This is a genomic window from Streptomyces sp. BL1 (assembly GCF_057628045.1).
Genome location: NZ_JBXYWZ010000002.1, coordinates 3,926,799 through 3,983,509, shown reverse-complemented (window position 1 = coordinate 3,983,509; position 56,711 = coordinate 3,926,799). Strand labels below are relative to the sequence as shown.

The 56,711-nt window shown below is 70.5% G+C and carries 49 protein-coding genes (2 of these 49 cut by a window edge); 22 read left to right on the top strand and 27 right to left on the bottom strand.

Annotated features, from left to right (window positions below; translation table 11 throughout):
• Positions 1-820: the 3' portion of a ParB/RepB/Spo0J family partition protein gene (locus tag AC3AGO_RS17575; RefSeq protein WP_487821160.1), read on the top strand. Its footprint begins 341 nt before the window's first position; the window shows 820 of its 1,161 coding nt (coding positions 342-1,161); its start codon lies beyond the left edge, outside the window; it ends in the stop codon at positions 818-820.
• Between the two features lie 59 nt (positions 821-879).
• On the top strand, positions 880-1,497 hold the full coding sequence (locus tag AC3AGO_RS17570) for a GNAT family N-acetyltransferase (protein WP_487821159.1): 618 nt from the start codon (positions 880-882) through the stop codon (positions 1,495-1,497).
• Positions 1,498-1,660: 163 nt separating this feature from the next.
• On the opposite strand, the gene trxA is transcribed toward AC3AGO_RS17570, so the two are convergent.
• From trxA to AC3AGO_RS17535, 7 genes are all read right to left on the bottom strand, one after another.
• Complete coding sequence (gene trxA / locus AC3AGO_RS17565; RefSeq protein WP_487821158.1) at positions 1,661-1,990, bottom strand: thioredoxin; 330 nt, start codon at positions 1,988-1,990, stop codon at positions 1,661-1,663.
• 65 nt (positions 1,991-2,055) lie between these two features.
• Positions 2,056-3,042, bottom strand: coding sequence for a thioredoxin-disulfide reductase (trxB, locus tag AC3AGO_RS17560; RefSeq protein WP_487821157.1), 987 nt, complete (start codon positions 3,040-3,042; stop codon positions 2,056-2,058).
• Positions 3,043-3,205: 163 nt separating this feature from the next.
• On the bottom strand, positions 3,206-4,258 hold the full coding sequence (locus AC3AGO_RS17555) for an anti-sigma factor (RefSeq protein WP_487821156.1): 1,053 nt from the start codon (positions 4,256-4,258) through the stop codon (positions 3,206-3,208).
• Positions 4,255-4,989, bottom strand: coding sequence for an RNA polymerase sigma factor SigM (gene sigM / locus AC3AGO_RS17550; RefSeq protein ID WP_487821155.1), 735 nt, complete (start codon positions 4,987-4,989; stop codon positions 4,255-4,257). Before sigM ends, AC3AGO_RS17555 begins: the two co-directional genes overlap by 4 nt.
• A 64-nt stretch (positions 4,990-5,053) precedes the next feature.
• Positions 5,054-6,778 (bottom strand): protein kinase family protein, encoded by a 1,725-nt coding sequence (locus AC3AGO_RS17545; RefSeq protein WP_487821154.1) that lies wholly within the window; start codon positions 6,776-6,778, stop codon positions 5,054-5,056.
• A gap of 158 nt (positions 6,779-6,936) precedes the next feature.
• Entirely contained in the window at positions 6,937-9,270 is a 2,334-nt protein-coding gene (murJ, locus tag AC3AGO_RS17540) for a murein biosynthesis integral membrane protein MurJ (protein WP_487821153.1), read from the bottom strand.
• 37 nt (positions 9,271-9,307) lie between these two features.
• Positions 9,308-11,665: a DUF6049 family protein gene (locus AC3AGO_RS17535; RefSeq protein ID WP_487821152.1), complete on the bottom strand. Its 2,358-nt coding sequence runs from the start codon at positions 11,663-11,665 to the stop codon at positions 9,308-9,310.
• A 289-nt stretch (positions 11,666-11,954) separates the two neighbouring features.
• Between AC3AGO_RS17535 and AC3AGO_RS17530 the strand changes: the two genes are divergently transcribed.
• Complete coding sequence (locus tag AC3AGO_RS17530; protein ID WP_487824692.1) at positions 11,955-13,430, top strand: CCA tRNA nucleotidyltransferase; 1,476 nt, start codon at positions 11,955-11,957, stop codon at positions 13,428-13,430.
• 87 nt (positions 13,431-13,517) lie between these two features.
• Here AC3AGO_RS17530 and AC3AGO_RS17525 read toward each other — a convergent pair whose 3' ends face one another.
• The 3 genes from AC3AGO_RS17525 to AC3AGO_RS17515 form a co-directional block, all read right to left on the bottom strand.
• Entirely contained in the window at positions 13,518-14,822 is a 1,305-nt protein-coding gene (locus tag AC3AGO_RS17525; protein ID WP_487821151.1) for an MFS transporter, read from the bottom strand.
• Positions 14,823-14,942: 120 nt separating this feature from the next.
• Complete coding sequence (locus AC3AGO_RS17520; protein WP_487821150.1) at positions 14,943-16,433, bottom strand: glycosyltransferase family 87 protein; 1,491 nt, start codon at positions 16,431-16,433, stop codon at positions 14,943-14,945.
• A gap of 140 nt (positions 16,434-16,573) precedes the next feature.
• On the bottom strand, positions 16,574-19,207 hold the full coding sequence (locus tag AC3AGO_RS17515; protein ID WP_487821149.1) for a transglycosylase domain-containing protein: 2,634 nt from the start codon (positions 19,205-19,207) through the stop codon (positions 16,574-16,576).
• Between the two features lie 369 nt (positions 19,208-19,576).
• On the opposite strand from AC3AGO_RS17515, the gene AC3AGO_RS17510 reads away from it, so the two are divergent.
• Positions 19,577-20,194 (top strand): PadR family transcriptional regulator, encoded by a 618-nt coding sequence (locus AC3AGO_RS17510; protein WP_487821148.1) that lies wholly within the window; start codon positions 19,577-19,579, stop codon positions 20,192-20,194.
• 53 nt (positions 20,195-20,247) lie between these two features.
• On the top strand, positions 20,248-21,324 hold the full coding sequence (locus AC3AGO_RS17505) for an inositol-3-phosphate synthase (protein ID WP_487821147.1): 1,077 nt from the start codon (positions 20,248-20,250) through the stop codon (positions 21,322-21,324).
• Between the two features lie 86 nt (positions 21,325-21,410).
• Here AC3AGO_RS17505 and AC3AGO_RS17500 read toward each other — a convergent pair whose 3' ends face one another.
• The 3 genes from AC3AGO_RS17500 to AC3AGO_RS17490 form a co-directional block, all read right to left on the bottom strand.
• Positions 21,411-22,442, bottom strand: coding sequence for an alanine racemase (locus AC3AGO_RS17500; protein WP_487821146.1), 1,032 nt, complete (start codon positions 22,440-22,442; stop codon positions 21,411-21,413).
• 68 nt (positions 22,443-22,510) lie between these two features.
• Positions 22,511-23,638: a lipid II:glycine glycyltransferase FemX gene (locus tag AC3AGO_RS17495; RefSeq protein WP_487821145.1), complete on the bottom strand. Its 1,128-nt coding sequence runs from the start codon at positions 23,636-23,638 to the stop codon at positions 22,511-22,513.
• A 137-nt stretch (positions 23,639-23,775) separates the two neighbouring features.
• Entirely contained in the window at positions 23,776-24,075 is a 300-nt protein-coding gene (locus AC3AGO_RS17490; RefSeq protein ID WP_487821144.1) for a hypothetical protein, read from the bottom strand.
• A gap of 233 nt (positions 24,076-24,308) precedes the next feature.
• Between AC3AGO_RS17490 and rpsF the strand changes: the two genes are divergently transcribed.
• The 4 genes from rpsF to rplI all read left to right on the top strand — a co-directional run bounded on the left by rpsF (position 24,309) and on the right by rplI (position 26,060).
• Positions 24,309-24,599, top strand: a complete 291-nt coding sequence (gene rpsF / locus AC3AGO_RS17485; protein ID WP_487821143.1) for a 30S ribosomal protein S6 — start codon at positions 24,309-24,311, stop codon at positions 24,597-24,599.
• Positions 24,600-24,698: 99 nt separating this feature from the next.
• Positions 24,699-25,286, top strand: coding sequence for a single-stranded DNA-binding protein (locus AC3AGO_RS17480; RefSeq protein WP_487821142.1), 588 nt, complete (start codon positions 24,699-24,701; stop codon positions 25,284-25,286).
• A 72-nt stretch (positions 25,287-25,358) separates the two neighbouring features.
• Positions 25,359-25,595, top strand: a complete 237-nt coding sequence (gene rpsR / locus AC3AGO_RS17475) for a 30S ribosomal protein S18 (protein WP_003978893.1) — start codon at positions 25,359-25,361, stop codon at positions 25,593-25,595.
• A gap of 18 nt (positions 25,596-25,613) precedes the next feature.
• Positions 25,614-26,060, top strand: a complete 447-nt coding sequence (rplI, locus tag AC3AGO_RS17470; protein WP_487821141.1) for a 50S ribosomal protein L9 — start codon at positions 25,614-25,616, stop codon at positions 26,058-26,060.
• A gap of 130 nt (positions 26,061-26,190) precedes the next feature.
• Here rplI and AC3AGO_RS17465 read toward each other — a convergent pair whose 3' ends face one another.
• A complete protein-coding gene (locus tag AC3AGO_RS17465; protein ID WP_487821140.1) occupies positions 26,191-27,549 on the bottom strand; it encodes an MATE family efflux transporter in 1,359 nt (452 codons plus the stop codon).
• Positions 27,550-28,043: 494 nt separating this feature from the next.
• Between AC3AGO_RS17465 and dnaB the strand changes: the two genes are divergently transcribed.
• Positions 28,044-29,564, top strand: a complete 1,521-nt coding sequence (gene dnaB / locus AC3AGO_RS17460) for a replicative DNA helicase (RefSeq protein WP_487821139.1) — start codon at positions 28,044-28,046, stop codon at positions 29,562-29,564.
• Positions 29,565-29,640: 76 nt separating this feature from the next.
• Here the strand turns inward: dnaB and AC3AGO_RS17455 are convergent, their stop codons facing one another.
• The 5 genes from AC3AGO_RS17455 to AC3AGO_RS17435 form a co-directional block, all read right to left on the bottom strand.
• Entirely contained in the window at positions 29,641-30,390 is a 750-nt protein-coding gene (locus tag AC3AGO_RS17455) for a dienelactone hydrolase family protein (protein WP_487821138.1), read from the bottom strand.
• 118 nt (positions 30,391-30,508) lie between these two features.
• Entirely contained in the window at positions 30,509-30,925 is a 417-nt protein-coding gene (locus AC3AGO_RS17450; protein WP_487821137.1) for a hypothetical protein, read from the bottom strand.
• A 271-nt stretch (positions 30,926-31,196) separates the two neighbouring features.
• Positions 31,197-32,285, bottom strand: coding sequence for a restriction endonuclease (locus tag AC3AGO_RS17445; RefSeq protein WP_487821136.1), 1,089 nt, complete (start codon positions 32,283-32,285; stop codon positions 31,197-31,199).
• Between the two features lie 113 nt (positions 32,286-32,398).
• Positions 32,399-32,794, bottom strand: coding sequence for a GNAT family N-acetyltransferase (locus AC3AGO_RS17440; protein WP_487824691.1), 396 nt, complete (start codon positions 32,792-32,794; stop codon positions 32,399-32,401).
• Positions 32,795-32,956: 162 nt separating this feature from the next.
• Entirely contained in the window at positions 32,957-33,406 is a 450-nt protein-coding gene (locus AC3AGO_RS17435) for a MarR family winged helix-turn-helix transcriptional regulator (protein WP_487821135.1), read from the bottom strand.
• A 159-nt stretch (positions 33,407-33,565) separates the two neighbouring features.
• Here AC3AGO_RS17435 and AC3AGO_RS17430 point away from each other — a divergent pair, with 159 nt between their 5' ends.
• From AC3AGO_RS17430 to AC3AGO_RS17420, 3 genes are all read left to right on the top strand, one after another.
• Complete coding sequence (locus tag AC3AGO_RS17430) at positions 33,566-34,198, top strand: HAD family hydrolase (RefSeq protein WP_487821134.1); 633 nt, start codon at positions 33,566-33,568, stop codon at positions 34,196-34,198.
• A 216-nt stretch (positions 34,199-34,414) separates the two neighbouring features.
• The gene (locus tag AC3AGO_RS17425) at positions 34,415-35,848 is read left to right on the top strand and encodes a globin domain-containing protein (RefSeq protein WP_487821133.1); all 1,434 of its coding nucleotides are present in this window, start codon (positions 34,415-34,417) and stop codon (positions 35,846-35,848) included.
• Positions 35,849-35,877: 29 nt separating this feature from the next.
• The gene (locus tag AC3AGO_RS17420) at positions 35,878-37,071 is read left to right on the top strand and encodes a pyridoxamine 5'-phosphate oxidase family protein (RefSeq protein ID WP_487821132.1); all 1,194 of its coding nucleotides are present in this window, start codon (positions 35,878-35,880) and stop codon (positions 37,069-37,071) included.
• Positions 37,072-37,110: 39 nt separating this feature from the next.
• On the opposite strand, the gene AC3AGO_RS17415 is transcribed toward AC3AGO_RS17420, so the two are convergent.
• The 3 genes from AC3AGO_RS17415 to thiC form a co-directional block, all read right to left on the bottom strand.
• Positions 37,111-37,683: an NUDIX domain-containing protein gene (locus AC3AGO_RS17415; RefSeq protein ID WP_487821131.1), complete on the bottom strand. Its 573-nt coding sequence runs from the start codon at positions 37,681-37,683 to the stop codon at positions 37,111-37,113.
• Positions 37,684-37,746: 63 nt separating this feature from the next.
• Positions 37,747-38,643, bottom strand: a complete 897-nt coding sequence (locus AC3AGO_RS17410) for a LysR family transcriptional regulator (protein WP_487821130.1) — start codon at positions 38,641-38,643, stop codon at positions 37,747-37,749.
• A 424-nt stretch (positions 38,644-39,067) separates the two neighbouring features.
• Positions 39,068-40,861 carry a phosphomethylpyrimidine synthase ThiC gene (gene thiC / locus AC3AGO_RS17405; protein ID WP_487821129.1) on the bottom strand — a complete coding sequence of 598 codons (1,794 nt, stop codon included), beginning with the start codon at positions 40,859-40,861 and terminating at the stop codon, positions 39,068-39,070.
• Between the two features lie 126 nt (positions 40,862-40,987).
• On the opposite strand from thiC, the gene AC3AGO_RS17400 reads away from it, so the two are divergent.
• Positions 40,988-42,556, top strand: coding sequence for a YibE/F family protein (locus AC3AGO_RS17400; RefSeq protein WP_487821128.1), 1,569 nt, complete (start codon positions 40,988-40,990; stop codon positions 42,554-42,556).
• On the opposite strand, the gene AC3AGO_RS17395 is transcribed toward AC3AGO_RS17400, so the two are convergent.
• Together AC3AGO_RS17395 and AC3AGO_RS17390 are read right to left on the bottom strand one after the other, a co-directional pair.
• On the bottom strand, positions 42,516-42,740 hold the full coding sequence (locus tag AC3AGO_RS17395; RefSeq protein ID WP_487821127.1) for a DUF5326 family protein: 225 nt from the start codon (positions 42,738-42,740) through the stop codon (positions 42,516-42,518). The two genes, AC3AGO_RS17400 and AC3AGO_RS17395, sit on opposite strands and share 41 nt — an antisense overlap.
• Before the next feature lie 154 nt (positions 42,741-42,894).
• The gene (locus tag AC3AGO_RS17390) at positions 42,895-43,212 is read right to left on the bottom strand and encodes a cupin domain-containing protein (protein WP_487821126.1); all 318 of its coding nucleotides are present in this window, start codon (positions 43,210-43,212) and stop codon (positions 42,895-42,897) included.
• A gap of 63 nt (positions 43,213-43,275) precedes the next feature.
• Between AC3AGO_RS17390 and AC3AGO_RS17385 the strand changes: the two genes are divergently transcribed.
• The 4 genes from AC3AGO_RS17385 to AC3AGO_RS17370 all read left to right on the top strand — a co-directional run bounded on the left by AC3AGO_RS17385 (position 43,276) and on the right by AC3AGO_RS17370 (position 46,449).
• The gene (locus AC3AGO_RS17385; protein ID WP_487821125.1) at positions 43,276-43,653 is read left to right on the top strand and encodes a phage holin family protein; all 378 of its coding nucleotides are present in this window, start codon (positions 43,276-43,278) and stop codon (positions 43,651-43,653) included.
• A 94-nt stretch (positions 43,654-43,747) separates the two neighbouring features.
• Positions 43,748-44,266, top strand: a complete 519-nt coding sequence (locus AC3AGO_RS17380) for a low molecular weight protein-tyrosine-phosphatase (protein ID WP_487821124.1) — start codon at positions 43,748-43,750, stop codon at positions 44,264-44,266.
• Positions 44,266-45,216, top strand: a complete 951-nt coding sequence (locus AC3AGO_RS17375) for a fructosamine kinase family protein (RefSeq protein WP_487821123.1) — start codon at positions 44,266-44,268, stop codon at positions 45,214-45,216. Before AC3AGO_RS17380 ends, AC3AGO_RS17375 begins: the two co-directional genes overlap by 1 nt.
• 54 nt (positions 45,217-45,270) lie before the next feature.
• On the top strand, positions 45,271-46,449 hold the full coding sequence (locus tag AC3AGO_RS17370; RefSeq protein WP_487821122.1) for a cystathionine gamma-lyase: 1,179 nt from the start codon (positions 45,271-45,273) through the stop codon (positions 46,447-46,449).
• Between the two features lie 55 nt (positions 46,450-46,504).
• Here the strand turns inward: AC3AGO_RS17370 and AC3AGO_RS17365 are convergent, their stop codons facing one another.
• The 3 genes from AC3AGO_RS17365 to AC3AGO_RS17355 all read right to left on the bottom strand — a co-directional run bounded on the left by AC3AGO_RS17365 (position 46,505) and on the right by AC3AGO_RS17355 (position 50,574).
• Positions 46,505-47,437 (bottom strand): hypothetical protein, encoded by a 933-nt coding sequence (locus AC3AGO_RS17365; protein ID WP_487821121.1) that lies wholly within the window; start codon positions 47,435-47,437, stop codon positions 46,505-46,507.
• Positions 47,438-47,653: 216 nt separating this feature from the next.
• On the bottom strand, positions 47,654-48,751 hold the full coding sequence (locus AC3AGO_RS17360; RefSeq protein WP_487824690.1) for a metallophosphoesterase: 1,098 nt from the start codon (positions 48,749-48,751) through the stop codon (positions 47,654-47,656).
• 686 nt (positions 48,752-49,437) lie between these two features.
• The gene (locus tag AC3AGO_RS17355) at positions 49,438-50,574 is read right to left on the bottom strand and encodes a LacI family DNA-binding transcriptional regulator (RefSeq protein WP_487821120.1); all 1,137 of its coding nucleotides are present in this window, start codon (positions 50,572-50,574) and stop codon (positions 49,438-49,440) included.
• Positions 50,575-50,917: 343 nt separating this feature from the next.
• On the opposite strand from AC3AGO_RS17355, the gene hisC reads away from it, so the two are divergent.
• From hisC to cydD, 4 genes are all read left to right on the top strand, one after another.
• On the top strand, positions 50,918-52,000 hold the full coding sequence (gene hisC / locus AC3AGO_RS17350) for a histidinol-phosphate transaminase (RefSeq protein WP_487821119.1): 1,083 nt from the start codon (positions 50,918-50,920) through the stop codon (positions 51,998-52,000).
• 187 nt (positions 52,001-52,187) lie between these two features.
• Complete coding sequence (locus AC3AGO_RS17345) at positions 52,188-53,708, top strand: cytochrome ubiquinol oxidase subunit I (RefSeq protein WP_487821118.1); 1,521 nt, start codon at positions 52,188-52,190, stop codon at positions 53,706-53,708.
• A gap of 18 nt (positions 53,709-53,726) precedes the next feature.
• Positions 53,727-54,734 carry a cytochrome d ubiquinol oxidase subunit II gene (cydB, locus tag AC3AGO_RS17340; RefSeq protein ID WP_487821117.1) on the top strand — a complete coding sequence of 336 codons (1,008 nt, stop codon included), beginning with the start codon at positions 53,727-53,729 and terminating at the stop codon, positions 54,732-54,734.
• A gap of 20 nt (positions 54,735-54,754) precedes the next feature.
• Positions 54,755-56,711 carry the 5' portion of a thiol reductant ABC exporter subunit CydD gene (gene cydD / locus AC3AGO_RS17335; protein WP_487821116.1) on the top strand. Its footprint extends 1,724 nt past the window's final position, so the window shows 1,957 of its 3,681 coding nt (coding positions 1-1,957); its start codon is at positions 54,755-54,757; its stop codon lies beyond the right edge, outside the window.

Sequence of the window (56,711 nt, the reverse complement as noted above, 5' to 3'; positions counted from 1 at the left end):
GCGGCAGCCCCGTGAGGTGTTCGACGAGGACGCTCTCGCGGAGCTGGTGACCTCCATCAAGGAGGTCGGGCTCCTCCAGCCTGTCGTCGTACGGCAGTTGGGCCCGGAGCGCTACGAGCTCATCATGGGCGAGCGGCGCTGGCGGGCGTGCCGTGAGGCCGAGCTGGAGGCGATCCCGGCCATCGTCCGTGCCACGGACGACGAGAAGCTGCTCCTCGACGCGCTGCTGGAGAACCTGCACCGGGCGCAGCTGAATCCGCTCGAAGAGGCCGCCGCGTACGACCAGTTGCTGCGGGACTTCGACTGCACGCACGACCAGCTGGCGGACCGGATCGGCCGGTCGCGCCCGCAGGTGTCCAACACGCTCCGGCTGTTGCGGCTGTCTCCCTCGGTGCAGCGCCGGGTGGCGGCCGGGGTGCTCTCGGCGGGTCACGCACGGGCGCTGCTGTCCGTGGAGGACGGCGAGGAGCAGGACCGTCTCGCTCACCGGATCGTGGCGGAGGGCCTGTCCGTACGGGCGGTCGAAGAGATCGTCACGATGATGAGCGCCGAGCCGAAGAGCGGCCCGAAGGCCAAGGGCCCGCGGGCCGGCAAGCGGGTCTCCCCCGCGCTGGACAAGCTCGCCGGACGGCTGTCGGACCGCTTCGAGACCCGGGTGAAGGTCGACCTGGGGCAGAAGAAGGGCAAGATCGTCGTCGAGTTCGCCTCGATAGAGGATCTGGAGCGGATTGTCGGGCAGCTGGCTCCCGGCGAGGGCCGGGTGCTGGAACAGCAACTGTCGGAGGAACCCGCTGAGGACGCCGACGAGGAAGCCGAGTGACTTCCAAGGACTGGTAAGAACACTCAGGATGGCTGTCGCCCCATGGATACTATGGATCCATGGGGCGACAGCTCGTTCCGCTCACGTTGGACAACCTTCCGGACCTCCCGAAGCGTTGTCGTAGCTGCGTGTTCTGGGAGCTTGATCCGGTCAACGGCGAGGCAGCCGCGAGGACGGGACGGCCTGATCTGGAGAAGGAAGCCTGGATCTCGTCGGTGCTGCTGGAGTGGGGGTCCTGCGGCCGCGTCGTCTACGTGGACGAGGTGCCGGTGGGCTTCGTTCTCTACGCGCCGCCGGCGTACGTGCCCCGCTCCTTCGCCTTTCCCACCAGCCCGGTGTCGCCCGACGCGGTGCAGCTGATGACGGCCTGGCTGATGCCGGGGTTCCAGGGGCAGGGCCTGGGCCGGGTGATCGTGCAGACGGTGGCGAAGGATCTCCTGCGCCGGGGCTTCAAGGCGATGGAGGCCTTCGGCGACGCGCGCTGGAAGGAACCCGCGTGCGTGCTGCCCGCCGATCATCTGCTGGCGGTGGGCTTCAAGACCGTCCGCCCGCACCCCAGTTACCCGCGGCTGCGGCTGGAGCTGCGCTCGACGGTGTCCTGGCGGGAGGACATGGAGCGGGCCCTGGACCAACTGCTGGGAGCGGTGCAGAAGGAGCCCGCACTGCGTCCCCTGTGAGCCACTCGTGAGCCTCGTGGCCTGAGGGCACACTCAACCCGTACGTACACGGCCCAGTGCGAGGCGCTTGTACTTGGCTCTCCTCTACGAACGACAGTGGCCCGCCCTCCGGAGAGGGCGGGCCACTGTTTCACGTGAAACGGCCACGTGAGGTGAGGAGGCGTCAGCCGATGAACTCGGCGAGGTCCTTCTCGATGGCGGCCTTCGGCTTGGCGCCGACGATGGTCTTCACGACCTCGCCGCCCTGGTAGACGTTCATCGTGGGGATCGACATGATCCCGTACTTGGCGGCGACGGCCGGGTTCTCGTCGATGTTGAGCTTTACGACGGTCAGCTTGTCGCTGTGCTCACCGGCGATGGCCTCCAGCGAGGGGGCGATCTGCCGGCACGGGCCGCACCAGGCCGCCCAGAAGTCGACGAGTACGGGCTTGTCGCTCTTCAGCACGACCTCGTCGAAGTCGGCGTCGGTCGCGGTCACGGTGGCACCGGCCATGGTGTTTCTCCTCTTTCCTGTGTGATGCGTGCGGAGTGGTGAAGTCTGCTGGCTGTCGGCCCCGGTCAGACTGCGGCGGCTTCCGCGGTCTTCTCCGGCTCCTCCGTCTTGGCACCGTCGACCAGCGCGGCCAGGTAACGCTCGGCATCCAGCGCGGCAGAGCAGCCCGTGCCCGCGGCGGTGATGGCCTGACGGTACGTGTGGTCGACGACGTCGCCGGCTGCGAACACGCCGGGGATGTTCGTACGGGTGGAGGGGGCGTCCACCTTGAGGTAGCCCTCGTCGTCGAAGTCGAGCACGCCGTGGAACAGCTCGACGCGGGGGTCGTGGCCGATGGCCACGAACAGGCCCGTCACCGGCAGTTCGGAGGTCTCGCCGGTCTGGGTGTTGCGCAGGGTCAGACCGGAGAGCTTGCTCTCCTTCTCGTGGATCTCGGCGATCTCGCTGTCCCAGGCGAACTTGATCTTCGGGTCGGCGAAGGCGCGCTCCTGCATCGCCTTGGAGGCACGCAGGGTGTCGCGGCGGTGCACGATGGTCACGGACTTGGCGAACCGGGAGAGGAAGGTGGCCTCCTCCATCGCGGTGTCGCCGCCGCCGATGACGGCGATGTCCTGCTCGCGGAAGAAGAACCCGTCGCAGGTGGCGCAGTAGGACACGCCACGGCCGGACAGCTCGTCCTCCTTGGGCAGGTTGAGCTTGCGGTGCTGCGAACCGGTGGAGACGATCACGGTCCGGGCGCGGTACTCGTTGCCCGCGGAGTCCGTGACGACCTTGATCTCACTGGAGAGGTCGACCGAGGACACGTCGTCCGGGATGAGCTCGGCACCGAAGCGCTCGGCCTGGGCGCGCATCTGGTCCATGAGCTCCGGGCCCATGATGCCGTCCTGGAAGCCGGGGTAGTTCTCCACCTCGGTGGTGTTCATGAGCGCGCCGCCGGCGGTGACGGAGCCCTCGAAGACCAGCGGCTTCAGCGACGCTCGGGCGGTGTAGAGCGCGGCGGTGTAACCCGCCGGCCCGGAGCCGATGATGATCACGTTTCGGACGTCGCTCACGGGAGCCTTCCTTGTCTGCCGACTGCGTTCGGGGCGTTCCGGGGTCCCGGGGACCGGGGCCTCTGCCGAGGCGTTCACCCCACCCAACGGATCCTAAACGGCAGACATTCCCACACTGCGACGCATGCAGGGCAGCGCCCCGAACGAGCTGCGGACCAGAAGGTCAGTTCCTCGGATAGGTCCGCTGGAGCAGCACCTCGCCGGGCTTCGGCGTGTCCTGGGAGACGCACGAGCCGTCGACGACGTACACATCGGCCCGCTGCTTGTCCCCGGGGTGGGGCAGCACGACGAGATAGCCGGTGCCGTCCTTGTAGCGGGCCTTCTCGTCGGTGGCGAGCGGTGTCTGGTCGGAGGCCCGGCTCGTGTCGCGGACGCGGTCGATGCCTGCCTGGATGCAGGTCGGCACTGTCGTCGCGCTGCCGTGCAGGGGGCTCTCGTCGGGACCCGACGGGCTCTGCTTGGTGTTGATCTCCGGCCCGGAGCTCTTGGCGGCCCGCGGGGACTCGAGCAGGGAGTGCACCTGCTTCTTGAGAGCCGCTTCCTCGGGCTTCTCCGCGGTGGTGTTGGTCCCGGAACCGGTCAGTGCCTGCGTCACGATGCCGCCGACGCCGAGCACGCCGACGAGCGCGGCAGCGGAGAGCAGCACGCTCCGCCGCCTCCGGGGGCGCCGTGCGGGCTTGTCCCGCCCCGGCCCGCTCGCCGCACGGGGACGCCCCGGAGGACGGTCGCCGGTTTCACGTGAAACCGCCCCCGAGGAAGCCACGGTTTCACGTGAAACAGGAGGCTCTTCTCCGGCCGGGGGTTCGGGGGTCGCCCCCCGAGGTGAGGCAGTGCGTGAAACGGGAGGCTCTTCTCCGGCTGCGGATTCCGGGGCCGCTCCCTGAGGTGATGCGGTACGTGAAACCGCGGGGTCTTCGTCGGCCGCGGACCCGTCATGCGTTGTCGAGTCGAGGAGCGCTTCGGCCGCGAGGGCGGCGTCGATGCGGCCCGCGATGTCGGCGGGCATCGACTGGGGGCCCGGCAGCGTGCCGAGCGCGTCGCGGATCTCGACGAGCGAAGTCCGTACGTCCTCGCACAGCGGACAGTCCGCGAGGTGCGCCCGGACGTCGGAGGAGCGGCTCGGCGGCAGCAGCCCTTCGGAGAGGGCGGAGATCTCGGCGACTTCGGGGTGCTCGTCCGTATCGGAGGCGCCGGACTGGAAGGGGGTGGATGTCATGACTGTCCTCCTCCCTTCACGGCTCCGGGTCCTGTGGTGTCTCTCGGTTCTGGGACGGATGTCCCCTGGGTCCGGTTCCTTCCCTCCTCCGAGGCGGCCGTACCTCCCTCTTCAGGGGCATTCGGGCGCAGGTGGGTGAGGAGGGGCAGGAGTCTCGCGCGGCCGCGGGCGCAGCGGCTCTTGACGGTGCCGACCGCCACGTCGAGAACTTCGGCGGCCTCGGCCACGGGGTAGCCCTGCATGTCGACGAGGACGAGCGCGGCGCGCTGTTCCGGGGGGAGTTCGGAGAGTGCGGCGATCAACTGCCGGTGGAGGTCCTGGCGTTCCGCGGGGCCGGCGGCGGACTCGTGCGGCTCCAGCAGCGCGTCCAGGCGCTCCGTGTCGTCGGTGAGCGCCGTGCGGCGGGAGGCGGCCTTGCGGGCGCGGTCCAGGCAGGCGTTCACGGTGATGCGGTGCAGCCAGGTGGTGACCGCCGACTGGCCGCGGAAGGTGTGTGCGGCGCGGTAGGCGGAGACGAGGGCGTCCTGTACGGCATCGGCTGCCTCGTCACGGTCGCCGAGGGTGCGCAGCGCGACCGCCCAGAGGCGGTCGCGGTGGCGCCGTACGAGCTCGCCGAAGGCGTCCGGGTCGCCTTCGACGTGCCGGGTGAGGAGCTCGTGGTCGCCGGCGGACGCCGTGTCGGCCGAACGGTCGCGGCGGGGTGCCGTGCCGTCGCCGCGGTCTCCGCTCACCGTCGGGCCCCTCCCTCTCGTCCCTGTCGTCGTCCGCCGGCCCCCTGCCCAGTGCGGGAAGGGGTCAGCTGCGTACCTCGACCTCCGAGAGCCGGCCGCGGTACTGGCCGCCACCGTCGTCGGAGGCCGGCAGCTTGGTCAGCCACAGCAGCACGTACTGCGTTTTGATCGGCTTCTTGGCCTTGAGGGTCAGCTCTTCGCCGCTGCCGCTGGTGACCTTGCTGAAGCTGTTCAGCGAGGTGGGCATGCTCGTGGTGCTCTTGGGCGCCGCGAGGAAGTCCGCCGAGGTCTGGCCCATGAAGTGCGCCTTGAGGGCGCTGACTTGCTGCGGCTTGCCGAGGTCCAGGATCAGGCCGACGCCGTCCTTGAGGTTCCCGAAGTTCGGCTGGCCGTAGTAGTTGCTGGTGAGCCAGTACGTCGCGGGGTCGCCGTCGTGGGCGTCGGCGACGCTGTCCGGGTTCTCCGAACCGTCGTCGCTCTGCGGGTCGAAGTCCTTGGCATCGACGATCTTCACCGGCTTGCCGACCGGGCCCTGGCCGTGTGCCTGCTCCGTGCCGCTGCCCCCGGAGGGGCTGTCCTTCAGCAGGGTGTCGGCGACCTGCCAGCTGCCCAGGCCGAGGGCGGCGATGAGCAGGGCCGAGACGCTCCACTTGAGGAGCTTGCCGGTGCGGCCGGGGAGCGCCGGCGGAGCCGGGGGCTCGCTGCCGCCGTTCGCCGTGGCGCCGGAGGCGGCCGTGGCGGCGCCGCCACCGGCCCCGTACGCGCCCTGCTGGTACGTGGTGCGCTGGTACGGCGGCGGGGCCGTGTAGGAGGGCTCCGGCGGGCGGATGCGGGGGATCGCGGCGACCGCCCGGGCGAGCTCTTCCGGGGTGGCGCAGGGCTGTTCCTCGCTGGAGGCGGTGGCCCCTTCGTTGACGAGGGCGCGCATGGCGAGGCGGGAGAGTCCGCGGTGCACGCCGGCCCGCACCTGGTCCGGGGCGACGAGGGAGTCCTTGGCGATGCCGCCGATGCCGGACAGCCCGTACGCGTCCTCCTGGTACGGCCAGCGCTGGGTGAGCGCCGCGTACAGCAGGGCGCCGATGGCCTCGGTGTCGGCGCGCTGCGGGGTGTCGCTGGTGATGCCGCGCAGCGCCGCGTTCACGGCGAGGCCGCGGATGCGGTACTGGCCGCTGCCGGTACGCAGGACGGCGGCCGGGTCCAGCCTCAGGTGGGCGAGGCCCTCACGGTGGGCGGCGGACAGCGCCTGGGCCAGATTGCTGAGGAGCTGGTACGCCTCGTGCGCCTCCAGGGGCCCTGCGGCGAGAAGTTCGTTGAGCGGTGTCGCGTCGGGCAGCCATTCGTGGACGACGTAGACGAGTTCGCTCTCCTCGACGGCGTCCAGCACCTGCACGAAGCGAGGGTCGCCCAGCAGCGCCGTCGAGCGGGCCGCGGCCAGCACGTGGCGGGCACGCGGGTGCCCCACGGGCAGCAGGTGGACGCCGACGGCACGGCGGAGCTTCTCGTCCACGGCACGCCAGCTGCTGAATCCGTCCAGACGAGTGAGGCACTCCTCCAGCCGGTACCGGCGGGCGAGTTTGTGGCCGCTGTGCAGTTCCGGCGGTTCTGCCGGAACCGGATCCCCCTCCGTGGTGCCGTTCTGTGCCGTGGTGCCGGTGTCCGCCGGGGGCTCGGTGCCGCCCTGCGCGTCCGTCGCTCCGTCGGCCGTGGCCCCGTCCTCACGGGCGGGAAGAGGTGCTGTTTCCCCGCTCGTCTCGGCCACGTCGACGGCAGCCGTACTCCGTTCCGCCACCGTCGTTCCTGCCTCCCCATTCGTTGCAGCCACTCTTCGAAACAGCCGGAAACAATTGTGCCCACAGTCCGCCGCTCCGCACGACACACTGTGGCGGACGATGGTGGTTCACCGGACGTCCGCCCCCGGTCCGGGAAAGACCAGACCGGGCATTACGGTCACCGGCCGAGGCGGGCTCGCACCATTCCGACCATTGCCGTCATTTCCTCGATCCGCATCCGCTTCGCCGCTAGGACGAAAACCGCGCCCAATGCGATCCCTCCGGCGAGCACCGATGTCACCGAACCGAGCGGCCCGCTGCCGAGACCCTGGGTGATTCCGTACGCGACGGCGCCGGCGACGGCCGTCGCCGGGATGCTCGCTCCGGCCAGCCGGATGTACGTACGCAGCACGCGCGAGCCGTCCAGATCGCCGCCCAGCCGCTTGCGCAGGCGACGCCAGGCGACGCCGACACCGGTGACGTACGCGAGACCGTACGAGGCGGCCATGCCGACGACGGCCCAGCGGGCGGGCAGGAGGAGGAAGCACGCGGCGGAGGCGACGGCGTTCACGACCGCGACGATGACGGTGTTGAAGAAGGGGGTGCGGGTGTCCTCGTAGGCGTAGAAGGCGCGGAGCACCACGTACTGCACGGAGAACGGGATCAGGCCGACGCCGAAGGCCATCAGCGCGTAGCCCATCGCCTGCGCCGACTCGGTGCCGGAGGAGCCGTAGATGAAGGTGCACAGCGGGACGCCGAGGGCGAGGAAGCCGAAGGCGATGGGCACGATGGCGACCGCGGAGTTCCGCAGGCCCTGCGAGATGTCGTCGCGGACGGCGCCGTTGTCGCCGTCGTTGGCGGCGCGGGCGAGGCGGGGCAGCAGGGCGGCCATCACGGACACCGTGATGATCGCCTGCGGCATGTTCCAGATGAGCTGGGCCTGCGAGTAGGTGGTGTAACCGGCGCCGGCGAAGCCCTGATCGATGGCGTCGGCGTTGGCCCAGGTGGAGAGCTGGATGACGACGAGGTTGCCGGCCTGGTTGGCGAGGACGAAGAGGATCGTCCACTTGGCGAGCTTGGCCGCCTTGCCGAGGCCGTGGCCCTTCCAGTCGAAGCGGGGCCGGATGCGGAAGTCGGCGGCGCGCAGGTACGGGATCATCCCCAGGGACTGGACGACGATGCCGAGCAGGGTGCCGATGCCGAGCAGCCGGACGGCCTCGGGCGGGATGTTCTCCACCGTCAGACGCGAGGTGGCGTGCGTTCCGTAGATCCACAGGAACATGCCGATGGTGGCCAGGATGACGATGTTGTTGAGGACCGGGGTCCACATCATGGCGCCGAACCGGCCGCGGGCGTTGAGGATCTGGCCCATCACCACGTGGATGCCCATGAAGAAGATCGTGGGCAGGCAGTAGCGCACGAAGGCGACGGTGACCTCGTTGGCCGCGGGGTTGCTCGCGAGCTCCACCGACATCATCCGGACGATCAGCGGAGCGGCGAACACCGCCACCACGACGAGCGCGCCGAGGATGACCGCGACCAGGGTCAGCAGCCGGTTCGCGTAGGCCTCGCCGCCGTCGTCGTCCTCCTTCATGGCGCGCACGAGCTGCGGCACGAAGACGGAGTTGAGGCCGCCGCCGACGGTCAGCATGTAGAGCATCGTCGGGATGGTGATGGCCAGTTGGTACGAGTCGCCGAGCAGGGCCGTGCCGACGGCGGCGACGATCGCCGCCGAGCGGACGAAGCCGGTGAGGCGGGAGACCATCGTGCCCGCGGCCATCACGGCGCTGGACTTCAGCAGCCCGCCGGACTTGGGCGGCTGCGGCGGCTCCTCGGCCTCCGGCTGCTGTTCGGGCCCTGTGCCGGAGCCGGGCGGCGGGGGTACGGCGCCGGGTACGGGCTGGGGGGCCTGCTGCTGCGGTGCGGGCGGCTGGGCGGCCTGGCCCGCGCCGTACGGGCTCTGCGGCTGCTGGTGGGGCGCGTGAGGCTGCTGCTGGGGCGTGTGGGGCTGCTCGGGGCGGCCCTGATCGCGGAACAGGTGGGCGAACGCGTCCTGTTGGCGTCCCTGCGCGCGCGGGTCCTCATGCTCCTCGCCGGGCGCCCGGCTGATCAGCTCGTCGACGCCGGTGAACCGCACGGTGGAGGGGTCGTCGCCGTACGGCAGATTGCGGGTCGGCCCTGCCGGCTCGGGCGGCGGGGCCGGCGCCCAGCGCTGCGGGTCCGGCGCGTGCGCGCCCGGCTGCGGCTGCTGGTAGACGTCCTGCGGCCCGGGCACGGCGCCGGGCGGCGGCGGGGGATGCGCGGCGCGGTCGTACAGCGCGTCGCTCACCGGGTCCTGGAGGGACGGGTCGGTGTCCCGGTACGGGTCGCGCGTGTAGGCGTCCCGCACGTACGGGTCCTCCCGGGGGCGCGCGCCCTCGTCCGGGTACGGGTCCGGCTCGTACGGCTCCTGCGCGGGCTGGGAGCCGTCCCCGGGATTCCGGCCCTGGTCACCGTCGTACGGTGCGTTCATCGCTGCCTCTACCCCTGCCCCTGTTCGCCCGGCTGACTCAACGGTCCACTTTCTCACCCGGGGACGACGGGCCGGTGCTTTCCCCGCCGGTGTCGTCGGGGGAGCCGCCGCCGTCCTCGCCGGGGCCGTCGTCCGTGCCGGACCCGCCGTCGCTGTCCGTCTCTTCGCCGTCCGCGGGCTCCAGCGGCGCGTCCGGGTCCGGCGCGGGGTGGCCGCGCCGCTTCCGCTGGGTGTACATGCGGATCCCGGCGAGCACCACCAGCAGCACACCGCCCGCGATGACCAGCAGCACCGTGGAGGTGATCGAGGTGACGTTCACCTGGAAGGTCATCGGCTTGCCGTACGGCTTGCCGTCCTTCGTGTAGAGCTGGGCCTGCACGAGGGAGCGGCCGTTGGCCTTCGCCGTGGTGGAGAACTTCACCGACTGGCTGTGCCCGCCGTCCACCCGTACCGCCTGGGCGTCGCCGGGGTCGAGCCCGAGGCGGCGGCTGGACTTGAGCCGCAGCTCCAGCCCGTCGATGCCCTGCACCAGATTGTTCTGCACGGTGACCGGGAGGGTGGCCTCGCGTCCCGACAGGGTGATCGGCGACTTCTGGATCAGGTGCACCTTCTTGGTGAGCCCGGTCAGATAGCTCTGCACCGACTTCCTGTAGCGCTCGCCGCTCTTCGCGTCGCCGCGCCAGGAGTTGGAGACCGCGCGGGCCATGGCGTTCCCGAAGGGCGTCACCACGCGGTCGTCCTGGGTGAGGATCTGCTGGAAGTCGTCCAGGGTGGCCTTGGTGTGCCGGACCTGCTCGTACGCACTGGCAGGCAGCTCCTGCGCGCGCAGCGAGGAGGGGTACGAACCGGGGCCCGGCACACGGCTGTTGGCGTTCGGGTCGGGCTTGGCCTTCGCCGCGTCGGAGAGGTCGCTGCCCTCGGTCCAGTGCCCGTTCTTGTCGAGCGCGCTGAGGGCCGACGCCATCGCCTGCGCCTGGGACGCGGTGGGCATCCGCTGCGGCGCGACCACGATGGAGCGCTGCTTCGTCGGCACCTGATCGGTGAGCGCCTGAGTGTCGGCGAGGAACTTCTGCACGGCCTTCGAGGACCGGCCGGCCTTCGACAGGTCGGAGCCGAAGGCGGTGGACAGACCGCCGTCGGCCACCAGCGCGGTGTTGCCGCCGCCGACGGGACGCGCGGATGTCGGCGAGTACGACAGGGCCGTGTCGCGGAGGCTGTCGCTGCGCGTGATGACGTTGCGCGCCCCGGCGGAGGTGGCCACGTCGACGATGGACGAGTCGACGGCGCCCTCGACGGGCCACGCGAAGTCCGTACGCGGCTTGGTGTGCAATATCGTCTCGACGGTGTCCGAGGCCAGAGTGGTGGCCGGACGGAGCCGCCCCAGCGCGCCGGGCACGTTCTTCCCGCGGTGCGCGAGCGACGCCAGATCCGGGTCGGAGAACGGCAGCGCGACGATCTCCTCGCCCTGCACCGCGTCCTGCAGATCCATCAGGAACTGCCGCGCGTACGCCTGGCCCTTGCCCTCGGTGGTACCGCCGTCCGAGTTCTCCACCCGGTAGCGGCCCGTCATGGCCTCGATGGTGGCGAGCAGATCCGGGTCGACGACCCAGGTGATCGGCAGGTCCTTGCCGAGCGTCACCATCTGCTGGAGCCGGCCGCCGGGCGCGAGGGCGCGGGCGAGCTCGTCGTCGCTGAAGACCGGGGTCTGCTCCTCGTCCGACTCGGTGCGCGCCGTCAGATGGGTGGAGGAGACCAGCGGCCACATGTAGCTGAGCTGCGTCTTGTTCTCCGCGTCGGAGGTCTTCCAGGGGAGGAAGGACCGCTCGATGCCGAGGATCTGGCTGTAGGGGCGCGCCTGCGTCCGCCCGGTGAGGGTGACGCCCAGCTGGTACACCCCGTCCTTGCCCAGGCGCAGCTTGCTGACCGGGACCTTGAGGGCGAAGGAGCGGCTGGCGCCGGGGGCGATGGGGCCGGTCTTCTCGGTGTACCTGCGCCCGCTGACCTGCTTGCCGTCCGCCGCCTGGAGATAGCCCTTGCGTTCGGCGGCCTGGTCGATGGAGCTGCGGCTGTCGAGAGTGGGGCCGACCCGGAGGCCCACGTCGCCGCCCGTGATGGGGGAGCCGCCCCTGTTGGTGACGGTGCCGGTGACGCTGAGCGTGTCGTTCTTGTCGGGGGCGTTCGGCGTGAGCGTGTTGACGGACACCTCAGCCGTACGGGAACCGCTGCCCTCGCCGTCCGTGGACCGTGCCGCGTGTGTGGACGCCGTCGCGGGTGCGGCGGGGACGATGGCCCCGCCGAGTACCGGCACGGTGGCGAGCAGAGCGGTCGCGGTCCTCCGCAGCCAAAGGCGGCGGGGAGCGGTCGGGGTGCCCTGAATCTCAGCCGCCTCGGCCACGCGCTCGTCCGTCCCTCGTGTCGTCGTGGATGGGTCTGGATGGTGCAGTGCTCGTAGTCCTGAGCCCCTGATGGTAACGATGCCTCACCTGTGGAAGTGCCGCGGTGTGCGCCAGTTGCTGCACGAGGCGCCGCAAGGGCCGCATGGCGCCCCTGTGGCCGTCACGCGAAACCGGTCAACAGGTACAGAGCTGTTACGGAGTGCGGGGTGCGGGGAGCGTCGCGGGGGAGGCGGCAACGTACCCTTTTCTGTCGTGCCGAACCCCAAGGAATCCACCCAGCCGACCACCCTGTCGACGACCGGCCGGCAGCCCGCCGAGGAACAGCTCAGCGCTGTACAGCGGCGTGCCGTGAGCGAGTTGTTGAGGGTCTCCCCCGTAGCCGACGATCTTGCCCGGCGCTTCGAGGAGGCCGGGTTCACGCTGGCGCTGGTCGGCGGTTCGGTACGGGACGCGCTGCTGGGCCGGCTCGGCAACGACCTGGACTTCACCACGGACGCCCGCCCCGAGGACGTGCTGGCGCTGGTGCGCCCGTGGGCCGACGCCGTCTGGGACGTCGGGATCGCCTTCGGCACGGTCGGCTGCATGAAGTACAGCAGTGGTGCCGGGGACGACCAGGGCTTCCAGATCGAGATCACCACGTACCGCTCGGAGGCGTACGACCGCACGTCGCGGAAGCCCGAGGTGTCCTACGGCGACTCCATCGAGGAGGACCTGGTGCGCCGGGACTTCACGGTGAACGCCATGGCGGTCGCGCTGCCGGGCAAGACCTTCATCGACCCGCACGGCGGGCTGGAGGACCTGGCCCGCCGGGTGCTGCGGACGCCGGGCACGCCGCAGGCGTCGTTCTCGGACGACCCGCTGCGCATGATGCGGGCCGCGCGCTTCGCGGCGCAGCTGGACTTCGCGGTGGCGGACGACGTGGTCGCCGCGATGAAGGAGATGGCGGAGCGGCTCGGCATCGTCTCGGCCGAGCGGGTGCGGGACGAGCTCAACAAGCTGCTGCTGTCGGCGCACCCGCGCGAAGGGCTGCGGCTGCTGGTGGACACCGGGCTGGCAGAACAGGTCATTCCGGAGATTCCCGCTATGCGCCTGGAGCGGGACGAGCACCACCGGCACAAGGACGTCTACGAGCATTCGCTGACGGTGCTGGAGCAGGCCATCGACCTGGAGGACGACGGTCCCGATCTGACGCTGCGGATCGCGGCGCTGCTGCACGACATCGGCAAGCCGAGGACGCGCCGCTTCGAGGGCGACGGCAAGGTCTCCTTCCACCATCACGAGGTGGTCGGCGCGAAGATGACCAAGAAGCGGATGACCGCGCTGAAGTACTCCAACGAGCTGGTGAAGGACGTCTCCCGGCTGGTGGAGCTGCATCTGCGCTTCCACGGCTACGGCACGGGCGAGTGGACCGACGCGGCAGTGCGCCGGTACGTACGGGACGCCGGGCCGCTGCTGCCGCGGCTGCACAAGCTGACCCGTTCCGACTGCACGACGCGGAACAAGAAGAAGGCCGCCGCGCTGTCGCGCGCGTACGACGGGCTGGAGGAGCGCATCGCGCGGCTCCAGGAGCAGGAGGAGCTGGACTCGATCCGGCCCGACCTGGACGGCAACGAGATCATGAAGATTCTCGGCATCCGGCCGGGTCCGGAGGTCGGCGAGGCGTACCGGCACCTGCTGGAACTGCGGCTGGAGAACGGGCCGATGGGCCACGAGGCGGCCGTCGAGGCGCTGCGCGAGTGGTGGGCGGAACGGAACGCGGACTGACGTCCCGGCTCGCACCCGGCGCATGTTTCACGTGAAACGTGGGCTGCGGAACGTCGGTGCGGGACAGGCGCGCGGGGTGTCGGAGCGTCAGGCGGGGCGCCGGGAACGGAACATGGCCGCGGCGACGGCCGCGTAGAGCACCGCGACGGTGAGGACCAGCGGTACCGAGCGTCCGTCGGGGGGAAGCAGAAGGGCGGCGACCCCGGCCGCGGCCACGAAGGCGACGTTGAAGAGCATGTCGTAGAGGGAGAAGATCCGGCCGCGGTAGGCGTCGTCGACGGTGGACTGCACGGTCGCATCCGTGGTGATCTTCGCGCCCTGGGTGACGAGCCCGAGCACGAAGGCCGAGACGAGCATCGGTATCGGGGCGAAGGGCAGACCCAGCGCGGGTTCCAGGACGGCGGCCGTCGCCGCGCAGCAGCCGATCCAGCCGAACCGTCCGGCGCGGGCGACCGCCCACGGGGTGAGGACGGCGGCGGCGAAGAAGCCGAACCCGGAGACGCCGAGGGCGATGCCGAGCAGTTGCAGTCCGTCGTGGGCCGCGGTGCCGTCGACGCCGTCCATGTCGCCGATGCTGCCGGACCACGCGTAGCGGCAGAGCATCAGCACCATCACGGTCAGCGCGCCGTAGCAGAACCGCATGACGGTCACGGCCGCCAACGCTCGGGCCGCGGTGGGGCGTTCGGCGAGGTGCCGGACACCGGCGGCGAGTCCGCGTGCGGTGCTGGCGAGGGCGTCGGATATCCGGGGCTGCCGCGCGCCGGGCGCGGGGCCCAGGAGATCGCGGCCCATCCGGAGCGCCGCGAGTCCGGCGAGCAGATAGAGCACGGCGCCGACACCGACCACGAGGGCGTCCGCGCCGCTGCCCTCGGTGGGGGAGACGATCCGTACGGCGAAGGCGATGCCGCCGCCGGTGGTGGCGGCGAGCGTACCGGCGGTCGGTGAGAGGGAGTTGGCCATCACGAGGCGCTCCTCGTCGACGACGCGGGGCAGCGCGGCGGAGAGCCCGGAGAGGATGAAGCGGTTCACCGCGGTGACGGACAGCGCGGAGAGGTAGAACAGCCACTCCGGCGGCGTACTGAGGACGAGCGCGGCGGTGCCGGCGGCGAGTACGGCGCGCAGCAGGTTGCCGTGCAGCAGTACCTGGCGCCGGCGCCAGCGGTCGAGGAACACCCCGGCGAACGGGCCGAGGAGCGAGTACGGCAGCAGGAGCACCGCCATGGCGGAGGCGATGGCGGCCGGGGAGGTCTCCTTCTCGGGGGAGAAGACGACGTACGAGGCGAGCGCCACCTGATAGACGCCGTCGGCGAGTTGGGAGAGCAGCCGTACGGTCAGCAGCCGCTGGAAACCGGGGAACTGCAGCAGGGTACGGAGATCACCAACGGCAGTCATGGGGCCAGCGTCACATACGCCGGCCGAGCGGTCCCCGGCCGGGCGCCGGCCGCTGTTTCACGTGAAACAACCGCCCTCCCTTCCGGGACGGTGCTGGACGTGAAGCAGCGGCCAGCGGTGTCAGGCGCGGCGGGTGCCCCAGCGAACGGAGCCGCCGGCCTCCTTCGGGGGTTGCGGGCCGGTGTCCTCCGCGTGCCGGCCGCTCTGGCGTGACCGGCCGAGGGTGAACACGTCGGGGGCCTTGTCGAGTGGGCCGCCGCCGGGGTCGTCGGAGCCGTCCTGCCGTACGGGGTCCCGCTCCGGCAGCAGGGCGTCGCGCACCACAAGCGCGCACAGATAGAGCGTGCCGAGGAGGTGGGCCAGGATCACCAACTGGTAGCCGTCGGTGGGCAGTCCCTGGTGTTTGTCGCCGCTGCCGGTGAAGGCCAGGTACATCCAGATGCCGAGGAAGTAGACGACTTCGCAGGCCTGCCAGATGAGGAAGTCCCGCCAGCGGGGGCGGGCGAGCGCGGCGAGCGGGATGAGCCACAGCACGTACTGCGGCGAGTAGACCTTGTTGGTGAGGACGAAGAGGGCGACGACCAGGAAGCAGAGCTGGGCGAGCCGGGGACGGCGCGGCGCGTACAGGGCGAGGGCGGCGATGGCCGCGCAGCCGAGGATCATCAGCAGTGTGCCGAGGGTGTTGGCGGCGTCGTTGAGGTCGGCGCCGGTGCGCTGGGAGAGGAGCAGCCAGAACGAGCCGAAGTCGACGGGCCGTTGCTGGCTGAAGGTGTAGAACTTCGACCAGCCGTCGGGGGCCAGCAGCATCACGGGCACATTGACGCAGCCCCAGGCGACGGCGGCACCGGCCAGCGTCTGTACGTACTCCCGGCGGCGTCCGGCGCGCCAGCACAGTACGAGCAGCGGGCCGAGCAGCAGCACGGGGTAGAGCTTGGCGGCGGTGGCGAGCCCGATGAGGATGCCGGCCGCGACGGGGCGGCTGCGGGACCACATCAGCAGGGCCGCGGCGGTCAGGGCGACGGCCAGCAGGTCCCAGTTGACGGTGGCGGTGAGGGCGAAGGCCGGGGCGAGGGCGACGAGCAGGCCGTCCCAGGGGCGGCCGCGGTGGGTGCGGGTCACACAGACGGCGACGACGGCCGCGCAGGCCATCAGCATCCCGGCGTTGACCAGCCAGTAGATCTGCTCGCGGTACTGCAGCGAGCCGCTGCCCGGGGTCAGCCAGGAGGCGACCTCCATGAACACCCCTGTGAGCACCGGGTATTCGAGGTAGGACATGCCGCCGGAGACGGCGTCGGGGATGCGGTCGAAGTACGGGACGAGGCCGTCGGCGAAGCCCCGGCCCTGGAAGAGGTGCGGGATGTCGGAGTAGCAGGCGTGCACGTACTGGCTGGTCTGGCCGGAGAACCAGCCGCCGTTCCAGCAGGGCAGCTTCTGCACCATGCCCAGCGCGTACATGCCCAGCATCACCAAGGCGATCACCCGCGCCGGCGACCACCAGCCGCTTCCCGGGGCTGTCCTTCTGCCGGTGGGGCCTCCGATCAGCTCGCTGCCCGCTGCGGCGACGTCGTCCTGATCGGTGGGTCGCGTGTGCGTGCTCGTCATGGGGCACATCCTGCCGTATCCCCGAAGGCGTTCGCCGGTCCGCCGGGGGCGCCGCCGCGATGGGCCCAACGGGCGTGCCCCGCAGCACAGTTGAGGGCCCCGCCGCGGAATTCCGCGACGGGGCCCTCAACTGTGCTGCGGGGCTGTTCCTACTCCTCGGGACGGTTCGTGGTGCCGGCGTCCGGGCCGCCGAAGAGGCCGCCCGGGTCACCGCCCGTGTCGCCACCGGGGTCGGCGGGATCGGTCGGCTGGTCGGTGGGACCGCCGTCCTGTCCCTCGTCGGTGCCCTGACCCTGGTCCTGGCCCTCGTCCGGGCAGTCCCACGGGAACTTGCAGCTCTCGCTCGGCGACGGCTCGGTGCTCTCCGAGGGCGACGGCGAGTCGGAGGGCGACTCCGACGGGCTCGACGACGGGGTCTCGGTCGGCGTCGGCGTCGGCTTCGGGCTGGCGCCCTCGCCGTACACCTTCTCGCCGAGCGGAGCGGGCTGCTGGAACTGCAGGGCGGGCTGGCCCTTGAGCGCCGCGGACATGTACTTCGTCCAGATCTCCGCCGGGAAGGACGCGCCGTGGATCGACTCCTGGCCGCCCACGCCGTACATCTTCCGGAACTTCTGGATCTTGGCCTGGTCGTTGACCCGCCACATGCCGATCGACGTGGACAGCTGCGGCGTGTAGCCGGAGAACCAGGCCGACTTGTTGTCGTCCGTGGTGCCCGTCTTGCCGGCCGCCGGGCGGCCCACCGCCTTGGCGCTGGTGCCGGTGCCCTTCTGGACCACGGTCTCCAGCATGCTCGTGATGTTGTCGGCGACCGCCGGATCGAAGGCGCTCTTCACATCACGCTGGTGCTGGTACTTGGTGTCGCCGTCCTTCTCGACCTTGTTCACCGAGTACGGCTCCGCCTTCATGCCGCTCTTCGCGAACGTGCCGTAGGCGTTGGCCATCCGGATGGCGCTGGGCGCCGAGGTGCCGAGCGAGAACGACGGCGTGGTGCGGGCCAGGTTGTCCTTCGTCAGACCGGCGTCCAGCGCGGCCTGCTTCACCTTGTCCGTGCCGACGTCCATGCCCAGCTGGATGAAGGGGGTGTTGACCGAGTACTGCATCGCCGTACGCAGGTTCACCCTCCCCCTGTCCTCGTCACCGTCGTTGGCCTGGTGCCACTCGCGGCCGTCCCGGTCGTGCCACACGGAACCGTCGTAGTTCCGCAGGGTCAGCTTGTTGTTGCCGTTGTAGACACTGCCAGGAGAGACCTTGGTGCGCTGGTCGTCGGACTGTACGGACGGCCCATCCTTGTCGCGTACGCCGTCCCGCATCGCGGCCGCCATGACGAACGGCTTGAACGTCGATCCGACCTGGACACCGGTGTAGTCGGCGTTGTTGGTGAAGTGCGTGGTCGCGTCGTGACCGCCGTAGATCGCGGTGATCGCGCCGTCGCCCGGCTTCACCGAGGCCCCGCCGAACTGCACGTACTTGTCGACCTCGCGCTGGTTCGGCTTGAGGTTGGCCTTCCGTACGCGGGCGACCGCTGCCTTCATCTGATCCACGTGCTTCTTCTGGAACGTGGTGTGGATCTTGTAGCCGCCCTTTTTGAGCGCCCGGTCCGAGATGCCGCTGTTCGCGGTGATGTAGTTGTTGGCCAGGTCGACGAGGTAGCCGTTCTGGCCCTTCAGCTCGGTCGACTTCCGGGGCTTCTCCGGCATCGGGAACTGCTTGATCTTGTCCCGCTGGGCCTGGGGCAGCCGCCCGGTCTGGACCTCGCGGTCCAGCGTCCAGCTCCAGCGCGCCTTGGCCCGCTTGAGGTTCTTCGCCGGGGTCGCCGCCGAACCGATGCCGCCCTCCGGGTCGTACAGGTTCGGGCCGTTGACCGTGGAGGACAGGAACGCGCTCTCGCTGGCCGTCAGCTCCTTGGCGTCCTTGCGGTAGTACGCCTGGGCCGCGGCCTGGATGCCGTACGCGCCGCGCCCGTAGTACGCGGTGTTGAGGTAGCCCTCGAGGATCTTGGGCTTCTCCTCGGTCGCGCCGACCTTGATGGAGATGAACAGCTCCTTGACCTTGCGCATGATCGTCTGCGACTGGTCGAGGTAGGTGTTCTTCACGTACTGCTGGGTGATCGTCGAACCGGACTGGGTGTCGCCGCCCAGCGCCATCCGGCCCACGGACCGGACGATGCCCAGCGGGTCGACGCCGCTATCCTCGTAGAAGTTCTCGTTCTCCGCCGAAATCACCGCGTTCTGCATGGACTTCGGGATCTCGGACAGCGGAACTGTCTGACGGTTCTGGTCGCCGCCGCCGGCGACGACCATCTGCGTGCCGTCGGCCCAGTAGTAGACGTTCTTCTCCTGCTTGGCCGCCTCGTTCGGGTTCGGCTTGCCCACCATCGCGAAGGCGAGGCCGGACATCAGGACGATCAGGCCCAGGAAGGCCACGCAGGAGCCGAGCCACTGCTTCCACGACGGGACCCAGCGCATGGCGCCGTCCTTGTCGGAACGCGGGTAGTCGACGAAGCGCTTCTTCTGCGGCTCGGGCTGTACCCGGCCGAGCCGGGTCGTATCGTCCGGCGACGCTGCCGCAGCCCCCGCGCCTGCGGCGCCCGCGGCACCCGCCGCGCCGGCACCGGCACGGCGGCGGCCACCTCTGTTGCGCTGCGCGGCCTTACGGGCCTCAGCGCGGCTGCCGTACGAAGCGGCGTCGCCGCTGGGCGGTGCGGCGCGGCGGCCGGATGACTGCGGCTGCTGCGCCGCGCGCCGGCCGCGTCCCTGCGGCTGCTTTCGACGGTGCTCGCTCATGTGGAACAGCTACTCCTCGGGCAGGCGCTCTCGCCTGAAGGTGGCAGTTGACGTCTGGTCCCCCCGAGTACGGCCGTCCACGTTCCAGGAGTCGGCCGCACTGCACCCAGGACGAGGACGCTCACTCGCGTCGCACGGTTCCCAGTGGTGGTCTGCACAGCCGACAGACTACGCAGCTTCGAAACCTTACTTAGGGCACATTCACCTCAATTGACGCGAGTTGACTGCTGTGATTCAGCGATGTGAGCCCCTTCACCGAGTCCGGCCTTGTTGCCGACCGCTCCGCGTTCTATCGTCGTGATGTATCGAGCCGATACATCAGCGCGACACATCAGTACGGCACACACAGGCAGGAGGCAGCGGCGGATCATGAGCAGACGCTCCGGCATCCTCGAGTTCGCCGTCCTCGGGCTGCTCCGTGAATCACCGATGCACGGCTATGAATTGCGCAAGCGGCTCAACACCTCGCTGGGCGTCTTCCGTGCCTTCAGCTACGGCTCCCTCTACCCGTGCCTCAAGTCGCTGGTCCAGCGCGGGTGGTTGACGGAGGAGCCGGGGCCGGCACCGGACGACCCCCGCGCGGCCCCGCTCGCCGGACGCCGGGCGAAGATCGTTTACCGGCTGACGGGTGACGGCAAGGAGCACTTCGAAGAGCTGCTCTCCCAGACCGGGCCAGAGGCCTGGGAGGACGAGCACTTCGGCGTCAGGTTCGCGTTCTTCGGGCAGACCTCGCGCGACGTACGGATGCGTGTACTCGAAGGACGCCGCAGCCGGCTCGAGGAACGGCTCGCCAAGATGCGCGCCTCCTTCGCCCGTACGCGCGAGCGGCTGGACGACTACACCCTCGAACTGCAGCGCCACGGCATGGAGTCCGTGGAGCGGGAGGTCCGCTGGCTCAACGAGCTCATCGAGAGCGAGCGGACGGGGCGCGACCGGCGTGATGACACTCCGGAAGAGCGCCAGGATCCGTCCGAGGACACCACTTGAGGCCCTGCCGTACGGCGGGGCCTCTTCGAGAACACACACAGGGAGCAACCGGAATGGGTTCGGTTCGCGTAGCCATCGCTGGCGTGGGCAACTGCGCCGCCTCGCTGGTACAGGGCGTCGAGTACTACAAGGACGCCGACCCGGACAGCAAGGTCCCCGGCCTGATGCACGTCCAGTTCGGCGAATACCACGTGCGCGACATCGAGTTCGTGGCCGCCTTCGACGTCGACGGCAAGAAGGTCGGCCTCGACCTCGCCGACGCCATCGGCGCCAGCGAGAACAACACCATCAAGATCTGTGACGTGCCGCCTGCGGGGATCCAGGTGGAGCGCGGTCACACCTACGACGGTCTCGGCAAGTACTACCGCGAGACCATCGAGGAGTCCGACGCGCAGCCCGTCGACATCGTCCAGGCCCTCAGGGACTCCGAAGCCGATGTGCTGGTCTGCTACCTCCCGGTGGGCTCCCAGGAGGCCGTCGAGTTCTACGCCCAGTGCGCCATCGACGCCGGCGTCGCCTTCGTCAACGCCCTGCCGGTGTTCATCGCCGGTACGAAGGAGTGGGCCGACAAGTTCACCGCGGCCGGTGTCCCGATCGTCGGTGACGACATCAAGTCCCAGGTGGGCGCGACCATCACGCACCGCGTCATGGCCAAGCTCTTCGAGGACCGCGGCGTCGTCCTCGACCGCACCATGCAGCTGAACGTCGGCGGCAACATGGACTTCAAGAACATGCTCGAGCGTGAGCGCCTGGAGTCCAAGAAGGTGTCCAAGACACAGGCCGTCACCTCCCAGATCCGGGACCGCGACCTCGGCGCCGACAACGTGCACATCGGCCCGTCCGACTTCGTGGCCTGGCTGGACGACCGCAAGTGGGCCTACGTACGGCTGGAGGGGCGCGCGTTCGGCGACGCACCGCTCAACCTCGAGTACAAGCTGGAGGTCTGGGACTCGCCGAACTCCGCGGGCGTCATCATCGACGCGCTGCGCGCCGCGAAGATCGCCAAGGACCGGGGCATCGGCGGCCCGATCCTCTCCGCGTCCTCCTACTTCATGAAGTCCCCGCCGGTGCAGTACTTCGACGACGAGGCCCACCAGCTCGTCCAGGACTTCATCGACGGCAAGGCGTAACCCGCACACGCACCACGGCACCGCCATGAAAGGGGCCCCGCCACATCGCGTGTGGCGGGGCCCCTTGCGTGGTCCGATGCTCGGGCTCAGTGGTCGACCGTACGGTCCGTCGTGGTCGTCGTGTGCCGCAGAATCGCCGTCAGCTCCTCGCCCACCCGCGGCGCCGGAGCGTCGTCCGGCACGAACAGGATCGAGAGCTGCATGTGCGGCGGTTCGGCGAACCAGCGCTGCTTGCCTGCCCACATGAACGGCGACAGATTCCGGTTCACCGTCGCCAGACCGGCCCGCGCCACACCCTTCGCACGCGACGACATGCCGTGCAGCGCCTTCGGCGACTCCAGGCCCACCCCGTGCGACGTACCGCCGGCCACGACCACCAAGTGGCCGTCGCCCGGCGCCTTCTGCTGCCGGTAGCCGAAGCGGTCGCCCTTCGCCACCTTCGTCACGTCCAGCACCGCACCGCGGTACTCCGTCGCGCCCTCGTCACCCAGCCACAGCCGCGTACCGATCCGCGCCCGGAACCGCGTCTGCGGGAACTGCCCCTGCAGCACGGCGAATTCGTCCGGCTTCAGGTGGCTCACGAACATCGTGTCCAGCGGCAGCCGCGCCGCACGCAGCCGGTCCATCCAGCCGATGACCTCGTCCACCGCGCTGGAGCCGTCCGTACGGTCCAGCGGCAGATGGATCGCGAAGCCCTCCAGCCGTACGCGGTCGATCTCCGCGCTCAGCTTCGGCAGATCCGCCTCGGTGATGCCGTGCCGCTTCATGCTGCTCATCACCTCGATGACGACCCGCGCCCCGTGCGTGAGCCCGACATCCTCCGCCGACGACACCGAGCGGATCGCCCGGTCCGGCAGCGGCACCGGCTCCTCGTCCTTGCGGAACGGCGTCAGCACCAGCAGATCGCCGCCGAACCAGTCCTTCGTACGGGCCGCTTCATAGGTCGTGCCCACGGCCAGGATGTCCGAGCCGAAACGGGTGGCCTCATCGGCCAGCCGCTCGTGCCCGAACCCGTAGCCGTTGCCCTTGCAGACCGGGACCAGGCCCGGGAACTGCTGGATCACCGACTGCTGGTGCGCCCGCCAGCGTTCGGTATCGACGTAGAGGGTGAGCGCCATGGCCGGTAGGCACCTTTCTCATCGGTTCTGGTCGGAATGGAGGAACGGGCCGTGCAGAGTACGGGGCGTCAGCGCCGCGACATGTACATGTCCAGCGCCTTGTGCAGCAACTTGTTCAGCGGGAAGTCCCACTCCCCCAGATACTCGGCAGCCTGGCCGCCGGTACCCACCTTGAACTGGATCAGCCCGAAGAGATGGTCCGTCTCGTCCAGCGAGTCGCTGATGCCCCGCAGGTCGTACACCCCGGCACCCAGCGCGTACGCGTCCTGCAGCATCCGCCACTGCATCGCGTTCGACGGCCGCACCTCACGCTTGTGATTCGCCGACGCGCCGTACGAGTACCAGACGTGCCCGCCCACGACGAGCATCGTCGCCGCCGAGATCCGCTCGCCCTCGTGCTCGGCGAAGTACAGCCGCATCCGGTTCGGGTCCTCGGCGCTCAACGCCCGCCACATCCGCGCGAAGTACGCCTTCGGACGCGGCCGGAACTTGTCCCGCTCCGCCGTGATCTCGTACAGCCGCTGCCACTCGTCCAGATCGTGCGGGTTGTTCATGTCACCCTGCACAACCTCGACGCCGGCCTTGTCGGCCTTCTTGATGTTGCGGCGCCACAGCTGGTTGAAGCCCTTGTGCACCTCGTCGAGGGAACGGCCCTCCAGCGGCACCTGGAACACGTACCGCGGCTGTACATCGCCGAAGCCCGCACCGCCGTCCTCGCCCTGCTGCCAGCCCATCCGCCGCAGCTTGTCCGCCACCTCGAAGGCCCGCGGCTCGATGTGCGTGGCCTCCACATCACGCAGCCGCATCACGTTCTCGTCCTGGATGCCGCCCTTGATCGCGGCAGCGTCCCAGCGCCGGATGATCACAGGCGGACCCATCTTCACCGAGAAGGCACCCTTCTCCTTCAGGTGCGCCAGCATCGGCTTGAGCCACTCCTCCAGATTCGGAGAGAACCAGTTGATGACCGGCCCCTCCGGGAGGTACGCGAGATAGCGCTTCACCTTCGGCAGCTGCCGGTACAACACCAGCCCCGCGCCGACCTGTTCACCGCTCTCGTCGAACCAGCCCAGGCTCTCCGAAAGCCACTCGTTCTTCACATCGCCCCAGGCGGGCACCTGACAGTGGCTGGCCGAGGGCAGGCTCTGGATGTACGCCAGATGCTGCTCACGGCTGATGGTCCTCAGGGTCAGGCTCATTGCGGGACGCTCCTCCGGCGAACTGTCTGGGGCAACCCCCGGACACGTAAGGGGGAAGCTCGCCGGGAAGCCTACTTCGCCCGGAGCCCCGCCCCCGGGCTGGCCCGGAAGCGGGGCTCCGTGGGAGACGGTGCCGGTCAGCCGAACAGACCGCCGTGCGCCATTCCCAGATAGAAACCCACCGCCGACATGCCGAGCCCGATGATCAGCAGGAAACGCTCCGACGTCGTCGCCGAGATGAACTGGCCCCACGCGCCGGTGATGATCCCGACGAGCCCGATCCAGGAGGCCATGATGTTCAGATCGGGCCAGAACGCCGTGACGAAGGCCACCGCACCGAGAATCAAGGTCACCGCGGTGAGCGAGTTCTCCAGCGGATGAGCCTTCCCGTCGGTGTTCAGGAAGGACAAGGGACTGTGCCGGACTGCCTGTGCCATGACGGCACCTCCTGACAGAAGGCGGCGCGGATTGTATGCGCCGGTCATACCCGATGTGCCCAGATTGCGGGGGTCGGCGTCCGGATTTCAACCGGAAGCCGCGAGACGGGTACTCTGTACCGTCTGCGCTGCCACCCTCAGGTCCACACCGGGGTACGGCAGTGCGGAACGCATCACGACCCTCCTGCCACGGAACGACCGTGGCCGCTGAGTCCAAAGGAGGTGGGTTCCACATGCGTCACTACGAGGTGATGGTGATCCTCGACCCCGACACCGAGGAGCGCGCAGTCTCCCCGATGATCGAGAACTTCCTTTCCGTCATCCGTGAGGCTGACGGCAAGGTCGAAAAGGTCGACACCTGGGGCCGTCGTCGGCTCTCGTACGAGATCAAGAAGAAGCCCGAGGGCATCTACTCGGTCATCGACCTCCAGGCATCGCCTGAGGCCGTCAAGGAGCTCGACCGCCAGATGAACCTGAACGAGTCGGTTCTGCGGACCAAGGTCCTCCGTCCCTCGACCCACTGAGCCCCGGCTCCTCAGGAGCTGACCGGCCCAGCGGTACAGGGAACCGAGTAGCAGCAACCCCACAAGCAGCCAAGCAGTACCCCGCCGAGAGGTTCACCCATGGCAGGCGAGACCGTCATCACCGTCGTCGGCAACCTGACCGACGACCCCGAGCTGCGCTTCACCCCCTCCGGAGCGGCCGTCGCGAACTTCACGATCGCGTCGACCCCCCGGATGTTCGACCGCCAGACCAACGAGTGGAAGGACGGCGACCCGCTGTTCCTGCGCTCCTCGATCTGGCGGCAGGCCGCAGAGAACGTCGCCGAATCGCTGACCAAGGGCATGCGCGTCATCGCCCAGGGCCGGCTCCGGCAGCGCTCCTTCGAAACCCAGCAGGGTGAGAAGCGGACCGTGGTGGAGCTGGACGTGGACGAGATCGGTCCCGCGCTGCGCTACGCCACCGCGAAGGTCACCAAGACCGGCGGCGGCGGACGCGGCGGCCAGGGTGGCGGCTTCGGCGGAGGCGGCGGAGGCGGCCAGGCCCAGGGTGGCGGCGGCTGGGGCGGCGGCCCCGGCGGCGGCCAGCAGGGCGGCGCCCCCGCGGGCGACCCGTGGGCGACCGGTGCCCCGGCCGGAGGCGGCCAGGGCGGCGGCGGTGGCTGGGGCGGCGGCTCCGGCGGCGGCTACTCGGACGAGCCCCCCTTCTGACAGGCCCCTGCGGCCTGACGGACGGGTGCGGTTCGACAGCTGCACACTTCTTGAAACTCATTGGAGAGAGACATGGCGAAGCCGCCTGCTCGCAAGCCTAAGAAGAAGGTTTGCGTGTTCTGCAAGGAGAAGATCTCCTACGTCGACTACAAGGACACGAACCTGCTGCGGAAGTTCATTTCCGACCGCGGCAAGATCCGTGCCCGCCGGGTCACCGGCAACTGCACCCAGCACCAGCGTGACGTCGCCACGGCCGTGAAGAACAGCCGTGAGATGGCGCTGCTGCCCTACACCTCGACCGCTCGCTAAGGAAAGGGTGACCGACTGATGAAGATCATCCTGACCAACGAGGTCTCCGGCCTCGGTGCCGCGGGGGACGTCGTCGACGTCCGCGACGGCTACGCCCGCAACTACCTGGTCCCGCGCGGCTTCGCCATCCGCTGGACCAAGGGCGGCGAGAAGGACGTCGAGCAGATCCGCCGCGCTCGCAAGATCCGCGAGATCGCGACGATCGAGCAGGCCAACGAGGTCAAGGGGCAGCTCGAGGGCGTCAAGGTGCGCCTGAAGGTCCGCTCCGGCGACCAGGGCCGGCTGTTCGGTTCCGTGACCCCGGCGGACATCGCCGGTGCGATCAAGGACTCCGGCGGCCCCGAGGTCGACAAGCGCCGCATCGAGGTGGGCACCCCGATCAAGACCCTGGGCGCGCACCAGGTGACGGTCCGGCTGCACGCCGACGTCGACGCGAAGGTCGACGTCGAGGTCGCCTCGGCGTAATCGCCGCGCTCGGCGCTCGGCCTGGCCGAAGTGCCGTGAGGGCCGCACCCCTTCTTCGAAGGGGTGCGGCCCTCCGCGCGTGTGCGGGGGCGTACGGGGCGGGGGCTGCGGGCGTACGTGCTGTGCCGCGTTACGCGCGGACCGCGCCCGTCACCAGCCAGCGGCCCGAACGGGCGCGCAGCCACAGCGTGATGAGCCGTACCGACATCATCAGACCCGCGATCGTCCACCACAGCGCCGTCAACTGGCCGCCCAGCACCGGCACCAGCAGCGCCACCGGCGCGAACACCGCCAGCGTGGCCAGCATCGCCCAGGCCAGATACGGGCCGTCGCCGGCACCCATCAGCACCCCGTCGAGCACGAAGACGACCCCCGCGACCGGCTGAGTGACCGCCACCACCAGCAGTACGGGCGTCAGTTGGTCGATCACCGCCTGGTCCGACGTGAACAGCGGCATGAACAACGGCCGCACCAGCGCCACCAGCGCACCCAGCACCACACCCGACACGACGCCCCACTGCACCATCCGGCGGCAGGCCGCACGGGCCCCCGCCTCGTCCTCGGCCCCCAGATAACGGCCGATGATCGCCTGCCCCGCGATGGCGATCGCGTCCAGTGCGAAAGCCAGCAACGACCAGAGGGTGAGCGTGATCTGATGCGCCGCGATATCCGCGTCACCCAGCCGCGCCGCGACCGCCGTCGCGATCATCAGGACGGCACGCAGCGACAGCGTACGGATCAACAGCGGTGCCCCCGCCTGCGCACAGGCGCGGATACCGGCAGCGTCCGGGCGCAGCGAAGCGCCGTGCCGGCGGGCGCCGCGTACGACAACGGTCAGATAGACGGCCGCCATACCGCACTGGGCCAGCACCGTGCCCCACGCCGAACCGGCGATGCCGAACCCGAAGCCGTACACGAGGACGACATTGAGCAGGCCGTTCGCGGAGAAGCCGCCGATCGCGACGTACAGCGGCGTGCGCGTGTCCTGCAGCCCGCGCAGCACACCGGTGGCAGCCAGCACCACCAGCATCGCGGGGATGCCGAGCGCGCTGATCCGCAGATACGTGACGGCGTACGGGGCGGCGGTGGGCGACGCGCCGAACACGTCCACCAGCCACGGAGCGGTGGGCACCACCACGGCGATCACGGCGGCGCCCAGCAGCAGAGCCAGCCAGATACCGTCCATACCCTGACGGATGGCGGAAGGCAGATCGTCGGCCCCGACCCGGCGGGCGACCGCGGCGGTCGTCGCGTACGCGAGGAAGACGAAGATGTTGACGCCGGTCTGCAGCAGGGCTGCGGCGACACCGAGACCCGCCAGCTGCGGAGTCCCGAGATGGCCGACGATGGCGCTGTCCACCATGACGAACAGCGGCTCCGCGACGAGCGCGCCGAAAGCGGGCAGCGCGAGCGCGAGGATCTCGCGGTCGTGGCGGCGCATGGTGGCACGCGAAGGTCTCCGGCCGGCCGTCGCGGGAGTTTTGGTCATGGCTCCGATCCAAGCATCCACAGGTAATGACTGCAAGCCTTCTGAGGGTATTACGTAGGGGCTGGCCTGGGAGTCTTCGACAAGGTGTGTGCGGAGTCTCCCGGGCATGTGAGTGAAGAGTGCCGAATTATTTTTCCCGCACCGGCCGCAAAAGACGTTTCCGCAGGTGGGGAGGGGTGAGGTGGGGGTGGAAGTGGAGTTCTCCACAGGTCTGTCCCCTGCTTCGTGCACAGCTTCCGCAACGTTCTCCACAGGTACCGATGTTCTGTCCACACACCCCCGGCGCTGCCTGTGGATAACCAGATTGGCGTACCTCCCCGGCCGCCGTAACGTGGTCCAGCGCCTGCCTCACGTTCCTCTCTTCTTCACCGCGCCCTCGACGCGCCGTAAGCGGAACCGGGCGCCCTGTTTGTCAGAGCCGTGCCGTAAGAAAGAGGGGCACTGCGGCGAGGTCCGGTTGTGCACGATTGCCGGACGGGAGGAGGTGGCCGGGTGTGACTCAGCAGCCCGAACACATCGAGAGCCCACCCCCGGAATTCTCCGAGGACGGGCCGTGGCCGCCGGACTTCGGTCCCGGGCCCGGCTCCGGCCCTGGCGGCGGCGGGGGCGGTTTCCCCGTGTCCCGGCAGCGCCGCAACGGGAGTTACGGAGACCAGCCGCAGCACGAGCGCGGCCCTGACGGCCCCGGCGGCTTCGAGCGCGTACCGCCGCAGGACCTGGAGGCCGAGCAGTCGGTGCTCGGCGGCATGCTGCTGTCCAAGGACGCCATCGCCGACGTGGTGGAGGTGCTCAAGGGCGCCGACTTCTACCGCCCGGCGCACGAGACCGTCTACCAGGCGATCCTCGACCTGTACGCCAAGGGCGAGCCGGCCGACCCGATCACGGTCACCGCCGAGCTCACGAAGCGCGGCGACATCGCGCGCGTGGGCGGGCCCGGCTATGTGCAGTCGCTGGTGCAGATGGTGCCCACGGCGGCCAACGCCGAGTACTACGCGGAGATCGTCCACGAACGGGCCGTGCTGCGGCGCCTCGTGGAAGCCGGCACGCGGATCACGCAGATGGGATACGCGGCGGACGGCGAGGTCGACGACATCGTCAACTCCGCACAGGCGGAGATCTACGCGGTCACCGAGCAGCGCACGACAGAGGATTATCTGCCGCTCGGCGACATCATGGAGGGCGCGCTCGACGAGATCGAGGCGATCGGTTCGCGCAGCGGCCAGATGACGGGTGTGCCCACGGGCTTCACGGACCTGGACTCGCTGACGAACGGCCTGCACCCCGGCCAGATGATCGTCATCGCGGCGCGGCCCGCGATGGGTAAGTCGACGCTGGCGCTGGACTTCGCGCGGGCGTGCTCGATCAGGCACGCCATGCCGAGCGTCATCTTCTCGCTGGAGATGGGGCGCAACGAGATCGCGATGCGTCTGCTGTCGGCGGAGGCGCGGGTGGCGCTGCACCACATGCGCTCCGGTTCGATGACGGACGACGACTGGACGCGACTGGCCCGGCAGATGCCGGGAGTGACGGACGCGCCGCTGTACATCGACGACTCGCCGAACCTGTCGATGATGGAGATCCGCGCCAAGTGCCGGCGGCTGAAGCAGCGCAACGACCTCCAGCTGATCGTGATCGACTATCTGCAGCTGATGCAGACGGGCGGTTCGCGCAAGCCCGAGAGCCGGCAGCAGGAAGTCTCGGAGATGTCCCGGAACTTGAAGCTGCTGGCGAAGGAGCTGGAGGTGCCGGTGATCGCGCTCTCGCAGCTGAACCGTGGCCCCGAGCAGCGTACGGACAAGAAGCCGATGGTCTCCGACCTGCGTGAGTCGGGCTCCATCGAGCAGGACGCGGACATGGTGATCCTGCTGCACCGTGAGGATGCGTACGAGAAGGAGTCGCCGCGTGCGGGCGAGGCGGATCTGATCGTGGCCAAGCACCGTAACGGTCCGACGGCGACGATCACGGTGGCGTTCCAGGGCCACTACTCGCGCTTCGTGGACATGGCGCAGACCTGATCCGTGCGGCTGCGGGGTCTCGGACTCGGTGTCGCTTTCTCCGCTGTCGTGTCATGACGGCGGCAGTTCTGGCGCTCTAACTGTGTTGTCCGGGCACGTCGGTGACGGGGAGGCACTCGGCGAGCAGGCCGACGATGTCGCGCCAGGCTCGCTGTGCGTGCTGCGGGTGGTGGCCGACGCCGGGGAGCACGGTCTGCGTCCGGTCGACCGGCGGGTGGTGGAAGGCGTGCAGGGCTCCGCCGTAGACCATGAGGCGCCAGTCGACGCCCGCGGCCTGCATCTCGGCGGCGAACGCGTCCCGTTGCCCAGCGGGCATGATCGGGTCTTCCGATCCGACCCCGGCCCACACGGGGCAGCGGATGCGTGCCGCCTCGCCCGGCCGGCCCGTGGTCGGTGCGTTGACCGTTCCGATCGCGCGCAAGTCGACGCCGTCGCGCCCGAGTTCGAGCGCGATCGCGCCTCCGGTGCCGTAGCCGACCGCGGCGATCCGGCCGGGGTCGGTCCGCGGTTCGGCGCGCAGCACATCGAGTGCCGCGTGGCCGATGCCCCGCATCCGGTCGGGGTCGGCGAGCAGCGGGGTCACGCGCGCCAGCATTTCCTGCGGGTCGGTGAACCAGTGGCCGCCGTGGATGTCGAAGGCCAGGGCCACGTAGCCGAGTTCGGCGAGGGCGTCGGCCCGGCGGCGCTGGAAGTCGTTCAGGCCGGTCCCCTCGGGGCCGATCAGGACCGCGGGCCGGCGGCCGGCACCGGCGGGGAGCGCGAGGCGTCCGGTCATCGTCAGGCCGTCGGCCGGGTATTCGACTGTGCGCGTGGTGACTGTCGTCATGAGGCTGGACTGTAGGGAACGCCGAGGCGGGGCGGGCCGGCCTTCACTGTCGGCAGAACGGCACGGGTGGGCGTGTGAGCCGCGCCGTGGGCGCCCGCCGGGGCGGGCGCCCGGCGGATCAGGCGGAGCCGATCTTGTAGGACAGCTTGTAGTTGGCGCCCTTGGTGAAGCTGAGGACGCCGCTGCCCTTCTTGCTGACGGTGTGCTTGCCGAGTACGTCGTCGGGGTCGGGGCCGTCCTTCTCCACGAGCTTGACGGTGGCCTTGCTGCCGATGGAGACGTAGTCGTGGATGGTGACCTTGTCGCCCGAGTCCATGAATTCGGTCCAGACCCGCTTGCCGTTGATCTCGAGCGTGACCTCGTCCTGCTTCCAGTCTTCCTGGCTGTTGCACTTGATAGAGCTCAGATAGATCCAGCGGCCGGAAGCGGAGGGCGAGGCGGATCCGGTGGCCGCCTGCGAGGACGCGCCGGTGAGGGCCACGAGAGCGAGGGCGGCGGCGCCGGCTGCGGCAGCCGAGCGGAGAGTGCGGGACATGACAGTTCCCCCTGTGTGATGCGCACTGCGCGCGCCGGGATGCCGGCGTGACGGCATGGGCGTGCGGGTGCGTGCTGTGACGGATGCGGCCACCGTGGTCAGAGTGAAGCCGCGCGGCTCATCCTACGATGATCTCCGCTCGCTGCGTCGATCTATTTCCGGAAGCCCGCGGTCTTCCGGAGGAGGCGAACTGGGCCCGGGTGGCGGGGAGTTCGGGAATGCGCGGGTGTGCCTGCGGGGTGAGCGGGGGCAGGCGTACGGGAGCGTGCGGTCAGCCGAGGGCGCGCAGCCGGGCGCCGTTGTTCCAGGACTCCAGGAGGCCGCGGTGCACGGCGGTCGCCTCGTGCCGGGAGGCCAGCAGGAGGGCTTCGCGGGTGAAGGGGGCGGTGGACACGAGGAGTGCGACGTCCGCGTGGTGCTCCAGCTTGGCCATGCCGACGAAGGTCTGTACGTCGCCGCTGGCGACGGTGGCGGCGGGAGTGCGGCGCTTGCACTGGACGACCAGGCGGCGGCCGTCGGCGGTGTAGCCGAGGATGTCGGCCTGGGCGTCGCCGTGTCCGCCGGTGACGACGATGCCGGTGCAGCCGTCGCGGCGGCACAGCCAGGCGATGTGCTGCTCGAACTGCGGGCCGTTCATGGCGTCGAGGGCGGCGAGGGAGCCGGCGGCCTCGCGTTCCCACAGGACGCGGTTGAGCCGGGTGATCTCTTCGTGGTGATCGGCGAGGCGGCGGTGCAACTCGGTGTCGCGGCGCACCGATTCGTTGAGGAGCGGCAGGACGGCCGTACTCATGACGTCGCGGACGGCTTCCTCGGCGATCTCCCGTACGCGGGTGTCGTCGGTGGCCGTGGTGCCGGCGAGGTGCTCGAGCTGCGCCGCGACGCTCTGCCGGATCTCTTCCGAGAGCCAGCCGAGAAGGCTGTGGGCGACGGCGTCCCCGGAGTCCACAGGGCTGCCGGGGTGCTGTGTGCGGTCGGCGGCTTCGGTGTCGAGGAGGTGCGTACGGACCTGACGTGCGACGACGCTGTCGCGCAGCAGCATGGCGACGTTGAGGACGGTGCGGCGGGTGAAGACGGCGAGATGGCGTCCCACGAACTTGTCGGGCGCACTAAGGTCCTTGAAGGACCTTAGTTCTTCGCTGGTCAGGACGCGGTAGCCGTTGGATTCGAGTTCGGTGCGGTGGTCCTTCACGAGTGACTTGACGGCTTCGGTGCCGACCTCGAAATAGGCGGCCACCATCTGGGTCGTGATGTGGATGCTGTCCGGAAGCAGACTGAGGGCCTTGACCTTGTCGAGGACTTCGGAGCGGCCCGACATGGTGCTCCGCAGGGTGCGGGACTCGGTGAGTACGGACTCGTGCATGGTGTTCTCCCGTGCCGGGGGCGGCAGTTGGTGCGCCCGTCAAACAGGAGAACGATTTCGATCATGTGAAGACACGATGGGCCGATGTGTCCAGTCGGCTGTGGCGGTGGGGGTCAGAGGGGGAGTTTGAAGCCCAGGTGGCTGGCTTCGAAGCCGAGGCGTTCGTAGAAGCGGTGGGCGTCGATGCGGGTGGCGTCGGAGGTGAGCTGGAGGAGGGTGCAGCCCTGCCGGCGGGATTCGGCGACGGCCCATTCGATGAGGCGGGTGCCCAGGCCGGTGCCGCGTGCGTCGGCGTGGATGCGGACGGCTTCGAGGAGGGCGCGGGAGGCGCCGCGGCGGGAGAGGCCGGGGATGACGGTGAGCTGGAGGGTGCCGACGACGGTGCCGTGCTGTTCGGCGACCATCAGGTGCTGCTGGGGGTCGGCGGTGATGCGGTCGAACGCGGGGCGGTAGGCGTCCGGTTCGCCGGGGGTTTCGCGGTGGGCGCCGAGGTGGTCGTCGGCGAGCATGGCGACGATGGCGGGGAGGTCGTCGGCGGTGGCGCGGCGCACGGTGAGCGGCGGGGCCGCCCCGTTCCGCGGGGCCGGCGGCGGGGTGTGGGGGGAGGGCGCGGGGCTCATGATCGGCAGCCTACGCCCGGGGTGCGCGCTGCGGTCAGGGCGCGGGCGGGGTCAGGCGGTGGGTTCGAGGGCGCGGACGGCGGCGACCAACGGGCCGAGTTCGGGGCGCTGTTCGGCGGCGTCGAGGGCTTCGCGGAGTGCGGCGTCGTTGGTGGGGCGGGCCGTCTCCAGGAGGGTGCGGCCGGCGTCGGTGACGTCGGTGTAGATGCCGCGCCGGTCGGTGGGGCAGAGGTAGCGGGTGAGGAGGCCGCGTTCTTCGAGCCGGTTGACGAGGCGGGTGGTGGCGCTCTGGCTGAGGACGACGGCGTCGGCGAGCTGGGTCATGCGGAAGTGGCCGCCTTCGCCGCTGTGTTGTGCGCTGAGGACGTCGAGGACGGAGAACTCGCGCACGCTGAGTTCGTGGGCGGCCTGGAGGGCGCGTTCGATGTGGGCCTCGATGCGGCCGTGCAGCGCGGAGAGTGCGCACCAGCCGTGGGCGAGGGCGGGGTCCTCGCGTGTCATGGCGTCCTCCTTCGGGCGGCCGGTTGCGGGGCGGCCTGCGGGACAGGGTAGTGCAGCGGTGCAATTGCCCGCGTCTGCACGGAGGGTGTGGGAGGGGGCGGGTGTGGCGGGTGGGAAGTCGGGTGCGTGGGCCGGGAGGGGGTCTCTAGCATCGGGCGCATGACTCGGCTGCATCTTTTCGACCTTGACGGCACCTTGATCCACGGTTCGACGGCTTCGCTGGAGATTGCCCGGCAGCTCGGTCTGGAGGGTGAGATCCGGGAGTTGGAACGGTCGTTCGGGGCGGGTGAGTTGACGCCTCCGGGATTTGCCGAGCGGGCGTGTGAGCTGTTGCGGGAACTGACGGAGGAGCAGGTTGCCGCGGCTTTCGAGGGGGCTCCGTGGCTTGCCGGGATTCGGGAAGTGTGGGCGGAGGCGCGGGCGCGGGGCGAGCGTTGTGCGGTCATCTCGCTGTCGCCGGATTTCTTTGTGCGGCGGGTACTCGAGTTGGGTGCGGATGCGGCTTACGGATCGCGGTGGCCTGCGGTTCCGTTCCGGGATCCGGTGGATCCCGCGGGGATTCTGTCGCCGGGGTCGAAGGTGGTCATCGCGGAGCGGCTCTGCGGTGAATTCGGGGTGCGGTGGGAGGACTGCGTCGCCTATGGGGACTCCATGTCGGACGTGGACCTCTTCGCGGCCGTACCGGTGTCGGTGGCGGTGAACGCGGATGGTCATGTGAGTGATCTCGCGTCGTACGCATACACCGGTCGTGATCTTCGTGAAGCCTGGGGACTTGTCTGTAACCAGCAGTAATTTGCGGCTCAGTGGCCCTTATCACTGAATTTCCCGGAACCGTGGATGGGTCTTGTGCAGTGGTGCCATAACGGTATGGTCGACTCCGCATCCGACGGTTCGGTAGAGAAATCCGCTCCGGCTCGGGGGAGCCGCAGTGCTGGGGGTCGAATAAGCGCAGCGTTCCGATAGCGGAAGCGTGCGATGTGTCCGGGACAGTTTGAGGCGAGGCGAACGATGACCACGATGTCGTCCGGTACCGGGGGGTCCGCCGACGGCGGCGGCAGCAGTGGGGGCGGCCGGGGCTGGTTCGGCCCGGCGGCGGGTGCGGAGAGCGGCCCGGGAGCCGAGGACGGGTCGGGCATACCCGCGGCCCGTCCGGCGCCGGAGCCGGGGTCGGTGCCTGCGCCCGAGCCGCTGTCGGGGACGTCGCGGGAACCGGAACGGGAGCCGGAGCGCGGTCCGGGGCGTGAGCCGGAGCCGGTGCACGAGCATCCCGCCGGGCTGCCGGTCCGGGCACGGGCTGCGGGCCCTTCGCCGGACGCGGTGCTGATCCGGCGCACGCTGGAGGAGGTCGAGCCGCGGGCCGACGCGGCGACCGCATATTTCTACGCGCTGCTCTTCGTACAGCATCCGCAGCTGCGTGAGCTGTTCCCCACGTCGATGACCGCGCAGCGGGACCGGCTGTTCCAGGCGCTGTTGACGTCGGTGAGCCTGGCCGACGACACGGAGCGGCTGACGTCTTATCTGGCGGCGCTGGGGCGGGGGCACCGCAAGTACGGGACGCGTCCCGAGCACTATCCGGCCGTCGGCGAGTGCCTGTTGGGCGCTCTGGCCCAGTACGCGCCGATGTCGTGGAACGCGGAGACCGAGGCCGCGTGGGTGCGTGCGTACACGCTCATCTCGCAGGTGATGATCGACGCGGCGGCGGAGGACGAGCAGTACGCGCCGGCGTGGTGGAACGCCGAGGTGGTGAGCCACGAGCAGCGCACCGGGGACATCGCGGTGCTCACCGTGCGCCCCGACCAGCCGTACCCGTTCCGCGCCGGGCAGTACACGGGGATCGAGACGCCGTGGTGGCCGCGGGTGTGGCGGCACTATTCGTTCGCGGGGGCGCCGCGCTCCGACGGGCTGCTGACGTTCCATGTGAAGGCGGTGCCGGCGGGCTGGGTCTCCAAGGCGCTGGTGCACCGGGCGCGGCCGGGCGATGTGCTGCGGCTGGGGCCGCCGGCGGGGTCGATGCGGGTCGATCACGCCGCGGACGGCGGGCTGTTGTGTGTCGGCGGGGGTACGGGTATCGCGCCGTTGAAGGCGATGGTCGAGGATGTTGCGGCGCACGGCAGGGCGCGTCCTGTCGAGGTGTTCTACGGGGCGCGCAGCGATCACGATCTGTACGACCTGGAGACGATGCTGGATCTGGAGCGGCGGTTCGGCTGGTTGTCGCTGAGTCCTGTGGTGTCCTACGGTCCGGGCCCTTCCGGTGTGCGGGCGCTGGAGGGTCAACTCCCGGATGCGGTGTGGCAGAAGGGGCCGTGGGAAGGGTACGACGGGTATCTGTCGGGTCCGCCCGGCATGATCCGCAGCGGGGTCGAGGCGCTGCGGGGGTCCGGGATCCCGGCGGACCGGATTTGGCACGATGCGATCGACGAGTTGGTCGCGGCGGGGGACTGACCGCGTACGAGGGAGCAGGAGAGAGCGGCGTGGCTGACGCGGAGGGATGGCCGGAGGCGGGACGGCGGCCGGGCAGCGGCGGGGAGCACGAACTGCAGCGGAGCCTCGGTACGGAGGAGCGTGCCGGCCGGTTCTACGACGAGCAGGTGCTGGACCGGCTGAACGCGCGGATGCGGGAGTTCACGCAGCGGCAGGAGATGTTCTTCCTCGCCACCTCCGACCGGAACGGGGAGTGCGACAGCAGTTTCCGGGCGGGGCCTCCGGGGTTTCTGCGGGTGCTGGACGAGCGGACGGTCGCCTACCCCGAGTACCGGGGCAACGGGGTGCACGCCAGCCTGGGCAACATCCGGGAGAACCCTCATCTGGGCATCCTGCTCATGGACTTCACTCAGGCGCGGATCGGGCTGCACATCAACGGGCGCGCGGAGCTCGTGGAGGACGACGACCTGCGCGCCGTACACCCGGATCTGCCGGTGGAGGACGTGCCGGGGCGGCGTACGCGGCTGTGGGTGCGGGTGACGGTGGAGGAGGCGTACATCCACTGCGCGAAGCACATACCGCACTTTCAGAAGGCGCCGAAGCGGACGGCCCGGGACTGGGGCACGGACGACTACAAGCGCAAGGGCGGCGACTTCTTCGGGACGGCCCGAGAGGCGCAGGAGGCCCGTGCGGAGCGTGAGGCTCTGGCGGAGCGGGAGCGGCAGGAGGCCCGCGCGGCGGAAGAGGCGCGGGAGTTGGAGGAGGCGCGGGCGGCTCAGGCGGCCTGGGAGCGGGACCGGCGGGAGCAGGAGCAGCGGGACCGGCAGGAGCGGGAACGCCGGGAGCAGGAACGCCGGGAGCAGGAGCGCCGGGAGCAGGACAGGCGCGAGCAGGACCAGCGGGAGCGCCGGGAGCGGGAGGCGGCGCAGGCGCGGGAGGCCGTGCAGGCTGCGGAAGCCGCGGAGGCCGTGGAAGCGCGGCGGGAGGAGCGGGCGCCGGTGTACGCCTCTGCCGCGCCCCCTCCCGCGGTGGCGGGCCGGCCCGTGTCGGTGACGGACGACGGGCCCGCGCCGTCCGCGGTGCCTGCGGTGCAGGGGCCTGCGGTGCCGGACGATCCGGCGGCGTGGCGGCTGGAGGCCGAACGGGCGCTGGCCGAGGCGCAGCGGCGCGGCGCGGCGGCCGCGGGCCGGGGGCAGCCCGGCGGTGAGGGCGAACGGGGCGGTTTCCAGGGCTGGTTCGGCTGACCGCTGCCTTGTCCGATGGCCCCTAAGGGTGGCCGCCGGTCAGCCGAGGTCGGGTGCGAGCAGCGCGCGGATGCCCTCGATGTTCGCGTCCAGGTAGGCGCGGAGCGTGGGCGGTACGAGCTGGACCGAGGCGATGCCCTCACGGGTGAAGGGGATGCGGACGGTCTCGTACGTACCGCAGGGTTCCTCGACCTCGGGTCCGTGCCGGCGCTCCGGGTCCATGGAGGCGAGCCGGCAGACGAAGAAGTGCTGGACTTTCGCGCCGTGCCGGGGGTCGTTGGGGAAGCGGGAGTTGTGCACCGTGTCGACGAAGGCGGGGACGATGTCGGTGACTTTCGCGCCGAGTTCCTCGTCGACCTCGCGGTGCAGCGCGTCGACGACGGTGGCGTCCACGCCGGGCTCGACGCCGCCGCCCGGGGTGATCCAGTAGGGGTCGTGTCCGGGCTTGGTCCGTTTGATGAGGAGCATGTCCGGCGGGGTGGTGCTGTGCGGGTCGTCGGCGCCGTCGAGCAGGATGGCGCGGGCGGTGCGCTTGACCACCGTGGCCGGGCCGTGCGGAGGGGGCGCGGTGACCGGGCCGGACGTGTTGACCAGGGGACGCTCTGGGGTCATGGGGGAGGTTTCGCCCGTGGGGCGGGGGATCAAACCCGTCGGCCGGAGGGGGTGCTGTGGTGCTCACCAGTCGGCGGCCGCCCGCAGCAGCCACTCGTGGGCGCGTGCGATGTGCGGGTGGGCGAGTGTGCCGGTGCGTACGGACAGGAAGTACGTGCGCAGGGGCGGTACTGGCGGTTCGTACAGGGTCACGGCGGCGCCGGAGTCGAGGGCCTCGGTGGTGAGGTAGCGGGGCAGGACGGCCATGCCGGCGCCCGCGGTCACGCATTCCAGGACGGCTCGCAGATCGGGGGCGATCACGGCGCCGGAGTGCGCGGGCGCGGTGTCGAAGACGGCGTTCCAGTAGCGGGTGGCGAGCGGCATGGACTCGTGGACGGAGACGAGGGGCACGGTCTCCAGGAGCTGGGGCGCCTTGACGCGGATGACGGCGGGGCCGCCGAGCCGGGCGGCCCAGCGGGGTGCGGCGACGAGGACGTGCTCCTCGTCGCACAGCGGGGTGGCGGTCAGCAGTTCGCCGCGCGGGCGGTGGGTGCTGAGGGCGAGGTCGTAGTGGCCCGCGGCCAGGCCGGCGAGGCTCTCCTCGGCGATGCCGAAGGCGGCGCGCAGCGCCATGCCGCGTTCGACGAGCGGGGCGAGGGCGGGCAGGGCGCGGTGCGAGGTGAATTCCGGCGGGCCCGTCAGGTGCAGGGTGCGGGCCGCGGGTTCCTCGTCGGGGTCGCTCTCGACGATCTCGGTGAGGGCGTCCAGGTGCGGGGCGACCTTGTGGGCGAGCTCCATGCCGACGGTGGTCGGGGTGACGCCCCGGGCCCGGCGGTGGAAGAGGGGACGGCCCAACTGCCGTTCCAGCGTGCGGATCTGCACGGTGACGGCGGGCTGGGACAGCCCGAGGAGAGCGGCGGCACGGGTGAACGAGCCGGCCCGGTGCACGGCGAGGAAGGTGCGCAGCAGTGCCAGGTCCATGGGGCCTCCGTGCCCGGATCGCGGCTTCGGTGGCGCTGGCACAACGATAAATATCGCGATAGGTCCATGTCGATACAGTGATTGGACACTGACCGAGGGTCAACTAGCCTTATACGCACGGTTCTTCGCGCGTTGAGCCGTGGGCGGTTCGAGGCACGTGGGGGGAGTCCCGAACCGCTTCGCGCGCACACGGGGATGACGGAGGTCCGGCAGCACGGCGGGGGGCCGTGCTGCCGGACCTCCGGTGCGTGCGGCCCGGGGGCGGGGAAACGGGCGGGCCCGGAGCCGCCGCGCGAGGCGGCGGCTCCGGGCCCGTTCTGCCTGGTGGCAGGCCGTGGTGCGTTGTGCGGCGGGCCTGCCGTACGGGGCCCGCTGGCTTGTCGTACGGCGAGCCTGTCGTACGGCCCGCCTGTCGTACGGCGGGTCAGTCCGCCATGGGGAGGTAGACCTTGTTGCCGGCCGCGGCGAACTCCTCGGACTTGGCGAGCATCCCGGCCCTGACCTCCTCCTCGCTCAGCGTGCCGTCCTCGTCCGAGCCGAACTGCTCCGTGATGCTGTGACTGATCTTCATGGAGCAGAACTTCGGGCCGCACATGGAGCAGAAGTGCGCCGTCTTGGCGGGTTCGGCCGGCAGCGTCGCGTCGTGGTACTCCCGCGCGGTGTCCGGGTCGAGGGCCAGATTGAACTGGTCCTCCCAGCGGAACTCGAAGCGGGCGTCCGACAGCGCGTCGTCCCAGTCCTGGGCGCCGGGGTGACCCTTCGCGAGGTCCGCCGCATGCGCGGCGATCTTGTACGTGATGACGCCGGTCTTCACGTCGTCCCGGTCCGGGAGACCCAGGTGCTCCTTGGGCGTGACGTAGCAGAGCATCGCCGTGCCCCACCAGCCGATCATCGCGGCGCCGATACCGGACGTGATGTGGTCGTACGCCGGGGCGATGTCGGTGGTCAGCGGGCCGAGCGTGTAGAACGGCGCTTCCTCGCAGACCTCCTGCTGACGGTCGACGTTCTCCTTGATCTTGTGCATGGGTACGTGGCCCGGGCCCTCGATCATGGTCTGTACGTCGTGCGCCTTGGCGATCCTGTTGAGTTCGCCGAGGGTGTCCAGCTCCGCCATCTGCGCCTCGTCGTTGGCGTCCGCGATGGAGCCCGGGCGCAGGCCGTCACCGAGCGAGAAGGTGACGTCGTAGGAGCGGAGGATCTCGCAGAGCTCCGAGAAGTGGGTGTAGAGGAAGCTCTCCTGATGGTGTGCCAGACACCAGGCCGCCATGATCGAGCCGCCGCGCGAGACGATGCCGGTCTTGCGGCGCGCGGTGAGCGGCACATAGCGGAGCAGCACGCCCGCGTGCACGGTCATGTAGTCCACGCCCTGCTCGCACTGCTCGATGACGGTGTCCTTGTACACCTCCCAACTGAGCTTCTCCGCCTGCCCGTCGACCTTCTCCAGGGCCTGGTAGAGGGGGACGGTGCCGATGGGGACGGGGGAGTTGCGGAGCACCCATTCGCGGGTGGTGTGGATGTTGCGGCCGGTGGAGAGGTCCATGACCGTGTCGGTGCCCCAGCGGGTCGCCCAGGTCATCTTCTCCACCTCCTCCTCGATGGAGGAGGTGACGGCGGAGTTGCCGATGTTGGCGTTGACCTTCACCAGGAAGTTCTTGCCGATGATCATCGGCTCGATCTCCGGGTGGTTGACGTTGGCGGGCAGTACGGCCCGGCCGGCCGCGATCTCGTCGCGGACGAATTCGGGCGAGCACTGCTCGCGGACCGCCACGTACTCCATCTCCGGGGTGACCACGCCGCGCTTGGCGTAGGCCAGTTGGGAGACGGCGAGGCCGTCCCGGCCCCTGCGGGGCTGGCGGGGGCGGCCGGGGAAGACCGCGTCCAGGTTCTTCAGGCCGCCGCGTGGTGAGGTGTGCTTCAGGCCGTCGTCCTCGGGCCGCAGTTCACGGCCGGAGTATTCCTCGGTGTCGCCTCGCTCGATGATCCAGTTCTGTCGCAGCGGGGTGAGCCCGCGGCGGACGTCGGTTTCGATCTGGGGGTCGGTGTACGGGCCGGACGTGTCGTACAGCGTCACGTCTTTCCCGTTGGTGAGGTGCACCTGGCGGACGGGCACCCGGATGTCCGGGCGCGAACCGCTCACGTAGCCCTTGTGCCAGCCGATTTGACGGGTTTCACCCGTTTCGGAGGCATTCTGGGGCGTGCGTGCATCCTGCGTGGCCATGTGACCCACTCCCTACGCCGGCATTACCCGGTAACAGGTTCTGCGGTCGACGCAGCCTTCCCCGCCGCCCAGTTGGGCGATTGCGGAGGTCAGCGCCCTCTCAGCCCCGTGCTCGGAGCTCCCGCGATGTGCAAAGACGAAAGCCACGCTAGCGGCACACGGGGTGGGCTGAACAGGGGGCCCCGCCGTTCTTGCGATGATCGGGCGGTGACTCCGACACCTGAGCGCTCCCCGCACGGCCATCCCCCGGGCCATGCCCCCCACGGCTCGCCCGGCGGCGCGCACGGACACTCGCACGCCCACGGCCACGCTCCGGCCGCCCCCGTCTCCCGGCATCTGCGGAAAGTCATCGCCGCGGTGCTGATCCCCTTCGCCGTCGCCGTCCTCACCGGGCTGGCGGTGCTGTGGCCGGGCGGCCTCCCGGCGCACCAGCAGCACACCGGCGTCGGCTTCGACCGGCCCACCTTCCCCGCCCAGGTCACCAAGCTGGTGCAGGTCAACTGCGCGGACGTCAACGCGGCACAGCAGGCCCCCGCCCAACAGCCCGGCCAGGCCGCTCCGCCGGGGCAGGCGGGACAGCCCGGACAGCAGCCGGGGCAGGGCAAGGGCAAGGACTGCCAGAAGGCGACCGTGAAGGTCACCGGGGGGAAGGACACGGGGCACACCTTCACCGAGGTCATCACCCCGGACGCCACCCGTAAGTTCACCGCGGGGCAGAAAGTGGTGGTCGCCTACGCGGAGAAGGCGCCCCGCGAACTGCAGTACAGCGTCATCGACGTGGACCGCGACGTGCCCCTCATGCTGCTCGCGGGGATCTTCGCGCTCGCCGTGGTCGTGGTCGGACGGATGCGCGGCGTCCTGGCCCTGGTCGGGCTGGCGGTGAGCTTCGCCGTGCTCTCGCTGTTCATCCTGCCGGCGATCCTGCAGGGCTCGAATCCCCTGCTGGTCGCGGTCGTCGGAGGCAGCGCGATCATGCTGGCCACGCTCTATCTGTGCCACGGACTGTCGGCCCGGACGTCCGTGGCGGTACTCGGCACCCTCACCTCACTGCTGCTGATCGGGCTGCTCGGCTCACTGTTCATCGACTGGGCGCAGCTGACCGGCAATACGGACGACCAGACCGGCCTGGTGCACGGGCTCTATCCGAACATCGAGATCCGGGGTCTGCTGCTGGCCGGGGTCATCATCGGCTCGCTGGGCGTACTCGACGATGTGACGGTCACCCAGACCGCCGCCGTCTGGGAGCTGAAGGAGGCCGATCCGACGGCGAGTTGGCGGAAGGTCTACGGGGCCGCGATGCGGATCGGGCGGGACCACATCGCCTCGGTGGTGAACACCCTGGTGCTCGCCTACGCCGGTGCGGCCCTGCCGCTGCTGCTGCTGTTCTCCATCGCGCGCAGCAGCGTCTCCATGGTCGCGACCAGCGAGGTGGTGGCCGAGGAGATCGTCCGCACCCTTGTCGGCTCGATCGGTCTGGTCGCCTCGGTGCCGGTGACGACGCTGCTGGCCGCGCTGGTCGTCTCCGCCGACCGCCGGAAGACCCCGGAGCCGGCAGCGGATCCCGCTCAGCCCCCGGGCACCCCGGCCGCCCCCGGACACCCGGCCGGCCCGGGTGCGGGCCCGGGCGGCGGCCCGGCCCAGCAGCCGGCGCCCGTCACCAGTCGCCGCGGCGGGAAGAGGAGGAAGCCGAAGTGAACTTCCGCACCAGGAAGACGAGACCGCCGACGAGGGCGACGAACAGGAGGATCTTCACCAGCAGTCCGACGAGGAAGCCGACCAGGCTGCCGATCAGGCCGCCGAACACCACCAGCGCGATCACCGGTATGGCGATCCACTTCACCCACCACGGCAGGTCGCTCAGAATGCCCTTGCTGTCCATGTGCTCTCCTCGGAATGCCTCGGAACGGTTGCCCTCTGCCGTCGATGCTAGGGAACCCCGGGCCGCGCCGGGAGGGGGATCAGCCCCAGTCCGTCCCTGACCGGACCCCTACACAACCCTGAGGTCATCGGGGGTGCGACCCGGACCCGCGGGGTCAGCCCTCCGGAGGAGAGAAGATCACCACGACCCGCAGATCCTCCGAGATGTGGTGGAACTTGTGCGGCGTCCTGGCCGGTACGTGGACGACGCTGCCCCGGGCGACGCTCGTGGTCTCCTCGCCGACCGTGAGCCAGCCGCGGCCGCTGACGACGAGGTAGATCTCGTCCTGGTGGTGCGGCTGCTGCGGATCGACGGTGCCCGCGTTCAGCGCGTACAGCCCGGCGGACATGTGACGCTCCCGCAGAAACTGCAGATACGCACCGTCGTTGGCGGAGCGCTCCGCTTCCAGTTCCTCGAGTCTGAACGCCTTCACCGGTCCCCCACTGCTGTGCCCCGCCCTTGTGCCCTGGACTGTCTTTCCTGCGACGATCGCAGCATGACGAATTTTCTCATCAAAACCATCGCCAACGCCGCGGCTCTCGCCGTGGCCGTCTGGCTGGTCGGTGACATCACGCTGCACGGCGGCAGTTTCGGCCAGCGGACGCTCACCGTGATTCTCGTCGCCCTGATCTTCGGGCTCGTCAATGTCGTGGTCAAGCCGATCGTGCAACTGTTCTCGCTGCCGCTGCTGCTCCTCACGCTCGGCCTCTTCACGCTCGTGATCAACGCGTTGATGCTGATGCTGACCTCGTGGCTGTCCGACAAGGTGGATCTCAGCTTCCACGTGGAGGGCTTCTGGGCCGCGGTGCTCGGCGGACTGATCATCTCGATCGTCTCCTGGGCCCTGAACATGATCCTTCCCGAGCGGGACTGACCCGCGGGCCCGGACCGGACCCCCACCGCGGGACCGGTACGGGACCCGCCCCGCGTTCCGCCTTCCGTAACCCTCCTCGCGCAGGATGGAGAGCATGTACAGCGTCTGTTTCGTCTGCACCGGAAACATCTGCCGCTCCCCGATGGCCGAGGCCGTGTTCCGCGCCCGGGTCGAGGACGCCGGCCTGGACGGCCTCGTCGAGACCTCCAGCGCGGGCACCGGCAGCTGGCACATCGGCGACCCCGCCGACCCGCGCACCAGCGCGGTGCTCGGCGCCGCCGGCTACGAACTCACCCACACCGCCAGCAGGTTCGGGCCCGAGGACTTCGCCCGCCACGACCTCGTGATCGCCCTCGACCAGGGCCACGAGCGGGAACTGCGCGGCATGGCCCGTACCCCGCAGGACGCCGCGAAGGTGCGGCTGCTGCGCTCGTACGACCCCGACGCGTCCGCCGACGACCGCTGGGGCCTGGAGGTCCCGGACCCCTACTACGGCGGCACCCAGGGCTTCGACGAGTGCCTGGAACTCGTCGAGTCGGCGGTGCCTGGCCTCGTCGCCGAGGTCGCGGCCGAGCTGGAGGAGCGCGAACAGCTCACCGAGGAGCCCGGCTGATGACTGCCGGGTCCGGCGGGATCGCCGAACGGGTGGCCCGGCTGGCCGGAGCCGAACGGAGCACCGGCGCCCGCCCGGTGAGCGGCGGCGACATCTGCGACGCGTACGTCGTCGGACTGCGCGGCGGAACGGACCGGGCGGCGGCCGCGGGCGGCCGGGACGCGGACGGTGAGGTCCGCGTGTTCGCCAAGACCCGGCACGACGCGGCGCCGGACTTCTTCGCCGCGGAGTCCGCCGGGCTCGCCCGGCTCGGCGCCACGGGGGCCGTCGCCGTGCCCGAAGTCCTCGCCGCCGGGCAGGACGTGCTCGTACTGGAGTGGATCGAGCCCGGCGCGCCCACGGCGGACCAGGCCGAACGGCTCGGCCGGGACCTCGCCGCGCTGCACGACAGCCCGGCGGAATCGTATGGAACGCCCGGACTGCCCTGCTATCTGGGCCCGTTGCCGCTGCCCTCGCCCGAGGAGCCCGTCACCGAGGCGGCGGACTGGCCCGCCTTCCACGCCACGTACCGGCTGCTGCCGTTCCTGCGCCGTGCCGCCGACAACCGCGCGATCTCCGCCGGGGACGCCCGCGACGTGGAGCGGCTCTGCGAGGACCTGGACGCCGGCGGCGCGGACCTCGCGGGGCCGCCGCAGCCGCCCGCCGTCATCCACGGCGACCTGTGGGCCGGCAATGTGCACTGGGCCGCCGACGGCCGCGCCCGGCTCATCGACCCCGCGGCGCAGGGCGGCCACCCCGAGACGGACCTCGCGCTCCTCCAGCTGTTCGGGACGCCGCAGCTCTCCCGTATCCTCGCCGCGTACGACGAGGTGCGCCCGGTGCCGGGGCGGGCCGAGCGCGTTCCCCTCCACCAGCTGCAGCATCTGCTGCTGCACGCTGCCCTGTTCGGATCCGGCTACGGAACGCAGTGCGGATCCGCGGCACGGTCGGCGCGGGCTGCACTGGGCTGAACCACCGGCCCCGGCCGACGGGCCGGGCACGAACGGACTGTGAGCGTGAGCGAGATGAGCAGCGAGAACCCCGCCGGCACGAGCGGGCCCGCACAGGGGCGTACGGGAGCGGACAGCGACGCGACGCGGGTCGTGCGCGCCGGGCTGCCCGAGGAGGAGGCGTACGCCCCGCCGCTCCCCGGGCCCGTGTTCGCCGCGCACTACCACCTGCCGGGCGACCCCGCGGGCGCCCCGTACGCCTACGGCCGGGACTCCAACCCGACCTGGACGGGGCTGGAGAGCGCCATCGGCGAGCTGGAGGCGCCCGGCACGGACGACGTGGAGACGGTCACGTTCGCCTCCGGCATGGGCGCGATCTCGGCGGTGCTGCTGTCGCAGGCGAAGCCGGGGCAGGCCGTCGTGCTGCCGAACGACGGCTACAACCTGCTCATTCCGCTGCGCGAACGCCTGGAGGGCTTCGGCGTCGAGGTGCGCACCGCGCCGACCGGGGGCGACGCGCAGCTCGACGTCCTCGACGGGGCCTCCCTGCTGTGGATCGAGTCGCCGTCCAACCCCGGGCTCGACGTGTGCGACATCCGGCGGCTCGCGGACGCGGCGCACGAGCGGGGCGCGCTCGTCGCCGTCGACAACACACTGGCCACGCCGCTCGGGCAGCGGCCGCTGGAGCTGGGCGCGGACTTCGCCGTCGCCAGCGGTACGAAGGCGCTCACCGGGCACGGCGACGTCCTGCTCGGCTATGTCGCCTGCCGCAACGCGGAGTTGGCGGCCTCGGTGCGGCACTGGCGGAAGATCGTGGGCGCGATCCCCGGCCCGATGGAGGCATGGCTCGCGCACCGCTCCCTGGCGACGCTGGACATCCGTACGCAGCGGCAGGCGTCCAACGCGCTCGCCGTCGCCGAGGCGCTGCTGGAGCGGCCCGAGGTGACCGGCGTACGGCACCCCGGGCTGCCCGGCGACCCGTCGCACGCCCAAGCGGTGCGCCAGATGCGGCGGTTCGGCTGCGTGGTGTCCTTCACGCTCCCGGACAAGGGCTTCGCGGAACGGTTCCTCGCCGCGCTGCGGCTGGTCGACGACGCGACGAGCTTCGGCGGCGTGCGGTCCACCGCGGAGCGGCGGGGGCGCTGGGGCGGTGACGCGGTGGCCGAGGGCTTCATCCGGCTCTCGGTCGGCGCGGAGTCGCCGGCGGACCTGGTGGCGGACGTCAACCGGGCGCTGGACGCGGCGAAGGGCTGAACGCCGCGGGTTGGGGCGGAGCCGCACATCGTCCGCAGCCGCCGCCCCCCGGACGTCAGTCCGGTTGGTGGTCTGGGCCGCCGTAGTCGGGGCTGGAGAAGTCGGGGCTGGAGAAGCGCGGCCGGGCGCCCTCCGACTCCGACGCGGTACGGCTGGAGAAGTCCGGGTGGGAGTAGCCCAGCCGCGGCGTGCGCTGCCGGCTCGCGCCCTCGTCCGGTACGTACGCCACGGGGGCCTGGCCGCCCGGGCCCTGGGGATCGGCGAGGGCCTCCCGCAGGAACGGGACGATGCCGCGTTCCATCAGCGCCTCCCGCCACGCGGCGCGGGCCTCGACGACCAGGGAGGCCGGGCCGTCGTCTCCCGCGCCCTCGTGGGCGCCCCGTGGTGCCCGTATCGAACTCGCCCCGTTCCGCAGGGCGGTGAAGATGAGCCCGAACATGGCGACCACGACCCCGGCCAGGGCCAGCAGCGCGAAGATCCAGCCGATGCTGCGCATGGGCGCCGCCACCGCGGGCTCGGGCGTCATGATGTGCAGCAGATAGCCGAGCAGCAGGAAGATCACCGCGGCGGTGCCGGCCAGCACCGGCGCGAGCACCGAGACGATCGCGACCAGTCCGGCGCCGGTGGTCTCGACGAAGCCCTCGCCCATCGCGCCCGCCAGACCGCCGACACCGCCCCCGCGTTCAGCGCTCTGCTCGGCTGCTTCGCCCGTACTCCCGTTCTCCGCCGGGCTGTTGGCGTCCGGCAGCACGACGGGACGCCGGGCGTCCTCGCGCAGCCGCACGAACTCCTCGTACTCCGTGGCGGCGCAGGCGGCTATCGCCGTCGCCGCGCTCAGGGCCATCGTGCGCAGCTGTTCGGTGTTCAGCCGCCGGCCTATGGCGGCCAGGTCGGGCCGGTGGTGTGCGGTACGCAGAGCCTCGTCGAGGACCCGCTCGAACTCGGGCCGGTCCTCGAGCAGCAGATGCGGAGCGCTGTTCATGTGCATCCCCCGATGCTCCGTAGGGCCTGGGTGGGCCGGTCGACGGGCGGGGCGGTGTCACGACAGGCGTCAGGTGCCCGTCGTGGCAGAACCGATGGTAGAGGGCTTCCGGCACTCCGTGACAGGTGAATTCAGCAATTCGGTCTCCCCCCGCCGTCTCTCCTGGGCCCCCGCCCCGCCCGCCCCATCCGTGCGTCTGTGGGACGCCTGCCCCCGAACCTGTTATTCAGCCAGGGGAAGTTGGGTGACAAGGAGTTTTCCGGCCATGGTCACTCCGCCGTCCATGGCGATGGCGAGACCGTCCGCGTAGACCATGGGGCCCGTGACATCGGGCGGGGTCTCCTCGCCGTTCTCGTCCTCGCTGCCGACCTGCCCGAGGAGGTACGGGATGGGGCTGTGGCCGTGCACGATCCGCTCCCCGCCGAAGGCGGCCAGCAGCTCGCGCGCCGTACCGGCGCCGGCGCCCTCGTCGCGGAAGGCGAAGCGTTTGGTGAACTTCCGGAACAGGTCCCAGGTTTCGTCCGCGTCGTTGCGCTGGAGGGCCTCGGTCAGCGCGTCGTTGACGGCGTCGATGGTGTCGCCGTAGTCCAGGTAGCAGGTGGCGTCCGAGTGCACCAGCAGATGGCCGTCGGCGAGCGCCATGGCGTCGAGCCGGGACATCCACTGCAGATGGTGGTCCTCGAGCCGGTCCATGTCGGTGCGCTGGCCGCCGTTGAGCAGCCAGGCCGCCTGGAAGGACGCGGTGCCCGCGCCGGAGTGGACGGGGGTGTCGCCGAAGCGCTTCGCGCCCAGCAGCAGCAGTTCGTGATTGCCCATCAGGGCCTTGCAGTAGCCGCCGGCGGCGGCCGCCTCGGCGGACAGGCGCATCACCAGGTCGATGACGCCGATGCCGTCCGGGCCGCGGTCGGTGAAGTCGCCGAGGAACCACAGCCGCGCGGTGCCGGCGATCCAGTGGTCCTCCGCGTCGATGAGCCCGGCCTCGCGGAGTGCGGCGCGCAGTTCGTCGAGATAGCCGTGCACGTCGCCGACGACGAACAGCGGGCCCTCGCTCTCCTCGTCGTCGGCCACGGGCTGCGGTACGTCGACGAGGGTCGGCTCGCGGTCCGCGCCCGTGTCGCCGAGGACGGGGAGATCGCGCTGGGTCGGGGTGTACTCCGCGTCCGGCGGCGGCTGTTCGGCCGGATCCGGTACGGGCTCCGGCTCGGTCGCGGCCTGCGGAACGAGTCCGGTCTCCGCCTCGGGCCCTGCCTGCGGGAGGAGTTCGGGCCCCGCCTGCGGAAGGAGTTCCGTCTCCGCTTCGCTCGCGGCCTGCGGGAGCAGCTCCGTCTCCGCCTCGGGCTCCGCGTGCGGGAGGAGTTCCGGCCCGGCCCCGATCCGCGGGATGAGCTGCGCCTCCTGCCCGTCCGCGACTCCCGGGCCGCCCCCGGCCTGCGGGGCGTCCCCGGCGTGCGACAGGAGCTGCGTCTCCGCTTCCGGCGCCGTGCGGGGGACGCGCTGCGTCTCCGGTTCCGTACGGGGCGGCTGCAGGACGGGCCACGGCTCGCGTCGCGGGGGCCGCTGCGCGGACGGCGTCCCCTCCCGCGTCCCGGTGTGCTGCTGCGCCTCGTTCCGCTCCTCGTCCCGCGGTGCGGCGTGCTCCGGCGCCGGCTCTTCCGGCCCGGACTGCTGCTGCGGAACGCCGTTCCGTGCGGCGGGCCGCAGTACGGGCATGGCCTGCGGATGTCCCGAGCCGGTCCCGGCGGTCGTCCGCAGTCCGCCGTGCCGTACGTCGGGTCCCTGACCGGCCCCCTGAGTCATCGACCCCTCCACCATCACGCGCCGCCGTGCACCTGCCGGGCTGTCGCTGGTCGGAAGCGGGCCCCGGTGTCGTTCGCCCATCATAGGAATGCCGGTCGCGGCTTGTGACGCACCTGGGGGGTGGCAATTGCGGCCGGGCCCCCTCGGGGCATGCATTTCTCCTGTTTTCTGTGCTTCCCCGTGAGGGTGGGGCGTCCGGAGGCGGGTGGTCAGTCCGAGGGAGGGGGCGTACGGGGCGCGTTGACCGTCGCGCGGGCGGGCGACCGCTGCGACGACGTACGGACGATGAGGTCGGTGGGCATGACCTGTTGGGTGGGGTGGCCCTGGTCGATTCCCTCGATGGCGTCGGTGAGGAGCTGGATGACGGTGTTGCCGATCCGGCCGGGCTTCAGGGAGAGCGTGGTGATGGGCGGTTCGGTCGTGGCGTACACGCTGGATTCGCTGCAGCAGACCAGCAGCAGGTCCTCGGGCACCCGCAGGCCGTACCGGCGGGCGGCGGCGAGCAGGTCGGTGCCGTTCGGGTCGAAGAGGCCGTAGACCGCGTCGGGCCGGTCGGGGCGGGCGAGCAGCCGGTCGGCGGCGACGGCACCGGCGCACGGGTCGTGGGCGGGATAGGACTCGTACACCGGGTCCTGGCCCATGCGTTCGCACCACTGGAGGTAGGCGGTGGTGGACAGGCGCGTGTACGTGTCCGTGCTGGTCCCGGTGAGCAGTCCGATCCGGCGGGCGCCGGAGGCGGCGAGGTGGTCGAGGAGTCCGCACACGGCGGCCTCGTGGTCGTTGTCCACCCAGGCGGTGACGGGCAGCTTGCCGCTGGGCCGTCCGTCGGAGACCACCGGCAGCCCGGAGCGCACCAGTTCGGTCACGACCGGGTCCTCGTCGGAGGGGTCGATGACGACGGTGCCGTCCAGGGCGACGTTGCCCCACACGTCGAAGGGGCTGTGCCGGGAGGTGGCGGGCAGGATGACCAGGGCGTACCCACGGGCGAGCGCGGCGGACGTGGCGGCGCGCACCATCTCCGCGAAGTAGGCGAACTCCGTGAAGGTGAACGGTTCTTCGCCGTACGTGGTGACCGTCAGCCCGATGAGTCCCGATTTCCCGGTGCGCAGCGTGCGGGCGGCGGCCGAGGGGCGGTACCCGAGGCGTTCGGCCACTTCGCGGACGTGCCGGCGGGTGGCGTCGGGCAGGCGGCCCTTGCCGTTGAGGGCGTCGGAGACAGTCGTGATGGAGACGCCGGCCGCTGCGGCGACATCGCGGATGCCCGCGCGCCCGTTCAGCCGGCTCCCCCCGCGCCTGCCGGGGGACGGCGGTGTCTGGCCCAGCTGATGCTTCTCTACTGCTGTCATGGCGACCCGATCGTAGGCCCGCGGGAGAACCACGGTGGCCACGGGTCGGCGCCCCCGGGAAGGTACGTTTCTGCATCAGTAACCCGGTACAACGACCATGGAAACCTTGGTAGTTGGGGGTTTTCGCGGGTGCGGCGGCCGGTGGATCGGTGGTCGTTCCCGAGGGAACGGAGAGCGGAAGAAGCGGTCTCAAGTCACCTTCACGAGGGACGCGCGCCACCGCTTTCGCTACCAGCGCGCAGTCACGGGAGGGGCGTACAGGCCTTCGTCATACGCCCCTGTCGGCAATCCTCATAAGGTGTGCAGTATTGGTGTCCACGGGACGGTCATAGGAGGACCAGCGGTGAGCGAGAAGACCCCGAAGCTGCGCAGCACGCTCGACGGTATCCCGGCGTATGTGCCGGGCAGGCCCGCCGCGGCCGGCGGCCCCGTCGCGTACAAGCTGTCCTCCAACGAGAACCCGTATCCGCCGCTGCCCGGGGTGCTGGAGTCGGTGACCGGTGCGGCCGGGGCCTTCAACCGCTACCCCGACATGGCCTGTACGGCGCTGACCGCCGAGCTCGCCGGGCACTTCGGGGTGCCGGCTGAGCACATCGCGACCGGCACGGGGTCGGTCGGCGTGGCCCAGCAGCTGCTGCAGTGCACCGTGGAGCCGGGCGACGAGGTGATCTACGCCTGGCGCTCCTTCGAGGCGTACCCGATCATCACGCAGATCTCCGGTGCCACCTCCGTGCGCGTCCCGCTCACCGCGGACGAGGAGCACGACCTGGACGCGATGGCCGGGGCGGTCACCGAGCGCACGCGGCTCATTTTCGTCTGCAACCCCAACAACCCCACGGGCACCGCCATCCCGCGCGCGGATCTGGAGCGTTTCCTGGACCGGGTGCCGGACGACGTCCTGGTGGTGCTGGACGAGGCGTACCGCGAGTTCGTGCGGGACGAGAGCGTCGTGGACGGTCTGGAGCTCTACCGCGACCGGCCCAACGTCTGTGTGCTGCGCACCTTTTCGAAGGCGTACGGGCTGGCAGGGCTGCGGGTGGGCTTCGCGGTGGCGCACGCCCCGGTGGCCGCCGCGCTGCGCAAGACCGCGGTGCCGTTCGGCGTCAGCCAGCTCGCGCAGGACGCGGCCGTGGCCTCGCTGCGCAGTGAGGGCGCGCTGCTGGAGCGGGTGGAGAAGCTGGTCGTCGAGCGGGAGCGGGTGACGCGCGAGCTGCGGTCGCAGGGCTGGACGGTGCCGGAGTCGCACGCCAACTTCGTGTGGCTGCGGCTGGGGGACCGGACGGGCGACTTCGCGGAGGTGTGCGAGCAGGCCGGGGTGACGGTCCGTCCGTTCCGCGACGAGGGCGTGCGGGTCTCGGTCGGTGAGACCGAGGCCAACGACATCTTCGTGGAGACGGCGGCGGGCTTCCGCAAGACCGTCATCTGACCGGACCCCAATATCAGTTGACCGGCCTCCCTCGGAAGAGGGGGGCCGGTCCTGTGTTCGGAAAACGGGTCTGCCATCATCCTTGTGAATGTGAACGCATTCACGACCGTGTCTTGCGGTCCCGTCAAACCTGTCCAAAAACGGCAAAGTACATGGTGTGCACGGCGCGGCCTAAGGAGAGAGTCACGTGGACCTAGCCCTGGCGCCGGAAACCCTGGCGCGCTGGCAGTTCGGCATCACGACCGTCTATCACTTCCTCTTCGTGCCCCTGACGATCTCGCTCTCGGCGTTGACGGCCGGGCTGCAGACGGCGTGGGTGCGGACGAGCGATCAGAAGTACCTCAAGGCGACGAAGTTCTGGGGGAAGCTCTTCCTCATCAACATCGCCATGGGTGTCGTCACCGGCATCCTGCAGGAGTTCCAGTTCGGCATGAACTGGTCGGACTACTCCCGGTTCGTCGGCGACGTCTTCGGTGCGCCGCTCGCCTTCGAGGCGCTGATCGCCTTCTTCTTCGAGTCCACCTTCATCGGGCTCTGGATCTTCGGCTGGGACAAGCTGCCGAAGAAGATCCATCTGGCCTGCATCTGGATGGTGGCCATCGGCACGGTCCTGTCGGCCTACTTCATCCTGGCCGCCAACTCGTGGATGCAGCACCCGGTCGGGTACCGCATAAACGAGGAGCGCGGCCGCGCCGAGCTCACCGACTTCTGGCACGTGCTCACCCAGAACACCGCGCTCGCGCAGTTCTTCCACACCATGACCGCGGCCGCCATCGTCGGCGGCGCGTTCCTGCTGGGCATCTCCGCGTACCACCTGATGCGCAAGCAGCACGTCCCGGTGATGCGCACCTCGCTCCGGCTCGGCCTGGTCACCCTCGTCGTCGGCGGTCTGCTGACGACGATCAGCGGGGACCGGCTCGGGAAGATCATGTACGAGCAGCAGCCGATGAAGATGGCCGCGGCCGAGGCGCTGTGGGAGACCCAGGCGCCCGCGCCCTTCTCGGTGTTCAGCTACGGCGACGTGGCGGCCGGCCACAACAAGGTCGCCATCGAGATCCCCGGGCTGCTGTCCTTCCTCGCGCACGACAACTTCCACGAGGAAGTGCCCGGCATCAACGACACCAACGCGGCGCTCAAGGAGAAGTACAAGGACACCATCGGCCTGGACGACTACCGGCCCAACATCCCCGTCGCCTACTGGGGATTCCGCTGGATGATCGGCTTCGGCATGGCGTCCGTGGCGCTCGGCGCCGCCGGCCTCTATCTGACCCGCAGGAAGCTGTGGATCTCGGAACGGCTGCGCACCGGGCCCGACGAGGTGCCGCGCCTCGCGCTCACCAAGGACCGGGAGCTGAGCGAGACCTGGAGCCGGTGGTACTGGCGGCTGTCCCTGTGGACGATCGCCTTCCCGCTGATCGCCAACTCCTGGGGCTGGATCTTCACCGAGACGGGCCGTCAGCCGTGGGCGGTCTACGGCGTACTGCCGACCGCCTCCGCCGTCTCCCCCGAGGTGTCCCAGGGCGAGGTGCTCACCTCGATGATCGTCTACACGGCGCTGTACGCCGCGCTCGCGTTCATCGAGTTCCGGCTGCTGCGCACGTACGTGAAGGCGGGGCCGCCCGAGCTGACCGACTCCGACCTGAACCCGCCCACGAAGATCGGCGGTCACGACCGCGATCCCGACCGGCCGATGGCCTTCTCGTACTGAGGCCGAGGGGAGTGCGTGATGGAACTGCATGACGTCTGGTTCGTCCTCATCGCCGTGCTGTGGACCGGCTACTTCTTCCTGGAGGGCTTCGACTTCGGCGTCGGCGTCCTGACCAGGCTGCTGGCCCGCAACCGGCCCGAACGCCGGGTGCTGATCAACACGATCGGCCCGGTCTGGGACGGCAACGAGGTGTGGCTGCTCAGCGCGGGCGGCGCGACCTTCGCCGCCTTCCCCGAGTGGTACGCCACCCTGTTCTCCGGCTTCTATCTGCCGCTGCTGATCATCCTGGTGTGCCTCATCGTCCGGGGCGTCGCCTTCGAGTACCGGGTGAAGCGGGAGGAGGACTCCTGGCAGACCCGCTGGGAGTGGGCGATCTTCATCTGCTCGACGCTGCCCGCGTTCCTGTGGGGCGTCGCCTTCGGCAACATCGTGCGCGGCGTGAAGCTCGACGCCCACCACGAGTACGTCGGCACCTTCTTCGACCTGCTCAACCCGTACGCGATCCTCGGCGGGCTGGTGACGCTCAGTCTGTTCACCTTCCACGGCGCGGTGTTCACCGCGCTGAAGACCGTCGGCGACATCCGTGCCCGGGCCCGGAAGCTCGCCACCGTGCTCGGCGTGATCACGGCGGTGCTCGCGCTCGGCTTCCTGATCAGGACGCAGGTCGACTCCGGGAACGGGGCCAGCCTCGCCGTGCTGATCGTCGCGGTGCTGGCGCTCGTCGCCGCGCTGGGGATGAACCTTCTGGGGCGCGAGGGCTGGGCGTTCGCGCTCTCCGGGGTGACCATCGCGGCAGCCGTCGCGATGCTCTTCCTGTCGCTCTTCCCGAACGTGATGCCCTCGACGCTCAACCCGGAGTGGAGCCTCACGGTCACCAACGCCTCCTCCACGCCGTACACGTTGAAGATCATGACGTGGTGCGCGGGCATCGCCACCCCGGTCGTGCTGCTCTACCAGGGCTGGACGTACTGGGTGTTCAGGAAGCGGATCGGCACCCAGCACCTCGCCCAGACTCCCGCTCACTGAGACCGAGGAGGACGTTTCACGTGAAACCTGTCGACCCGCGTCTGCTCCGGCACGCCAGGGCCACCCGCGGATTCCTCATCGCTTCCGTGGTGCTCGGTCTGGCCGGCGCCGTGCTGGTCGTCGGGCAGGCGATGCTCATCGCGGAGGTCGTCACCGGCGCGTTCCAGCAGGGCGCGACCGTGGGCGGCCTCCGTGCGCCTCTGCTGCTGCTCGCCGCCGTCGCGGTGGGGCGCGCGCTGGTCTCCTGGCTGACGGAGCTGGCCGCGCACCGCAGCAGCGCGGCCGTGAAGTCCGAACTGCGGATGCGGCTGCTGGAGCGGTCGGGACGGCTCGGCCCGTCCTGGCTCTCCGGGCAGCGCACCGGCGAACTGGCGAACCTCGCCACCCGCGGCGTGGACGCGCTGGACGACTACTTCGCGCGCTACCTCCCGCAGTTGGGGCTCGCCGTCGTCGTCCCCGTGGCGGTCCTCGCGCGGATCGTCACCGACGACTGGGTGTCCGCCGCGATCATCGTGGTCACCCTGCCGCTCATCCCGCTCTTCATGATCCTGATCGGCTGGGCCACCAAGAGCCACATGGACCGGCAGTGGAAGCTGCTGGCCGGTCTGTCGGGCCACTTCCTCGACGTGGTGGCCGGGCTGCCGACGCTGAAGGTCTTCGGCCGGGCCAAGGCGCAGGCCGAGAACATCCGGGCGATCACCGCCGACTACCGGCGGGCGACCCTGCGCACTCTGCGCATCGCCTTCCTGTCGTCCTTCGCCCTCGAACTCCTCGCGACGATCTCCGTCGCGCTCGTCGCCGTCACCATCGGCATGCGCCTCGTGCACGGCGAACTCGACCTCTACACGGGGCTCGTGGTGCTGATCCTCGCGCCCGAGGCGTATCTGCCGCTGCGTCAGGTGGGCGCGCAGTACCACGCGGCCGCCGAGGGGCTGTCCGCCGCCGAGGAGGTCTTCGCCGTCCTGGAGACGCCCGTGCGGGAGGCCGGCGGGACCGCGGTGCCGTCCGGTTCCGGCGAGGGCGTCGCGCTGGAGCTGGACGGGGTGCGCGTGCGGTACGCGGGCCGTTCCGAGGACGCGCTGCCGGAGACCTCGCTGCACGTACGGTCCGGCGAGACGGTCGCCCTCGCGGGCCCCTCGGGGGCCGGCAAGTCCACGCTGCTGCAGACCGTGCTCGGCTTCACGGAACCGTCGGAGGGCCGGGTATTGGCCGGCGGCGTCGACCTCGCGGAGGCGGACCTCGCCGGGTGGCACGCGCGGATCGCGTGGGTGCCGCAACAGCCGCACCTGTTCGCCGGGACGGTCGCCGACAACGTACGGCTCGCGCGGCCGGACGCCTCCGACGAGGACGTACGGTCCGCGCTGGGGGAGGCCGCGGCCGGGGAGCTGGAACCGGGCACCGTGCTGGGCGAGGGCGGCAGCGGGCTCTCCGCCGGACAGCGCCAACGGGTCGCGCTGGCACGGGCGTTCCTCGCGGACCGGCCCGTCGTATTGCTGGACGAGCCGACGGCGGCGCTGGACGGGGCGACGGAGGCGGCGGTCGTCGACGCGGTCCGCCGGCTCGTACGGGGCCGCACGGTGCTGCTTGTCGCTCACCGGCCGGCGCTGTTCGCTGTCGCGGACCGGGTGGTGCGTCTCGCCGGTGCGGCGGACCGTGGGGTCGCCCCTGTCCCGCCCCTTCCCACAACCGGGGACACCCCGGACCCCGTGCGGGACGGCTGGCCGCCGGCGGCGCGCCACCCTGCGGATGCGGCCGTGCCCGATGAACCGGCGGCTCCCGTAAGCGCGTTGCGCGGGCGTGACGGTGTCACGGCGAACCCGGTGAGCCCGCGCCGGGAAGGCGAGGTGTCAGGAGCCGGGGGCGGCGGAGACTCCGCGGAGCCGGAGCCGGCGGCCGGGGACGCGGGCCGCCTCGCGGGCGGTGAGCGGGAGGCGCGGCCCCGCGCGGCGCACATGCTGCGCCGCGTGCGGCGGACCG

What these genes read in the sequence shown, in the direction of transcription:
- AC3AGO_RS17570 (WP_487821159.1), top strand. Translation starts at nt 880, where the DNA reads ATGGGGCGACAGCTCGTTCCGCTCACGTTGGACAACCTTCCGGACCTC.
- trxA (WP_487821158.1), bottom strand. Translation starts at nt 1,990, where the DNA reads ATGGCCGGTGCCACCGTGACCGCGACCGACGCCGACTTCGACGAGGTC.
- AC3AGO_RS17555 (WP_487821156.1), bottom strand. Translation starts at nt 4,258, where the DNA reads ATGACATCCACCCCCTTCCAGTCCGGCGCCTCCGATACGGACGAGCAC.
- murJ (WP_487821153.1), bottom strand. Translation starts at nt 9,270, where the DNA reads ATGAACGCACCGTACGACGGTGACCAGGGCCGGAATCCCGGGGACGGC.
- AC3AGO_RS17525 (WP_487821151.1), bottom strand. Translation starts at nt 14,822, where the DNA reads ATGACTGCCGTTGGTGATCTCCGTACCCTGCTGCAGTTCCCCGGTTTC.
- AC3AGO_RS17520 (WP_487821150.1), bottom strand. Translation starts at nt 16,433, where the DNA reads ATGTGCCCCATGACGAGCACGCACACGCGACCCACCGATCAGGACGAC.
- AC3AGO_RS17515 (WP_487821149.1), bottom strand. Translation starts at nt 19,207, where the DNA reads ATGAGCGAGCACCGTCGAAAGCAGCCGCAGGGACGCGGCCGGCGCGCG.
- AC3AGO_RS17510 (WP_487821148.1), top strand. Translation starts at nt 19,577, where the DNA reads ATGAGCAGACGCTCCGGCATCCTCGAGTTCGCCGTCCTCGGGCTGCTC.
- AC3AGO_RS17505 (WP_487821147.1), top strand. Translation starts at nt 20,248, where the DNA reads ATGGGTTCGGTTCGCGTAGCCATCGCTGGCGTGGGCAACTGCGCCGCC.
- AC3AGO_RS17500 (WP_487821146.1), bottom strand. Translation starts at nt 22,442, where the DNA reads ATGGCGCTCACCCTCTACGTCGATACCGAACGCTGGCGGGCGCACCAG.
- AC3AGO_RS17495 (WP_487821145.1), bottom strand. Translation starts at nt 23,638, where the DNA reads ATGAGCCTGACCCTGAGGACCATCAGCCGTGAGCAGCATCTGGCGTAC.
- AC3AGO_RS17490 (WP_487821144.1), bottom strand. Translation starts at nt 24,075, where the DNA reads ATGGCACAGGCAGTCCGGCACAGTCCCTTGTCCTTCCTGAACACCGAC.
- rpsF (WP_487821143.1), top strand. Translation starts at nt 24,309, where the DNA reads ATGCGTCACTACGAGGTGATGGTGATCCTCGACCCCGACACCGAGGAG.
- AC3AGO_RS17480 (WP_487821142.1), top strand. Translation starts at nt 24,699, where the DNA reads ATGGCAGGCGAGACCGTCATCACCGTCGTCGGCAACCTGACCGACGAC.
- rpsR (WP_003978893.1), top strand. Translation starts at nt 25,359, where the DNA reads ATGGCGAAGCCGCCTGCTCGCAAGCCTAAGAAGAAGGTTTGCGTGTTC.
- rplI (WP_487821141.1), top strand. Translation starts at nt 25,614, where the DNA reads ATGAAGATCATCCTGACCAACGAGGTCTCCGGCCTCGGTGCCGCGGGG.
- AC3AGO_RS17465 (WP_487821140.1), bottom strand. Translation starts at nt 27,549, where the DNA reads ATGACCAAAACTCCCGCGACGGCCGGCCGGAGACCTTCGCGTGCCACC.
- AC3AGO_RS17455 (WP_487821138.1), bottom strand. Translation starts at nt 30,390, where the DNA reads ATGACGACAGTCACCACGCGCACAGTCGAATACCCGGCCGACGGCCTG.
- AC3AGO_RS17450 (WP_487821137.1), bottom strand. Translation starts at nt 30,925, where the DNA reads ATGTCCCGCACTCTCCGCTCGGCTGCCGCAGCCGGCGCCGCCGCCCTC.
- AC3AGO_RS17445 (WP_487821136.1), bottom strand. Translation starts at nt 32,285, where the DNA reads ATGCACGAGTCCGTACTCACCGAGTCCCGCACCCTGCGGAGCACCATG.
- AC3AGO_RS17440 (WP_487824691.1), bottom strand. Translation starts at nt 32,794, where the DNA reads ATGCTCGCCGACGACCACCTCGGCGCCCACCGCGAAACCCCCGGCGAA.
- AC3AGO_RS17435 (WP_487821135.1), bottom strand. Translation starts at nt 33,406, where the DNA reads ATGACACGCGAGGACCCCGCCCTCGCCCACGGCTGGTGCGCACTCTCC.
- AC3AGO_RS17430 (WP_487821134.1), top strand. Translation starts at nt 33,566, where the DNA reads ATGACTCGGCTGCATCTTTTCGACCTTGACGGCACCTTGATCCACGGT.
- AC3AGO_RS17425 (WP_487821133.1), top strand. Translation starts at nt 34,415, where the DNA reads ATGACCACGATGTCGTCCGGTACCGGGGGGTCCGCCGACGGCGGCGGC.
- AC3AGO_RS17415 (WP_487821131.1), bottom strand. Translation starts at nt 37,683, where the DNA reads ATGACCCCAGAGCGTCCCCTGGTCAACACGTCCGGCCCGGTCACCGCG.
- AC3AGO_RS17410 (WP_487821130.1), bottom strand. Translation starts at nt 38,643, where the DNA reads ATGGACCTGGCACTGCTGCGCACCTTCCTCGCCGTGCACCGGGCCGGC.
- thiC (WP_487821129.1), bottom strand. Translation starts at nt 40,861, where the DNA reads ATGGCCACGCAGGATGCACGCACGCCCCAGAATGCCTCCGAAACGGGT.
- AC3AGO_RS17400 (WP_487821128.1), top strand. Translation starts at nt 40,988, where the DNA reads ATGTGCAAAGACGAAAGCCACGCTAGCGGCACACGGGGTGGGCTGAAC.
- AC3AGO_RS17395 (WP_487821127.1), bottom strand. Translation starts at nt 42,740, where the DNA reads ATGGACAGCAAGGGCATTCTGAGCGACCTGCCGTGGTGGGTGAAGTGG.
- AC3AGO_RS17385 (WP_487821125.1), top strand. Translation starts at nt 43,276, where the DNA reads ATGACGAATTTTCTCATCAAAACCATCGCCAACGCCGCGGCTCTCGCC.
- AC3AGO_RS17380 (WP_487821124.1), top strand. Translation starts at nt 43,748, where the DNA reads ATGTACAGCGTCTGTTTCGTCTGCACCGGAAACATCTGCCGCTCCCCG.
- AC3AGO_RS17375 (WP_487821123.1), top strand. Translation starts at nt 44,266, where the DNA reads ATGACTGCCGGGTCCGGCGGGATCGCCGAACGGGTGGCCCGGCTGGCC.
- AC3AGO_RS17370 (WP_487821122.1), top strand. Translation starts at nt 45,271, where the DNA reads ATGAGCAGCGAGAACCCCGCCGGCACGAGCGGGCCCGCACAGGGGCGT.
- AC3AGO_RS17365 (WP_487821121.1), bottom strand. Translation starts at nt 47,437, where the DNA reads ATGCACATGAACAGCGCTCCGCATCTGCTGCTCGAGGACCGGCCCGAG.
- AC3AGO_RS17355 (WP_487821120.1), bottom strand. Translation starts at nt 50,574, where the DNA reads ATGACAGCAGTAGAGAAGCATCAGCTGGGCCAGACACCGCCGTCCCCC.
- cydB (WP_487821117.1), top strand. Translation starts at nt 53,727, where the DNA reads ATGGAACTGCATGACGTCTGGTTCGTCCTCATCGCCGTGCTGTGGACC.